55 protein-coding genes and 2 tRNA genes (2 of these 57 only partly in view) are annotated in these 55,646 nt (G+C 67.9%); 21 read left to right on the top strand and 36 right to left on the bottom strand.

The window, feature by feature from the left end; genetic code table 11:
- Positions 1 to 1,216: the 3' portion of a cation:proton antiporter gene (locus KBY66_RS06445; RefSeq protein ID WP_255088432.1), read on the top strand. The gene continues 23 nt to the left of window position 1, outside the view; 1,216 of the gene's 1,239 nt are visible here — the last part of the coding sequence; its start codon lies off the left edge, out of view; it ends in the stop codon at positions 1,214 to 1,216.
- Here KBY66_RS06445 and gltX read toward each other — a convergent pair.
- The 7 genes from gltX to KBY66_RS06410 form a co-directional block, all read right to left on the bottom strand.
- The gene (gltX, locus tag KBY66_RS06440; protein ID WP_255088431.1) at positions 1,187 to 2,626 is read right to left on the bottom strand and encodes a glutamate--tRNA ligase; all 1,440 of its coding nucleotides are present in this window, start codon (positions 2,624 to 2,626) and stop codon (positions 1,187 to 1,189) included. The genes KBY66_RS06445 and gltX overlap by 30 nt on opposite strands.
- A 38-nt stretch (positions 2,627 to 2,664) precedes the next feature.
- A tRNA-Asp gene (locus KBY66_RS06435) sits at positions 2,665 to 2,738 on the bottom strand.
- Positions 2,739 to 2,846: 108 nt separating this feature from the next.
- The gene (locus KBY66_RS06430) at positions 2,847 to 3,380 is read right to left on the bottom strand and encodes an NADPH-dependent FMN reductase (protein WP_255088430.1); all 534 of its coding nucleotides are present in this window, start codon (positions 3,378 to 3,380) and stop codon (positions 2,847 to 2,849) included.
- A gap of 37 nt (positions 3,381 to 3,417) precedes the next feature.
- Positions 3,418 to 3,606 carry a hyperconserved protein Hcp gene (locus tag KBY66_RS06425; RefSeq protein WP_006043540.1) on the bottom strand — a complete coding sequence of 63 codons (189 nt, stop codon included), beginning with the start codon at positions 3,604 to 3,606 and terminating at the stop codon, positions 3,418 to 3,420.
- Between the two features lie 37 nt (positions 3,607 to 3,643).
- Positions 3,644 to 3,716: transfer RNA gene (locus tag KBY66_RS06420), tRNA-Trp, on the bottom strand.
- Positions 3,717 to 3,782: 66 nt separating this feature from the next.
- On the bottom strand, positions 3,783 to 4,265 hold the full coding sequence (rplS, locus tag KBY66_RS06415; RefSeq protein ID WP_255088429.1) for a 50S ribosomal protein L19: 483 nt from the start codon (positions 4,263 to 4,265) through the stop codon (positions 3,783 to 3,785).
- Between the two features lie 48 nt (positions 4,266 to 4,313).
- Positions 4,314 to 4,610, bottom strand: a complete 297-nt coding sequence (locus tag KBY66_RS06410; RefSeq protein WP_255088428.1) for a peptidase — start codon at positions 4,608 to 4,610, stop codon at positions 4,314 to 4,316.
- Between the two features lie 54 nt (positions 4,611 to 4,664).
- On the opposite strand from KBY66_RS06410, the gene map reads away from it, so the two are divergent.
- The gene (gene map / locus KBY66_RS06405; RefSeq protein WP_255088427.1) at positions 4,665 to 5,540 is read left to right on the top strand and encodes a type I methionyl aminopeptidase; all 876 of its coding nucleotides are present in this window, start codon (positions 4,665 to 4,667) and stop codon (positions 5,538 to 5,540) included.
- Here map and KBY66_RS06400 read toward each other — a convergent pair.
- On the bottom strand, positions 5,537 to 6,274 hold the full coding sequence (locus KBY66_RS06400) for a short-chain dehydrogenase (RefSeq protein ID WP_255088426.1): 738 nt from the start codon (positions 6,272 to 6,274) through the stop codon (positions 5,537 to 5,539). The genes map and KBY66_RS06400 overlap by 4 nt on opposite strands.
- Positions 6,275 to 6,482: 208 nt before the next feature.
- On the opposite strand from KBY66_RS06400, the gene KBY66_RS06395 reads away from it, so the two are divergent.
- Together KBY66_RS06395 and KBY66_RS06390 are read left to right on the top strand one after the other, a co-directional pair.
- Positions 6,483 to 7,601, top strand: coding sequence for a phosphotransacetylase family protein (locus KBY66_RS06395; RefSeq protein WP_255088425.1), 1,119 nt, complete (start codon positions 6,483 to 6,485; stop codon positions 7,599 to 7,601).
- Between the two features lie 27 nt (positions 7,602 to 7,628).
- Positions 7,629 to 8,141 carry a DNA-protecting protein DprA gene (locus tag KBY66_RS06390; protein WP_255088424.1) on the top strand — a complete coding sequence of 171 codons (513 nt, stop codon included), beginning with the start codon at positions 7,629 to 7,631 and terminating at the stop codon, positions 8,139 to 8,141.
- Here KBY66_RS06390 and KBY66_RS06385 read toward each other — a convergent pair.
- On the bottom strand, positions 8,138 to 8,578 hold the full coding sequence (locus tag KBY66_RS06385) for an NfeD family protein (protein ID WP_255088423.1): 441 nt from the start codon (positions 8,576 to 8,578) through the stop codon (positions 8,138 to 8,140). The two genes, KBY66_RS06390 and KBY66_RS06385, sit on opposite strands and share 4 nt — an antisense overlap.
- An 85-nt stretch (positions 8,579 to 8,663) precedes the next feature.
- Between KBY66_RS06385 and KBY66_RS06380 the strand changes: the two genes are divergently transcribed.
- On the top strand, positions 8,664 to 9,578 hold the full coding sequence (locus KBY66_RS06380) for an SPFH domain-containing protein (protein ID WP_255088422.1): 915 nt from the start codon (positions 8,664 to 8,666) through the stop codon (positions 9,576 to 9,578).
- Between the two features lie 23 nt (positions 9,579 to 9,601).
- On the opposite strand, the gene KBY66_RS06375 is transcribed toward KBY66_RS06380, so the two are convergent.
- Positions 9,602 to 10,063: an MAPEG family protein gene (locus KBY66_RS06375; protein WP_255088421.1), complete on the bottom strand. Its 462-nt coding sequence runs from the start codon at positions 10,061 to 10,063 to the stop codon at positions 9,602 to 9,604.
- 64 nt (positions 10,064 to 10,127) lie between these two features.
- On the opposite strand from KBY66_RS06375, the gene KBY66_RS06370 reads away from it, so the two are divergent.
- The 4 genes from KBY66_RS06370 to KBY66_RS06355 are packed head-to-tail and all read left to right on the top strand — an operon-like array spanning position 10,128 to position 16,278.
- On the top strand, positions 10,128 to 10,619 hold the full coding sequence (locus KBY66_RS06370; protein WP_255088420.1) for a YajQ family cyclic di-GMP-binding protein: 492 nt from the start codon (positions 10,128 to 10,130) through the stop codon (positions 10,617 to 10,619).
- Positions 10,620 to 10,627: 8 nt separating this feature from the next.
- Positions 10,628 to 14,308 (top strand): hydantoinase B/oxoprolinase family protein, encoded by a 3,681-nt coding sequence (locus tag KBY66_RS06365; protein WP_255088419.1) that lies wholly within the window; start codon positions 10,628 to 10,630, stop codon positions 14,306 to 14,308.
- Between the two features lie 19 nt (positions 14,309 to 14,327).
- On the top strand, positions 14,328 to 16,091 hold the full coding sequence (gene ggt, locus KBY66_RS06360) for a gamma-glutamyltransferase (protein ID WP_255088418.1): 1,764 nt from the start codon (positions 14,328 to 14,330) through the stop codon (positions 16,089 to 16,091).
- 37 nt (positions 16,092 to 16,128) lie between these two features.
- Positions 16,129 to 16,278 carry a hypothetical protein gene (locus KBY66_RS06355; protein WP_255088417.1) on the top strand — a complete coding sequence of 50 codons (150 nt, stop codon included), beginning with the start codon at positions 16,129 to 16,131 and terminating at the stop codon, positions 16,276 to 16,278.
- Positions 16,279 to 16,285: 7 nt separating this feature from the next.
- Here KBY66_RS06355 and KBY66_RS06350 read toward each other — a convergent pair whose 3' ends face one another.
- Positions 16,286 to 16,798 (bottom strand): HdeD family acid-resistance protein, encoded by a 513-nt coding sequence (locus KBY66_RS06350; protein WP_255088416.1) that lies wholly within the window; start codon positions 16,796 to 16,798, stop codon positions 16,286 to 16,288.
- 163 nt (positions 16,799 to 16,961) lie between these two features.
- Between KBY66_RS06350 and KBY66_RS06345 the strand changes: the two genes are divergently transcribed.
- The 8 genes from KBY66_RS06345 (at position 16,962) to ilvD (ending at position 24,933) form a co-directional block, all read left to right on the top strand.
- Positions 16,962 to 17,459 (top strand): DUF2231 domain-containing protein, encoded by a 498-nt coding sequence (locus tag KBY66_RS06345; RefSeq protein WP_255088414.1) that lies wholly within the window; start codon positions 16,962 to 16,964, stop codon positions 17,457 to 17,459.
- Entirely contained in the window at positions 17,459 to 18,070 is a 612-nt protein-coding gene (locus tag KBY66_RS06340) for a DUF2231 domain-containing protein (protein WP_255088413.1), read from the top strand. Before KBY66_RS06345 ends, KBY66_RS06340 begins: the two co-directional genes overlap by 1 nt.
- Positions 18,067 to 18,990, top strand: a complete 924-nt coding sequence (locus KBY66_RS06335; protein ID WP_255088412.1) for a cytochrome c oxidase subunit II — start codon at positions 18,067 to 18,069, stop codon at positions 18,988 to 18,990. Before KBY66_RS06340 ends, KBY66_RS06335 begins: the two co-directional genes overlap by 4 nt.
- Before the next feature lie 7 nt (positions 18,991 to 18,997).
- Positions 18,998 to 20,686, top strand: coding sequence for a cbb3-type cytochrome c oxidase subunit I (locus tag KBY66_RS06330; RefSeq protein ID WP_255088411.1), 1,689 nt, complete (start codon positions 18,998 to 19,000; stop codon positions 20,684 to 20,686).
- A gap of 3 nt (positions 20,687 to 20,689) precedes the next feature.
- Positions 20,690 to 21,313, top strand: a complete 624-nt coding sequence (locus KBY66_RS06325) for a heme-copper oxidase subunit III (protein WP_255088410.1) — start codon at positions 20,690 to 20,692, stop codon at positions 21,311 to 21,313.
- Positions 21,310 to 22,815 (top strand): GMC oxidoreductase, encoded by a 1,506-nt coding sequence (locus tag KBY66_RS06320; RefSeq protein WP_255088409.1) that lies wholly within the window; start codon positions 21,310 to 21,312, stop codon positions 22,813 to 22,815. Before KBY66_RS06325 ends, KBY66_RS06320 begins: the two co-directional genes overlap by 4 nt.
- Before the next feature lie 50 nt (positions 22,816 to 22,865).
- On the top strand, positions 22,866 to 23,171 hold the full coding sequence (locus tag KBY66_RS06315) for a hypothetical protein (protein WP_255088408.1): 306 nt from the start codon (positions 22,866 to 22,868) through the stop codon (positions 23,169 to 23,171).
- Positions 23,172 to 23,262: 91 nt separating this feature from the next.
- The gene (gene ilvD, locus KBY66_RS06310) at positions 23,263 to 24,933 is read left to right on the top strand and encodes a dihydroxy-acid dehydratase (RefSeq protein WP_255088407.1); all 1,671 of its coding nucleotides are present in this window, start codon (positions 23,263 to 23,265) and stop codon (positions 24,931 to 24,933) included.
- Here the strand turns inward: ilvD and KBY66_RS06305 are convergent.
- From KBY66_RS06305 to glpX, 7 genes are all read right to left on the bottom strand, one after another.
- Positions 24,924 to 25,325, bottom strand: a complete 402-nt coding sequence (locus KBY66_RS06305; protein ID WP_255088406.1) for a hypothetical protein — start codon at positions 25,323 to 25,325, stop codon at positions 24,924 to 24,926. The two genes, ilvD and KBY66_RS06305, sit on opposite strands and share 10 nt — an antisense overlap.
- Complete coding sequence (locus KBY66_RS06300) at positions 25,322 to 25,885, bottom strand: CIA30 family protein (protein ID WP_255088454.1); 564 nt, start codon at positions 25,883 to 25,885, stop codon at positions 25,322 to 25,324. Before KBY66_RS06300 ends, KBY66_RS06305 begins: the two co-directional genes overlap by 4 nt.
- Before the next feature lie 14 nt (positions 25,886 to 25,899).
- Positions 25,900 to 26,631, bottom strand: a complete 732-nt coding sequence (gene pgl, locus KBY66_RS06295) for a 6-phosphogluconolactonase (RefSeq protein WP_255088405.1) — start codon at positions 26,629 to 26,631, stop codon at positions 25,900 to 25,902.
- Positions 26,628 to 28,046, bottom strand: coding sequence for an NADP-dependent phosphogluconate dehydrogenase (gene gndA, locus KBY66_RS06290; RefSeq protein WP_255088404.1), 1,419 nt, complete (start codon positions 28,044 to 28,046; stop codon positions 26,628 to 26,630). Before gndA ends, pgl begins: the two co-directional genes overlap by 4 nt.
- A 147-nt stretch (positions 28,047 to 28,193) precedes the next feature.
- A complete protein-coding gene (locus tag KBY66_RS06285; protein WP_255088403.1) occupies positions 28,194 to 29,489 on the bottom strand; it encodes a glucose-1-phosphate adenylyltransferase in 1,296 nt (431 codons plus the stop codon).
- A 123-nt stretch (positions 29,490 to 29,612) separates the two neighbouring features.
- The gene (locus KBY66_RS06280; protein WP_255088402.1) at positions 29,613 to 30,923 is read right to left on the bottom strand and encodes a glutamyl-tRNA reductase; all 1,311 of its coding nucleotides are present in this window, start codon (positions 30,921 to 30,923) and stop codon (positions 29,613 to 29,615) included.
- A 10-nt stretch (positions 30,924 to 30,933) separates the two neighbouring features.
- Positions 30,934 to 31,938, bottom strand: a complete 1,005-nt coding sequence (gene glpX / locus KBY66_RS06275) for a class II fructose-bisphosphatase (RefSeq protein WP_255088397.1) — start codon at positions 31,936 to 31,938, stop codon at positions 30,934 to 30,936.
- A gap of 185 nt (positions 31,939 to 32,123) precedes the next feature.
- Between glpX and rpe the strand changes: the two genes are divergently transcribed.
- Positions 32,124 to 32,807, top strand: coding sequence for a ribulose-phosphate 3-epimerase (gene rpe / locus KBY66_RS06270; protein ID WP_255088396.1), 684 nt, complete (start codon positions 32,124 to 32,126; stop codon positions 32,805 to 32,807).
- Between the two features lie 16 nt (positions 32,808 to 32,823).
- On the opposite strand, the gene KBY66_RS06265 is transcribed toward rpe, so the two are convergent.
- From KBY66_RS06265 to KBY66_RS06230, 8 genes are all read right to left on the bottom strand, one after another.
- Complete coding sequence (locus KBY66_RS06265; protein ID WP_255088395.1) at positions 32,824 to 34,386, bottom strand: glycosyltransferase family 39 protein; 1,563 nt, start codon at positions 34,384 to 34,386, stop codon at positions 32,824 to 32,826.
- Entirely contained in the window at positions 34,379 to 35,287 is a 909-nt protein-coding gene (gene ccsB / locus KBY66_RS06260) for a c-type cytochrome biogenesis protein CcsB (RefSeq protein WP_255120068.1), read from the bottom strand. The genes KBY66_RS06265 and ccsB overlap by 8 nt, the downstream gene beginning before the upstream one ends.
- Before the next feature lie 60 nt (positions 35,288 to 35,347).
- On the bottom strand, positions 35,348 to 36,550 hold the full coding sequence (locus KBY66_RS06255) for an LptF/LptG family permease (protein ID WP_255088393.1): 1,203 nt from the start codon (positions 36,548 to 36,550) through the stop codon (positions 35,348 to 35,350).
- Positions 36,551 to 36,564: 14 nt separating this feature from the next.
- The gene (gene lptB, locus KBY66_RS06250) at positions 36,565 to 37,293 is read right to left on the bottom strand and encodes an LPS export ABC transporter ATP-binding protein (protein WP_255088392.1); all 729 of its coding nucleotides are present in this window, start codon (positions 37,291 to 37,293) and stop codon (positions 36,565 to 36,567) included.
- Positions 37,290 to 37,706 (bottom strand): LPS-assembly protein LptD, encoded by a 417-nt coding sequence (locus tag KBY66_RS06245; protein ID WP_315855487.1) that lies wholly within the window; start codon positions 37,704 to 37,706, stop codon positions 37,290 to 37,292. Before KBY66_RS06245 ends, lptB begins: the two co-directional genes overlap by 4 nt.
- Positions 37,707 to 37,899: 193 nt before the next feature.
- Positions 37,900 to 38,328, bottom strand: coding sequence for a DUF309 domain-containing protein (locus KBY66_RS06240; protein ID WP_255120069.1), 429 nt, complete (start codon positions 38,326 to 38,328; stop codon positions 37,900 to 37,902).
- On the bottom strand, positions 38,325 to 40,133 hold the full coding sequence (gene typA / locus KBY66_RS06235; protein ID WP_255088390.1) for a translational GTPase TypA: 1,809 nt from the start codon (positions 40,131 to 40,133) through the stop codon (positions 38,325 to 38,327). The genes KBY66_RS06240 and typA overlap by 4 nt, the downstream gene beginning before the upstream one ends.
- Before the next feature lie 30 nt (positions 40,134 to 40,163).
- Entirely contained in the window at positions 40,164 to 40,904 is a 741-nt protein-coding gene (locus KBY66_RS06230) for a D-alanyl-D-alanine carboxypeptidase family protein (protein ID WP_255088389.1), read from the bottom strand.
- 130 nt (positions 40,905 to 41,034) lie between these two features.
- Here KBY66_RS06230 and chlP point away from each other — a divergent pair, with 130 nt between their 5' ends.
- Complete coding sequence (gene chlP, locus KBY66_RS06225; RefSeq protein ID WP_255088387.1) at positions 41,035 to 42,447, top strand: geranylgeranyl reductase; 1,413 nt, start codon at positions 41,035 to 41,037, stop codon at positions 42,445 to 42,447.
- A gap of 6 nt (positions 42,448 to 42,453) precedes the next feature.
- On the opposite strand, the gene glyS is transcribed toward chlP, so the two are convergent.
- Positions 42,454 to 44,619 (bottom strand): glycine--tRNA ligase subunit beta, encoded by a 2,166-nt coding sequence (gene glyS / locus KBY66_RS06220; protein WP_255088386.1) that lies wholly within the window; start codon positions 44,617 to 44,619, stop codon positions 42,454 to 42,456.
- 88 nt (positions 44,620 to 44,707) lie between these two features.
- On the opposite strand from glyS, the gene sir reads away from it, so the two are divergent.
- Positions 44,708 to 46,447: a sulfite reductase, ferredoxin dependent gene (gene sir, locus KBY66_RS06215; protein ID WP_255088384.1), complete on the top strand. Its 1,740-nt coding sequence runs from the start codon at positions 44,708 to 44,710 to the stop codon at positions 46,445 to 46,447.
- Positions 46,447 to 46,896 carry a hypothetical protein gene (locus KBY66_RS06210; RefSeq protein ID WP_255088383.1) on the top strand — a complete coding sequence of 150 codons (450 nt, stop codon included), beginning with the start codon at positions 46,447 to 46,449 and terminating at the stop codon, positions 46,894 to 46,896. The genes sir and KBY66_RS06210 overlap by 1 nt, the downstream gene beginning before the upstream one ends.
- Here KBY66_RS06210 and KBY66_RS06205 read toward each other — a convergent pair.
- The 9 genes from KBY66_RS06205 to devC all read right to left on the bottom strand — a co-directional run.
- Positions 46,860 to 47,576: a M15 family metallopeptidase gene (locus tag KBY66_RS06205; protein WP_255088382.1), complete on the bottom strand. Its 717-nt coding sequence runs from the start codon at positions 47,574 to 47,576 to the stop codon at positions 46,860 to 46,862. The genes KBY66_RS06210 and KBY66_RS06205 overlap by 37 nt on opposite strands.
- Positions 47,577 to 47,610: 34 nt before the next feature.
- Complete coding sequence (recG, locus tag KBY66_RS06200) at positions 47,611 to 50,106, bottom strand: ATP-dependent DNA helicase RecG (protein WP_399224946.1); 2,496 nt, start codon at positions 50,104 to 50,106, stop codon at positions 47,611 to 47,613.
- On the bottom strand, positions 50,064 to 51,329 hold the full coding sequence (locus KBY66_RS06195) for a hypothetical protein (protein ID WP_255088381.1): 1,266 nt from the start codon (positions 51,327 to 51,329) through the stop codon (positions 50,064 to 50,066). The genes recG and KBY66_RS06195 overlap by 43 nt, the downstream gene beginning before the upstream one ends.
- Positions 51,330 to 51,363: 34 nt before the next feature.
- The gene (gene tsf, locus KBY66_RS06190) at positions 51,364 to 52,026 is read right to left on the bottom strand and encodes a translation elongation factor Ts (RefSeq protein WP_255088380.1); all 663 of its coding nucleotides are present in this window, start codon (positions 52,024 to 52,026) and stop codon (positions 51,364 to 51,366) included.
- A gap of 74 nt (positions 52,027 to 52,100) precedes the next feature.
- Positions 52,101 to 52,823 (bottom strand): 30S ribosomal protein S2, encoded by a 723-nt coding sequence (gene rpsB / locus KBY66_RS06185; RefSeq protein ID WP_255088379.1) that lies wholly within the window; start codon positions 52,821 to 52,823, stop codon positions 52,101 to 52,103.
- Between the two features lie 143 nt (positions 52,824 to 52,966).
- Positions 52,967 to 53,899, bottom strand: a complete 933-nt coding sequence (locus tag KBY66_RS06180; RefSeq protein ID WP_255088377.1) for a glycosyltransferase family 2 protein — start codon at positions 53,897 to 53,899, stop codon at positions 52,967 to 52,969.
- Between the two features lie 11 nt (positions 53,900 to 53,910).
- A complete protein-coding gene (locus KBY66_RS06175) occupies positions 53,911 to 54,066 on the bottom strand; it encodes a hypothetical protein (RefSeq protein ID WP_120352787.1) in 156 nt (51 codons plus the stop codon).
- 55 nt (positions 54,067 to 54,121) lie between these two features.
- A complete protein-coding gene (locus KBY66_RS06170) occupies positions 54,122 to 54,811 on the bottom strand; it encodes a DevA family ABC transporter ATP-binding protein (RefSeq protein ID WP_255088451.1) in 690 nt (229 codons plus the stop codon).
- A 119-nt stretch (positions 54,812 to 54,930) separates the two neighbouring features.
- Positions 54,931 to 55,646, bottom strand: partial view of an ABC transporter permease DevC gene (devC, locus tag KBY66_RS06165; protein WP_399224949.1) — the 3' portion only. Its footprint extends 472 nt past the window's final position; the window shows 716 of its 1,188 coding nt (coding positions 473-1,188); its start codon lies off the right edge, out of view; the stop codon is at positions 54,931 to 54,933.

The following is a 55,646-nucleotide window of genomic DNA, read 5'->3' as shown; positions in this document are numbered from 1 at the left end:
GCAGCTTCTCTGGGGCATCACCGTCTTTGCCGGGGCACTGGCCCAGCTGGCGGCGGTAATCACGGGCCTGCCGTCGGTGGTGCTGCTGCTCGCCGCCGGCCTGGTGATCGGCCGCTCCGGCTTCGCCTTGGTCAATCCGCTCCAGCTGGGCAGCGGGCTCGAAACCGTCGTGGGGCTGCTGGTCAGCCTGGTGCTCTTCGATGGCGGCCTCAAGCTGAGCCTGCCCGGGGAGGTGTCGCGGCTGGCGGTGCTGCGCATCGTGGTGGTGCGCCTGGCCCTGGCCCTGCCGGCCGCCCTGGCCGCCGCCCATTGGCTGGCGGGCCTGGACTGGCCCCTGGCGGCGGTGTTCAGCGCGATTGTGCTCGGCACCGGTCCCACCGTGGTCACGCCGCTGGTGCAGCAGATGCGGCTGGCGCCCCCCCTCGGGGAGGTGCTGGAGGGGGAAGGGCTGGTGCTGGAGCCGTTCGGTGCCGTGCTCGCCCTGCTCCTGCTGGAGCTGGTGCTGGGGGGTCTGCACGGCTGGCGGGAACTGGGCCTTGATCTGGTCCTGCGCCTAGGCGGTGGGGTGCTGATCGGGGCCAGCGCGGGCTGGCTGCTCACCGAGCTGCTGCGACGCCTGCCGGTGGATCCGAGCAGCGGTCTGCGCTTGCAGCTCAGCCTCGGCATTCTCTTCCTGATGTTCACCGGCTGCGAGGTGCTGCTGCCCGAGTCGGGCCTGCCGGCGGCGGTGGCGGCCGGTTGGATGGTGGGCCGCCGCGATGCGGCCGATCCGGCCCAGCTTGATGCGCTGATCCGTCAGCTGGCCCAGTTGGCGATCAGCATTCTTTTTCCACTGCTGGCCGCCGATCTGTCCTGGGGGGACCTGAGCCCACTCGGCCTGGGCGGCGTGGCCTGCGTGCTGGTGCTGATGCTGGTGGTGCGCCCGCTGGCGATGCTGCTCGCCACCGCCGGGTTGCCGCTCAGCACCGCCCAGAAGGTGCTGCTGGCCTGGCTGGCGCCGCGGGGAATCGTGACCGCCGCGGTGGCCAGCCTGTTCGCTCTGCGGCTGGATGAGGCGGGGGTGCCGGGCGCCAGCCAGCTCCAGGGGCTGGTGTTCCTGACCATCCTGATGACGGTGGGAATCCAGGGGCTCACCGCCGCCCCCCTGGCCCGCTGGCTTGGACTGGTCAGCGGCCCGGAGGCTGACTCAGAGGCTGAGGCTGCGCTCGAGCCGTGAGCGGTCTTCGCCGCTGCCGTGCAGCAGCCGCCAGGTGGCGACCAGATCGGGCCCCTGCAGGCTGCCGAGCAGGGCGGCCCTCAGGCTTTTCATCACCACTCCTTTCTTGACCTCTGCGGCGGCGGCGCTGGCGGCCAGCAGCTCCTGGGCGGTTTCGGGGGTGAGGGGTTGCTCATGACCCGGCAACCGCTCCAGCAGGGCCGCAAGGGCGGCGCGCGCTTCTCCTTTGGCCAGCTGGGCTTCGGCGGCCCCATCGAAGCCGGGCCACCCAAAGAAGGGCCTGGCTTGCTCGATGCCGTCCTTGAGGGTCACCAGGGACGGCCCCAGCAGGGCGGCCAGGTCTTCGGTCCAGCTGGGGTTCTGTCCGGCCTTAGGCCAGCCCTCGGCCTGCCAGAGCGGCACCAGCTCCCGGCCCAGCTCGGCCGGGCTCCGCCCGTGCAGCACCTGGCTGTTGAGCCAGTTGAGCTTGTCCCAGTCGAAGCGGGCGCTGGCCCGGTTCACCCGCTCGAAATCGAACGCCGCCGCCGCTTCGGCCAGGCTGAAGCGCTCGCCCATGCCCTCGGGCGGCGACCAGCCCAGCAGGGTCATGTAGTTGACCAGGGCCTCGGCGGTGTAGCCCAGCTCGCGGAAATCGGCGACGGAGGTGACCCCATCCCGCTTGGAGAGTTTGCGGCCCTCGGAGTTGAGGATCAGGGGCGTGTGGGCGAACACCGGCACCGGCAGCCCCAGGGCGTCGTAGAGGAGGAGCTGCTTGGCGGTGTTGGCGATGTGGTCTTCGCCGCGGATCACATGGCTGATTGCCATGGCGGCATCGTCGACCACCACAACGAGGTTGTAGAGCGGGTCACCGATCGCCGGGGCCGGAGCCCGACGGGCGATCACCATGTCACCACCAAGATCAGCGCCGCTCCAGCGCATCCCTCCCCGCACCAGATCGCTCCAGCCGATCGTGGCCTCGTCGTCGATGCGGAAGCGGATCACCGCCTCGCGGCCCTCAGCCTGGAAGGCCCGCTCCTGGGCGGGGCTCAGATCACGGTGGGCGTTGTTGTGGCGCGGGGCGGCATGGGCCTCTTTCTGCTCCTGGCGCATGGCCTCGAGTTCCGCCTCGACCATGTAGCAGCGGTAGGCGTGGCCGCTGGCCAGCAACTGGGAGATGGCGGCGCGATGGGCGTCGAGCCGCTCGCTCTGGATCACCGGCTCGCCGTCCCAGCCCAGCCCGAGCCAGCTGAGCCCATCAAGGATGTTGGCGGTGAACTCCGGCTTGGAGCGCTCCCGGTCGGTGTCCTCGATGCGAAGCAGGAACGCTCCGCCGTGGTGGCGCGCGAACAACCAGTTGAACACCGCCGTGCGGGCGGTGCCGATGTGCAGGGTGCCGGTGGGGCTGGGAGCCAGGCGTACCCGCACCGTCACTGGATCGATCTCCTTGAGGGGTGGCTGAGGCAGCCAAACGGGACTGACGGGATTCGAACCCGCAACTTCCGCCGTGACAGGGCGGTGCTCTAACCGGTTGAACTACAGTCCCAGTCCGGCTTTTGACCGTCCTGTGTTGCGCAGGCAACTCTGGAAGTATCCGCGATCACGGGTCCCGCCGTCAACCAAACCCATCAACAAACCCCTTCAACCAAAGCCATTAACCGAGTGGCGGCGGCTCGAGGCGGTGCAGTTCTGCCAGCATCGCTGTGATGCTCTCGGGATTCGCCGCTTTCTGGGGGGTGCTGTGCAGCTCCCGCCCGATCACCACCGCCCCCAGATGGGAGAACTGCAGGCGCATGGCGCTGAGCAGCTTCTGGCCACCACCGCCGCTGTGGCTGGCCAGGGCCACCGGAATCCCCTGGAACAGGCTGCGGAAGTCGTCCGTGCTGGTGGAAAGCCAGGCGATGGCGTTGACCAGGGTCGGCGGGAGGCTGCCGTTGTATTCGGGTGCGCACACCCAGAGCCGTCGATGGTGGCGCAGGGCGACCGCCAGAACGCCCAGGCGTTCGCCGGCCCCGATCGATTGCTGAACCGGGGTGAACAGGGGAAGCCCCAGCTCCACCAGATCAATCAGTTCGGCATCAATCAGCTCGCTGCTGGCGGGCCCACTGGGGGCGAGGGCTTCAGTGGCCCGGGCCACCTGCCTGGCCAGCTCAAGATTCTTGCCATTGCTGGCCGCCAGGATGAGCATCGACGCGTGGCAGGTGAATCGGGAACGCTGAGAGAATTCAGGGCCGGAAGCCGGCGGGCTCGATCAGCCGCACCTGGTTGCCCCGGGCGGTGAACTCACGCCCCTGGTCGCTCTGCACCACGACGCGACCACCGGACTTGACCCGGATCACCCGGGCCCGAACCCAGCCAAGGGCGGCGGACTCGAGCACTTTGACGACATCACCGGGTTGTAGATCCAACTCCATGTCCGGAATCCAGGAAAGGGCAGGAAAGGGCATCGAGCGCGCCGTGGAGGACTTGAACCCCCGACATCAGGTTTTGGAGACCTGCGTTCTACCAACTGAACTAACGGCGCAGGAAGAAGCCCTCTCATTGGGTGCCGAGAATGGCACCGGGGATAATGAGGGAGTAAGGCCAGAATTCACCGGTCGAAGCGCTGCTTCACCCTGGTGGCCTTGCCAACGCGATCCCGTAGGTAGAAAAGTTTGGCCCTGCGCACTTTACCGCGCCGCTCCACCTGGATCGTGGCCACCTGGGGGCTGTGCAGCATGAAGACCCGCTCCACGCCGATTCCCTGGAAGATGCGGCGCACGGTGATGGTTTCGTTGAGGCCCCCGTGGCGCTTGGCGATCACCACACCCTCGTAGGGCTGAACCCGCTCCTTGTTGCCTTCGCTGATTCGCACGCCGACGCGAACGGTGTCTCCCACATAGATCTCGGGGAGCTCGGGCTTGAGCTGCTCGGCTTCGAAGGCCTTGATCAGGTCATAGGCGCAAAGCTTTTTGGCTGCGGGCTTCTCGGCCACGGCCTCAGCTACGGCGGTGCCGCCGCCTGGTGCTCCTTCGGGCCCAGCCGTTGCTTCAGGCCCAGCCGTTGGATCGGTGTCGTTGAGTTCCGCTGCCATCCCAGTTCCGAGGTTTCTGGCCAAACGACAAGTGTACCGTTTCAGCTTTCAAGCCTCAGGCCTGGGGGTTTGCCGCCTCCACTTCTGGAGCAGCATGCCGGCGCCGCTGGCCAGCATCCAGAGCAAGCCCAGGCCATTGAGGGCAACGTAGAGGGTTTCGCCGTGGTGGCCGAGCCACTCGCCCTCGTGCAACACCATCAGCAGATGGGCTTGATCCCGGCTCAAGCCCGCCCAGTCGCGCAGCAGCCGGTAGCCCATGCCGCTGATCACGGTGACCAACAGGGGCGCCAGCACCACCGGAGCCAGCAGGCCATGCCAGCGCCGCAGTTTCGCCAGGGCTTGCATGGTCGCCGTAGCAACGTTGGTAGCTTGTCAGTCTGAAGTGTTCGGCGCCCGTCGATGAATCTGTTTGCCGACCTGCTCGCCACCACCACCGCGGGCCGGAAGCCCGATCTGGCGAAAGCTGACCCTGCAAAGGCCCTGCAGACCGGTCCCCGCATCCAGAAGGGGCGCCGCGGGGTCGAGATCAAGTCGGCGCGGGAAATCGCGATCATGCGCCAGGCCAGCCGCATCGTCGCCACCGTGCTGCGGGAGATCATGGATGTGGTCGCCCCGGGCATGACCACCGCCGACCTTGATCGCCATGCCGAGCAGCGGATCCGCGCCATGGGGGCAACCCCCAGCTTCAAGGGCTACCACGGCTTTCCCGCCAGCATCTGCGCCAGCATCAACAATCAAGTGGTGCACGGCATCCCCAGCAGCAAACGGGTGATCCGCGATGGCGATCTGTTGAAGGTGGACACCGGCGCCTACTTCGAGGGCTACCACGGCGACAGCTGCGTCACCATCTGTGTGGGTGAGGCCTCCGAGCAAAGCCAGCGGCTCAGCCGCGTCGCCCAGGAATCCCTGATGAAGGGGCTGGCCAGAATCAAGGCCGGCAACACCCTTCTCGACATCGCCGGGGCCGTTCAGGACCACGTGGAAGCCCACGGCTACAGCGTGGTGGAGGACTACACCGGCCACGGCGTCGGCCGCAACCTGCATGAGGAGCCTTCGGTGTTCAATTTCCGCACCAGGGATCTGCCCAACATCACCCTGCGGGCCGGCATGACCCTGGCGGTGGAGCCGATCCTCAATGCCGGCGGCAAGGGCTGCCGCACCCTCGCCGACCGCTGGACGGTGGTGACCAGCGACGGCAGCCTCTCGGCCCAGTGGGAGCACACGATCGTGGTGACGAGTGACGGCTGCGAGATCCTCACCGACCGGGACTTCTAGGCCCGGCTCGTCAGTCGGAAATAGCCATGGCGCAGGGCCATGGCGAGCGGGGCCAGCAGGTAGGTGAGCGGGTTCGGCGTCACGATGATCAGCCCGCAATGGCGGCGCGCCTGGGCGATCACCTGGCCGGCCACGAAGTCGGCATTCATCAGGCCGTAGGGGTTGAGGCCGGAACGGAACGGTCCCAGCACCAGGCGGCGGATCCGGCAGGGGTTCTCGCCCTGGCGGTCGAGGGCCCGCAGGCTGAGAAGCTGGCCCAGCAGCCGCTTGCTGATCTCGTAGAGGGGGCTGATCGCCGGCAGGATCTCCGCTTCCGAGGTGTTGACCCAGAGCTCCCGACAGGGGGTGCCTGCGGGGCGCTCCGGCAGGGCCAGAAACAGCTCGATCAGCCGCCAGGCGCTGAGGGCGTTCACCTCCAGGCTCTGCTGCACCGCGTCGGCGCAGCGATCGCCGAAGGCGTTGATGCCGTGGTTGATCACCAGGATGTCCACCTCCGGGAGCAGGTTGGCCAGGGCCGCCTCTGCGCCGCAGCACCATGGGACGCTTCGCAGGGGGACCGTCCCCCCCGACCCATCGGCGAGGACCAGGGCCCGGGGCTGGCTGGTCAGGGCGATCAACCGAGCCCCCTGGTGGTGCAGCCGTTGCAGCAGGGCCACGCCCAGGGCGCCGCCGGCGCCGCTGACCGCCACGGTTCGATCACGGAGGGGGACCAGGGGGGGCAGCGGGCGCAGCACGGGGGACAAGTGGAGCGAACGGGGCCATTCTTGGCATGGATTCCCTTTTGCCTGGTGCCGATCGACCGGGGACAGCTTCGAGGACCTGACCGAGGACCTGCCCGTCGCCCTGGATGTTGATCCCGCCCAGTCGGCCCTGTTCGCTCCCTACTGCGGTGGCGTCAGCTTCGGCCGCCGCCTAGGCTGAACGGCCCACCAGGCATCGTCCATGAGCAGCACCCTGCTGATCGGGTCCTGCGATCCCTTCAGCGGCAAGTCAGCCCTTTCCCTCGGCCTGGCCAGGTTGCTGACGCGGCAGGGGGTGGCTGTGCGGTTCGGCAAGCCTCTCGCCACCAGCCTGCGCCAGGGTCCGAGGCGCCCTTCACAGGCCACGGATTCATTGATCGATGACGATGTGGCCTTCCTTGGCAGCATCCTGGGGCTTGCCCCCGACTGCCTGATCCCCTCCCTGGAACTGCAGGAGGCCGACGCCGCCAAAGACCGTCTGCTGGCGGGACGGCTGACACCCGGGGACGGTTTCCCGCGGCTGCAGCAGCAACTGGCGGCCTATCCCGATGGGGTCAACCTGCTCGAAGCGGCCGGCAGCCTCAATGAAGGAAGGCTGTACGGCCTCAGCCTGCCCGAGCTGGCCCGGGGCCTGGAGGCCCCGGTGGTGCTGATCCATCTCTGGGAAGATTGCCGCAGCGTCGAGCCCTTGCTGCAGGCCCATCAGCAGCTCGGCGACCAGTTGGCCGGAGTCGTGCTCAATGCGGTCAACCCCGAGGAGGTGGATGGGTTGCGGAGCGAGCTGGTGCCTGCCATCGAACGCCTTGGTCTGCCGGTGTTCGGCGTGATGCCCCGCAGCCCTCTGTTGCGCAGCGTCACCGTGGAGGAGCTGGTGGAGCGGCTCGGTGCGACGGTGCTCTGCTGCCTGGAGCGGCTTGATCTGCTGGTGGAAACCCTGTCGATCGGAGCGATGAACGTGAATTCGGCCATGGAATTCTTTCGCCGCCGCCGCAACATGGCCGTGGTGACGGGCGCCGATCGCACCGACATCCAGCTGGCGGCCCTGGAGGCCTCCACCCAGTGCCTGATCCTCACAGGGGCGGGGGATCCCCTGCCCCAACTGATCAACCGGGCCGAGGAGCTCGACGTTCCCGTGCTCAAGGTGGAGCATGACACCCTCACCACCGTGGAGGTGATCGAGCGGGCCTTCGGCCATGTGCGGCTGCATGAATCGGTGAAGGCCAGTTACGCCATCCGACTGGTGGAGGAGCACTGCCGATTCGATCGCCTGCTGGAACGCCTGCAGGTGGGGAGCGGGCTTGCCCCGCAAGGGCGCTGCTAGTTTCGAGCGGTTGGCTGCCCGACCTCGGTGACCCGGTCTCTTGATCTGCCCTCCCTCGACCGGATCGACACCCTCGCCCAGGAACTGGCCCTGCTTCAGGACACAGGCAACCGCCGCATCGCCATTCTCGGCAGCCGCCATGTGCCCATGGTGTCCATCCATCTCGTCGAACTGGTGTCCCGCTCGCTCGCCCAGGAAGGCCACAACCTGGTCACCTCGGGCTCCCAGGGGGTGAACGCGGCGGTGATCCGCGGGGTGCTCGGCATCGACCCGGCCCGGCTCACCGTGCTCTTGCCCCAGAGCCTCGAGCGCCAGCCCAGCGAATCCCGCGAGCAACTAGACAAGGTGCTGCACCTTGTCGAGAAGCCGGAACACGACGAGCTGCCCCTGCCGATGGCCAGCAGCCTCTGCAACCAGGAAATCATCGGCCGCTCCGACCAGCTGATCTGCTTCGCCTTCCACGACAGCGAAACCCTGCTCTCGAGCTGCCGCACCGCCGAGGACATGGGCAAGGTGGTGAGCCTGCTGTTCTTCGACTAGCCCTCCTGGCGGGGCAACACCTGGAGGCATGTTCCATCCCGGCCCATCACGGTCACCTGCGCTCCTGGCGCCAGGCCCTCGGTGGGCGCCAGGGTCACCGCGGCCCAGCTCTGGCCCTGCCAGCGCACCCGCCCTTCGCCGTTGGCGTCGAAGGGGCTGATCACCTCGGCCAGTTCCGCCCGGGCCGAGGGAGGGATCGTGCGGGCCTGCCGCTGCGCCGACCACTGGCGCAACCAGAGGTAGCCGCCACCCACCAGCGCCCCGAACAGCAGCAGTTGGGCCGCCGTTGGCACAAACGGAAGCAGGGTCGCGAGCAGGCCCAGCAGCAGGCCCGCCAGGCCGGCGATCAACAGCAGCCCGTCGCTGTCGGCTCCCGCCAGCACCAGAGCCATCAGCACCGCCGCCAGGGCGAGCCAGAGGATCGGAGTCACAGCCATGGGGAAGGAAAAAAGGGGGGGGGGGGAACCGGACCATGGCCGCCGCCCCCATCCTGCCTACCGTGATCGCAGTGACGGAGCCTGGATGGAAGCGCTGATCATTCCGGTGCTGGTGGTGCTCGCGGGCCTGGGCATCAGCGGCATCAAGGTCACCAGCAGCAGCCGCTCGATGCTGGTGGAGCGCCTCGGCAAGTACGACCGGGAGCTCCGGCCCGGCCTCTCCCTGGTGATTCCTGGCATGGAGCGGGTGGTGAGCCACGAATCGCTCAAGGAGCGAGTGCTCGACATCCCACCGCAGCAGTGCATCACCCGCGACAACGTCTCGATCGTGGTGGATGCGGTGGTGTACTGGCAGCTGCTCGAGCATGCCCGCGCCTACTACGGCGTCGACAACCTGCAGGCGGCGATGGTGAACCTGGTGCTCACCCAGATCCGCGCCGAGATGGGCAAGCTGGATCTCGACCAGACCTTCACCACCCGGCAGGAGGTGAACGAGACCCTGCTCAAGGAGCTCGATCAGGCCACCGACCCCTGGGGGGTGAAGGTGACCCGGGTGGAGCTGCGCGACATCCAGCCCTCCCAGGGGGTGCAGCAGGCGATGGAGCAGCAGATGACGGCCGAGCGGGAGAAGCGGGCGGCGATCCTGCGCTCCGAGGGCGAGCGGGAGGCCCAGGTGAATGCCGCCAAGGGGCGGGCTGAAGCCCTGGTGCTCGACGCCAGGGCCAAGCAGGAGGCGGTGCTGCTCGACGCCGATGCCCAGGCCAAGCAGCAGCTGCTGCTGGCCAAGGCCCGGGCCCAGGCCGCCACAGAGCTCGCCGCCGTGATCGATTCCCATCCAGCCGCCGCCGAGGGGCTGCGGCTGCTGCTGGCCAAGGACTGGATGGCGATGGGCCAGGAAATGGCCGCGGCCCGGGGGGGGACGGTGCTGATGGTGGATCCCCAGAGCCCCGCGTCCCTGCTCGCCGCCCTCAAGGGACTCCAGGAAAAGGGCGGCAGCTGAGCGTCGCTTCAAGGCGGGGTGCTTCAGCCGCCCAGCACCGCCTTGAGCCCTTCGCTGTAGAGCAGGGCTGTGCTGAGCAGGGCCCCGATCCAGCAGAGGCTGCGCAGGGGAGGCAGGTTGGCCACGTAGGCGCCGATGTAGGCCAGCCGCAGGGCCGGGTGCAGCCAGGCGGCCACCACCGCCAGCGGTGAAGCCGCCACCACGGCTGGGGCGGCCAGCAGGCAGAGCAGGCAAGCCGGGGCATGGAGCGTGAGGGCCTCGAAGCTGTTCTGGTGGGCCCAGCTGGCCCGCTTGCCCCAGGCGGGCAGCCGCTCGAACATCGCCCGGGGGGCGGCCAGATCACTCGGGGTGAAATCGGCTTTGGAGCGGCCGGCCCCCAGGGGCACCAGGCTCAGCACCACCACCGCGGCGGAGAGCACCAGCGACCAGGCGAAGGGAGCCGAGGGACTGCCCGGTGGGGAGGCGGCAGCGAGGAGGGGGAGCATGGCGGCGGTGGGAGGTCTGGCCGTCCTTTTCTAAGCTGGGTTCCCCTGACCCGCGCTTCCCGCCATGGCCGACACCTACTCCTTCGACGTGGTGTCGGATTTCGATCGGCAGGAGCTGGTGAACGCCCTGGATCAGGTGCGCCGCGAGGTGGGCCAGCGCTACGACCTCAAGGATTCCAAAACCGAAATCGACCTGGAGGAGGGCAGCCTCACGATCACCACCGCCAGCGACATGACCCTGGAGGCCGTGGCCGATGTGCTGCGCCAGAAGGCCGTCAAGCGGGAGCTCTCGCTCAAGATCTTCGATTTTCAGCCCGCCGAGCCCGTGGGGGGCAACCGGGTGCTGCAGGTGGTGAAGCTCCGCAAGGGCCTCAGCCAGGAGCTGGCCAAGAAGCTGAGCAAGAAGGTGCGGGACGAGCTCAAGAAGGTGACCGTGGCGATCCAGGGCGAGAGCCTGCGGGTCACTGGCAAGAACAAGGACGACCTGCAGCAGGCGATCCAGCTGCTGCGCGCCGAAGATCTGGAGCTGCCGCTGCAGTTCGAGAACTACCGCTGAGCCTGGTCGTGGGCGGCGGTTGGCGCTTCTGGATCGACCGGGGCGGCACCTTCACCGACCTGGTCGGCCAGGGCCCCAGCGGTGATCTGGTGGTGCGCAAGGTGCTCTCCGAGCAGCCGGGGCGTTCCGGGGATCCGGCGGTGGCCGCCATCCGCAACGTGCTGGGGCTTGGCGAGGGAGAGCCCATTCCCGACGGCGCGATCGAGGAGGTGCGGCTCGGCACCACCGTGGCCACCAATGCCCTGCTGGAGCGGCGCGGCAGCCCCACCCTGCTGCTGATCACGGCGGGATTCGCCGATGCCCTCTCGATCGGCGACCAGCACCGCCCCGATCTGTTTGCCCTGCGGATCCAGACCGTCGCCCCGCTTTACAGCCAGGTGCTGGAGGTGGGCGGCCGGCTGGCGGCCGATGGCTCCGAACTCATGCCGTTGCGGTTGGATGCCGCCCTGGAGCGGGGCCTGCATCAGGCCAAGGAGCGGGGCCTGCGCAGCTGCGCGGTGGTGCTGCTCCACGCCGCCCGCCATCCCCGCCATGAGCTGGCCCTCGGGGAATGGCTGGGCCGGTTCGGTTTCGAGCAGGTGAGCCTCTCCCACGCCCTGGCCGCCCAGCCGCGGCTGGTGCCCCGCGGCCAGACCACCGTGGTGGAGGCCTTCGTGGGGCCTCCTCTTCAGGGCTACCTGGCCCAGCTCCGCGCCGCCCTCGGCGAGGGCTGCCGGCTGCGGGTGATGCAGTCGAGCGGCGGGCTGGTCGCCCCGGAGCGGCTCCAGGCCAAGGACACGATCCTCTCCGGCCCGGCCGGCGGCATGGTGGGTGCGGTGCGGGTGGCGGCGGCAGCGGCCCTGGCAGGAGGCGGCGGGAGGCCGGCCGCGTCCGGAGCGATCGTCGGCTTCGACATGGGCGGCACCTCCACCGATGTCTTTCATTTCGATCCCGCCGGCCCCGCTGGCGGCTGGGAGCGTTGCGCTGAAACCGAGATCGCCGGGGTGAGCCTGCAGGCGCCGATGCTGCCGATCCACACCGTGGCAGCCGGTGGAGGGTCGGTGATCCATTTCGATGGCCAACGGCTGCAGGTGGGCCCCGCCTCGGCCGGGGCCGATCCCGGGCCCGCCTGCTACCGCCGTGGCGGACCACTCACCGTCACCGACGCCAACCTGCTGCTGGGCCGCCTGCAGCCGGCCTTCTTTCCCGCCCTGTTCGGTCCTGGCCGCGACCAGCCTCTTGATGCCGGGGTGGCGCGCCAGGGGTTCGAGGCGCTGGCCGCCCGGATCCAGGCCGCCACGGGCCGCCCCCAATGGGCCGAGCGCCTGGCTGAAGGAGCTCTGGCGATCGCGATCGATCGCATGGCCGCGGCGATCCGGCGCATCTCGATCCAGCGGGGCCATGACATCCGCGGCTCCACGCTGGTCTGCTTCGGCGGAGCCGGCGGCCAGCACGCCTGCGCCCTGGCGGCCCAACTGGGCATCCAGCGGGTGCTGCTCCATCCCCTCGCCGGCGTGCTCTCGGCCTACGGAATCGGCCTGGCCGACCAGTTCCTGCTTCAGGAACGGGTGGTGCGCGAACCGCTCGACGCGGACCTGCTGCCCCGGCTGGTGGCGATGGTGGCTGAGCTGACTGGTCTCGGCTCGGCTTCCGGGCCTGCACGGACGGTGCGGATCCGCGTGGAACTGCGCTTCGGTGGCAGTGAGGTGAGCCTGGCGGTGCCCCTCGCCAGCCTGGAGGCGATGGGCCAGGCCTTCGAGGCCAGCCATCAACGGCGCCATGGCTACCTTCCCGCGACCATGCCTGGCGAGCCCCTCGCGCTGGTGGTCGAGCGGCTTGTGGTTGAGCAGGTGGAGGCCAGCCCCACCCCAGCGGCCCCGAGGCCCGAGCCGTTCCCCGTGCCGGATCGCGGGGCCGGGCACCAGGCCGTCGCCGCGCGGCTGTTTCTGGGTGGCCGCTGGCAGACGGTTCCCCTGTGGGAGCGCCACCAGCTGGCTGCGGGCGACCACGTGGCGGGTCCGGCCCTGATCGTGGAGGCCACCGGCACCAATCTGCTCGGGGAAGGCTGGCAGGCTGATCTCCTGAGTGGCGGCGAACTGCTCTTCTCCCACGCCATCCCTGCGGTTTCGCCCCCGCCGGCCCGGGCGGGGGCGGAGGTTGGAGTGGATCCGGTGCTGCTTGAGCTGTTCCATCACCGCTTCGCCGCCATCGCTGAGCAGATGGGGGTGCGGCTGCAGCAGAGCGCCCGTTCGGTGAACATCCGCGAGCGGCTCGACTTCTCCTGTGCCATCTTCGATTCCGAGGGGGCCCTGGTGGCCAATGCCCCCCACATCCCGGTGCATCTGGGCTCGATGGGGGACAGCGTGGCCAGCCTGCTGGCCGCCATCCGGAAGGGGGATCGCCCGACCCTGGGCCCCGGTGATGTGGTGGTCTCGAACAACCCCTACAACGGCGGCACCCATCTCCCCGACCTCACCGCGATCACCCCGGTGTTCATCGAGGGGGAGCCCTTCTTCGTGGCCTGCCGCGGCCACCACGCCGATGTGGGTGGCGTCACGCCCGGCTCGATGCCCCCGTTCAGTCGCCAGCTCGGTGAGGAGGGTCTGCTGCTCGACAACGTTCCCCTGTTGCGCGATGGCGTCCTGCTCGAAGCCGACTGGCGCCAGCGGCTGGTGGCGGGCAGCCAGCCGGTGCGCAACCCCGACCAGTTGCTCGCCGATCTGCAGGCCCAGGTGGCCGCCAACCAACTGGGGGCTGAATTGCTGCAAGACCTGGCAGCCCGCGAGGGCGTGGCGGTGGTGCGGGCCTTCATGGGCCATGTTCAGGCCAACGGCGCCGAGGCGGTGCGGCGCGTGATCGATCGGCTCCAGGGGGGCCACTTCGCCTTGCCCCTCGATGGTGGACTGGTGATTCAGGTGTCGGTGGAGATCGACCGGCCATCGCGGCGGGCCCGGATCGACTTCAGCGGCACCTCCCCCCAGGACGCCGGCAACCGCAACGCCCCCCTGGCGATCACCAAGGCCGTGGTGCTGTACGTGTTCCGCTGCCTGGTCGGGGAGTCGATCCCTCTGAACGCCGGCTGTTTCCAGCCGCTCGATCTGGTGGTCCCGGAGGGTTGCCTGCTCCATCCGCTGCCACCGGCGGCGGTGGTGGCCGGCAATGTTGAAACCTCCCAGGCGATCGCCAACGCCCTGTTCGGTGCCCTCGGCGTGATGGCGGCAGCCCAGGGCACGATGAACAATCTCAGCTTCGGCAACGACCGCTGCCAGTACTACGAAACGATCTGCGGCGGCACCGGCGCCGGGATCCTGGCGAATGGCACGGGCTTTGCCGGTGCCGCCGCGGTGCAGAGCCACATGACCAACTCCCGGCTCACCGATCCGGAGATCCTCGAGCAGCGCTTCCCGGTGCGGCTCGAGTCCTTCACGATCCGCACCGGCAGCGGCGGGGCGGGCCACTGGCCCGGTGGCGATGGGGTGGTGCGTCGCCTCCGTTTTCTCGAGCCGATGACCGTGTCGATCCTCTCCGGCTGCCGCCAGGTGCCGCCCTTCGGCCTCGTCGGCGGTGGGTCTGGAGCGCTGGGGCGCAACCGGCTGGTTCGGAGCTCCGGAGCGGAGCAGGAACTGGCCGGCTCGGCCCAGCTGGCGGTGACGCCAGGCGATCAGCTGGTGATCGAAACTCCAGGTGGGGGAGGCTATGGACGGGCCTGAGCGCTCCCTGGGCGTTTTGATGGGGAGCCTGCTGCTGGGCCTGGTGCTGGCGCCGGCCGCCCCGGCCGATGTGCTGCAGGAACGGGGTCAGCGGTTTGCGCCGGTCTGGTCGAGCGGGGGCATGGTGGCCACCCAGGAAGCCGAGGCCTCGCGGGTGGGTCGCGACATGCTGCGGCGGGGCGGCAACGCGGTGGATGCGGCGGTGGCGGCCTCCTTTGCCCTGGCGGTGACCCTGCCCCAGGCCGGCAACCTCGGCGGCGGCGGCTTTCTGGTGCTGTGGCGAACCGATCCTGCCGGCTCACGCTCAGCGAGCCCTGCCCCGCTGCTGGAGGGGGAGCGGCAGGTGGGCCGGGGCCGGGCGGTGACGATCAATTTCCGCGAGACCGCCCCGCTGGCGGCGCGGGCCGATCTTTTCCTTGATGCCGCCGGGGCGGTGGACCGCCGCAAGGCCACCCGCGGCCTGCAGAGCACCGCGGTGCCCGGCACGGTGGCCGGCCTGGTGCTGGCCCAGCGCCGCTATGGCCGGTTGCCGCTGGCGGCGGTGGTGGCGCCCTCGATCCGGCTGGCCGAGGAGGGGGTGGAGGTGAGCCGGGAGCTGGCCGACTCGCTGGCGGCGGCGGCGCCGCTGCTCAAGGCCGACCCCACATCGGCTCGGCTGTTCTTCAAGCCTGGTGGTGTCCCTTACCGGCCGGGGGAGCGGTTGCGGCAGCCGGAGTTGGCCGCCACGCTGCGCCGGATCGGCCGGGATGGGGAAGCCGGCTTCTACGCCGGGCCCGTGGCGGCGCAGCTGGTGGCCGTGATGCGGCGCAAGGGCGGGCTGATCACTGCCACCGACCTGAACCGTTACCGGGCCCGGCCCCTGGCGCCGGTGATCGGCGACTGGCGCGGCCATGCGGTGATCGCCATGCCGCCCCCCAGTTCGGGCGGGGTCACCCTGCTCCAGCTGCTGAACGTGCTGAAGGGGTTCAACCTGGCGGCGATGGGCCTCAACAGTGCTGCCGCCATCCACGTGATGGTGGAAGCGATGAACCTGGCCTACCTGGATCGCAACACCCTGCTGGGCGATCCCCGCTTCGTGGCCATGCCCCTGGAGCGGCTGCTCAGCCAGGCGTACGCCGAGCGGCAACGCCAAAGGATCCGCCTGGACCACCACACCCCGGCGGCCACCCTGTCGCCCATGCCGCCAGGGGGTCGGGAAGGCCCCAACACCACCCACCTCTCGGTGATCGATCGGCAGGGGTCGATGGTGGCCACCACCACCACGCTCAACTTCGCCTATGGCAATGGCATCAGCGTGCCCGGCGCCGGCTTCCTGCTCAACAACGAGATGGACGACTTCACCGCCCAGCTCGGCGTGGCCAACGCCTACGGGCTGGTGCAGGGGGAGGCCAACGCGATCGCGCCCGGCAAGCAGCCGCTCTCATCGATGACCCCCACCCTGGTGCTGAGCAAAGCGGGTGGTCCCTTGCTGGCCACCGGCAGCCCCGGCGGCAGCCGCATCATCACCACGGTGCTGCAGGTGCTGCTCAACCGCCTGGAACACGGCCTCAACCTGGCCTCCGCCGTTGCCGCCAGCCGGGTGCACAGTCAGCTCTGGCCAGACCAGCTCAGCCATGAGGAGGGCCTCAGCCCCGACACCCTTCGCCTGCTGGAGGCCATGGGCCACCGATTGCAGCGGGTGGCGGCGATGGGCTCGGCCCAGTCTGTGGAGGCGCTGCCGAGCGGCGGCAGCCTGGGGGTGGCCGATCCACGCCGCAGCGAGGCCCTGGCGATCGGCGAATGAACATGCTCACGCACACTGGGCTCCCATCGACCCCTTGATGCCCGTGCCCCTCGTGCTTAACGCCCCTGAACTCCTGGGGGACCTCACCCAGCAGGAGTGGATGTGGAGCGGCGGCCTGATTGAACTGGGCCTGCTGTCGGCGGCCCTGCTCGGGGCCGTCTGGCTGGTGGCCCGGCGCAGCGGCTGAGCCCTGCTCAGGCCGCTGGTTCGGCTGGGCTGGTGAGCAGGTTGACCGCGGAGAAGGCCAGGCCCACCCCGAACAGGGTGCCGATCGCCCAGAGGCTGTCGCTGGGCCACTCGGCGATCAGCAGGCCGCCCAGGATCGCCGTGACGACGCCATCGGCGATCACCAGCCCCCGGGCCGGACCATCGCCAGCCGCGGCGCCGGCCAGCTCCATCACCCCCTCAAAGGCCAGCAGCAGCCCGACGAACAGGGTGAGGCTGACCTCACTTCCCACAGGAAACAAGAGAATCCAAAGACCGCTCACGATGTAAAGGAGACCGGAGAGGGCTCGAAAGGCTTTGGAGCGCCCATCGCCGCCGCCGATGCGCAGCAGCTGGGCCACGCCGGCGGCGATGGCCACGCCACCAAGCCCGATGGTGAGCAGGGTGGCGGAGACGAACGGCAGAACGATCGAGAGGGCGGCCGCGGCGAAGAGCAACCCAGCGGTGAGCCAACGCAGGGAGCGGGAGGGGGGAGCCGTCACAGGGAATGGGCGGATGAACCCACGCTAAGGGGCCCGCTCCACCCCGACCGCTCCGCCCTCCCTGCGGCCACCCCGCCCTGGTTGAAGCGGATTCGATGACAATGCCCCGGTCACCCCGGGGGCTCGCCCAAGCTGAATTGAAAGCATTCCATTGCGGCCGGTCATGCTCGAGCTGCTGCCCCAGCTCAACGATCGCAACCTGCCGTGGATGGACACGATCCATCCGATCGTGGTGCACTTCGTGATCGCGATGGCTCTCATCGCCTTCGTGTTTGATCTGATCGGCGTCTGGGCCCGCAAGCCGTCGCTGTTTGAAGTGAGCTTCTGGAACCTTCTGTTCGCCACGGCGGCGATCTTCATCGCGATCATCTTCGGCCAGGTGGAGGCGGGTCTGGCCAACCCCTACGGCGCCTCCCGCGACATCCTCAACCTGCACAGCACCCTGGGCTGGGCACTGGCCGGCGTGCTTTCGGTGCTCACCGGCTGGCGCTACGTGATCCGCAGCCGCAATCCGCTTCAACTGCCCCTTGCGTTCCTGGGAGCCGGGTCCCTGCTGAGCGCCCTGGTGGTGGTGCAGGTGATCCTCGGCAATCAGCTGATCTGGGTCTACGGGCTCCACACCGTCAAGGTGGTCGAGGCGATGCGGAGCGGCCTGGTGTGATGGAAGCGGCGACCGCGTCCTTGAACCTGCCCTTCCTCACCCTCGGGGCCAACGGCCTTCCCTACCGGCTGCCGATCCATCCCAACCTGGTGCACCTCAGCATCGGCCTCTTCGTGATCGCCATCGCCTTCGACATCGCAGGGGCGGTGTTTCCGCTGGAGAAGCGGCTGTTTCGCTTCCTTGCCCTGCCGGTGACCCGCTCCGGTTTCCATGACGTGGGCTGGTACAACCTGCTGGCCTGCTGCCTGATCAGCTTCTTCACGGTGGCCGCCGGCTTCGTGGAGATGCAGCTGGCCGTGCCCCTGCCGGGGATCACCAGCAGCTTCGGCCTGAGCAGCACCGCCACCATGCTCTGGCACGGCGCCGGTGGGGTGGCCCTGCTGTTCGCCATCGTGGCAATGACGCTGTGGCGGGGCTTCCAACGCTTTGCCTGGCGCCGTGAAATGGGCCGCCAGGTGCAGTGGACCTATCTGCTGGCGGGGGTGCTGCTGCTGGGCCTGATGGCCTGGCACGGCACCCTCGGGGCCCAGCTGGCCGTTGAGTTCGGCGTCCATGTCACGGCCAGCCAGTTGCTCGCGGCTGGCGACGATCTGCACGAGGCCCTGCCATGACCACCGCCCCCTCCCGCCCCGGCCTGTCCGTCCTGATCGGCCTGGCCATCTGGGGCGGGCTGCTGCTCTGGTTGAGTCTCTGGATGGGCCGTCAGGCCTACCGCTGGCTGCCGGTGCAGGCCTCCTCGGCGGCGCCCCTGGTGGATGGTCTGTTCAGCTTCGAAACGGCCGTGGCCACCTTCGTGTTTGTCGGCGTGGTCTCGGTGATGGCCTGGGTGATCCTGTTCAACCGGGCAGCCAAATACGACGTCAGCGACGCCGAACCGATCGAAGGGAACACCCGCCTGGAGGTTATCTGGACCGTGATCCCCCTGGTGCTGGTGATGGCGATCGCCGCCTACACGATTGATGTGAATCGTCAGATCGGCCTGATCGGTCCGATGGAGCATCTCCACGGCGGCGCAGGGGGCGCGGGGGCGGCGGGCTCACCCCAGGCGGAGATCGAGGTGATCGCCCGCCAGTGGTCCTGGGAGTTCCGCTACCCAGCCGACGGTGTGTCGACCACCGAACTGCACCTGCCGATGGGCCGCCGGGTCGGGCTGCAACTCCGCAGCGAAGACGTGATCCATGGCTTCTACGTGCCGGCGTTCCGGCTCAAGCAGCAGGTGATCCCCGGCCGCCTCATCCCCTTCTTCCTCACCCCCACCCGGGAAGGCCGCTACCGGCTGCGGGATTCCGAGTACAGCGGCACCTGGTTCGCCGCCAACCAGGCGGATGTGGTAGTTCAGAGCGAAGCCGACTACCAGAGCTGGCTGCGCCGCGCCGCTGCCCTGCCCCTCCAACCGGGCCTCAGTGACGCCTCCCGCGACTACGCCCTGCGCCAGAGCCGCAGCCGGACCAGCGGCTACGCCACCGTGGCACCGGCTCCGCCGCCGATGGTCAACGTGCCCGGCTCCAACACCCTCCCCCACGACGGTTGATCGCGCCATGACCATCACCCCCTTCGATCCAGGCCTGAGCGAGGTGCCCCAGCGGCAGCCGGAGGCTCCGAACGGCTGGAAGCGCTACATCAGCTTCAACACCGATGCCAAGGTGATCGGCATTCAATACATCGCCACCGCTTTGCTTTTTCTGCTGGTGGGTGGGCTGCTGGCAATGATCATGCGCGGTGAACTGATCACGCCGGCGGCCGATCTGGTGGACCGCACGGTGTACAACGGCCTCTACACCATGCATGGCACGATCATGCTGTTCCTGTTCATGTTTCCGGTGCTCAACGGGCTCAACAACCTGTTGATCCCCGTCATGATCGGTGCCCCGGACATGGCCTTCCCGCGGCTCAATGCCGCCGCCTTCTGGATGGTGCCCGTGTTCGGCGTGATCCTGATGGCCAGCTTCCTGGTGCCCGGTGGTCCGCCCGCCTCCGGCTGGTGGTCGTACCCACCGGTGAGCCTGCAGAACCCGCTGGGCCATCTGATCAACGGGGAGGCGCTCTGGATCGTGGCGGTGGCGCTCTCGGGGGTGTCCTCGATCATGGGCGCGGTGAACTTCGTGACCACGATCCTGCGGATGCGGGCGCCGGGCATGACCCTGATGCGAATGCCAATCTTCTGCTGGACGGCCCTCTCGGCCCAGACGATCCAGCTGATCGGCCTGCCGGCCCTCACCGGGGGTGCCGTGATGCTGCTGTTCGATCTGGTGGCGGGCACTTCCTTCTACCGGCCGGAGGGGGGCGGAGATCCTGTGCTCTACCAGCACTTCTTCTGGTTCTATTCCCACCCGGCGGTGTATGTGATCATCCTGCCGGTGTTCGGCGTGTTCTCCGAACTGTTTCCCGTGTATGCCCGCAAGCCCCTGTTCGGCTACAAGTTCGTGGCGGCGGCGTCGCTGGTGATCGTGGGGCTCAGCCTGGTGGTGTGGGTGCACCACATGTTCCCCAGCGGCGTGCCCCAATGGATGCGTGATCTGTTCATGGTCACCACCATGCTGATCGCCGTGCCAACCGGCATCAAGGTGTTCGCCTGGCTTGGCACCCTCTGGGGCGGCAAGCTGCGGCTCAACACGCCGATGCTGTTCGCCCTTGGCGGGCTGTTCAACTTCGTGTTCGCCGGAGTCACCGGCATCATGCTGGCCACGGTGCCGGTGGACATCCACGTGAACAACACCTATTTCGTGGTGGGCCATTTTCACTATGTGATCTATGGGGCTGCCACCATGGGGGTGTATGCAGCGATCTATCACTGGTTTCCTAAATTCACGGGGCGCATGTATTACGAAGGTCTCGGGAAGCTCCATTTCCTGCTCACTTTCATCGGCACCAACCTCAACTTCTTTCCGATGCATCCCCTCGGTCTGATGGGCATGCCCAGGCGGGTGTCGTCCTACGACCCTGAGTTCGCCTTCTGGAACGTGATCGCCAGCCTGGGCGCCTTCCTGCTGGGGGTGTCGATCATTCCCTTCCTGCTCAACCTGGTCAGTTCCCTGGTGCGCGGCGAGCGGGCGCCGGCCAATCCCTGGAATGCGATCGGCCTGGAGTGGTTGCTTCCCTCCCCACCGCCCACCGAGAATTTCGAAGCCAACGTGCCCACCGTGATCAGCGGTCCCTACGGCTACGGCACCGGCCTTCCCCTGGTGGAGCACCAGGAGGCCTACGAACGCGCCCTGCAGCAGGCCTGATCCATGACCCTCATCCCCGCCAATTTCGACCCTGGGGCCAGCCCTGCCGAGTCGGCAGGGCACACAGCGGACCACGGTGCCCACGGGAACCACACCCTCACCGGCTTCATCATTTTTCTTTGCTCCGAGAGTGTCATTTTCCTGGCGTTCTTCACCGGCTTTGCCGTGCTGAAGCTCTCCGCCCTCCAATGGCTGCCGCCGGGGGTGGAAGGGCTGGAGTGGCGCAGCCCCCTGGCCTACACGGTGGTGCTGGTGTCCAGCAGCGGCACGATCGCCCTGGCGGAATGGTTCCTGAAACGCGGCAGCCTCTGGGGCTTCCGCGCCTTCTGGCTGCTCAGCATGGCCATGGGCGCCCTGTTCCTCTACGGCCAGGCGATCGAGTGGGCCGGGCTGGAGTTCGGCTTCACCAGCGGCACCTTCGGCGGCTGTTTCTACTTGCTCACCGGGTTCCATGGCCTCCATGTGGCCACCGGCATCCTGCTGATGGGGTTGATGCTGACGCGCTCGTTCCGTTCGGGCAACTACGACGGCGGTGAGCAGGGGGTGGTGGCGGCCTCCCTGTTCTGGCACTTCGTGGATGTGATCTGGGTGCTGCTGTTCCTGCTCCTCTACGTCTGGCCGGCATGATCATCGACGACGCCCATTACGACGCGATCGTGATCGGCAGCGGTGCCGCCGGTGGCACCGTGGCATCCGCCTTGGCGGCCAAGGGGCGCACGGTGCTGATCCTGGAGCGGGGGGGCTCCCTGGCCCGGGAGGACCAGAACGTTGCCGATGTGGACCTGTTCCGCAAGGACCGTTATCACCCTGATGAGCAGTGGTTCGGCACCGACGGCGATCCGTTCAACCCCCAGGCGATCTATGCCCTTGGCGGCAACACCAAGATCTGGGGGGCTGTGCTGGAGCGGATGCGGGAGCCGGAGTTCGACGGCCTCGCCTTCCAGGGCGGCAAGGCTCCGGCCTGGGGCGTCCGCTACGCCGAGATGGCCCCCTGGTACGACCAGGCCGAAGCCCTCTACCGGGTGCACGGCCAGGCGGGCCTCGATCCCACCGAACCGGCCCGCACGGTGGCCTACCCGCACCCGCCCCGGCCGATCGAGCCCTTCCTCGAGCCGCTGCGGTCTGCGCTGCAACGCCAGGGTTGCCGCCCCTACGACCTCCCCCTGACCTGGTCCGAGGACGCGGATGATCCCACCGGCGATGCCGAGTTGTTCGGGGTTGACGCCGCCCTCCGGCACGGCGGCACCAGCCTTCGCACAGGCGCGCGCGTCACCCGCCTGCACGTCAATCCCAGCGGCACCGAGGTGCGGGGTGTCGAGGCGGAGATCTGTGGCCAGCGCTGGCTGTTTCGCGGCGACCAGGTGGTGCTCGCCGCCGGCGCCATCAACACCCCCGCCATCCTGTTGGCTTCAAGCAGCGATCCCCATCCCGAAGGGTTGGCCAACGGCTCGGGCCAGGTGGGCCGCAACCTGATGAAGTTGCAGCTCAGCGCCATCCTGCAGCGGGCCAGTGAACAGAATTCGGGCACCTACCCCCGCAGCCTCGGCATCAACGATTACTACTGGGGTGACAAGAACGTCAGCTTCCCGCTGGGTCACATCGAAAGCGGCGGGGGCGTGCTCCAGGACCCCCTGTTCGCCGAATCGCCGCCGGTGCTCTCCCTGGTCACGCGGCTCCTGCCGAATGAGGCCCTCAAGAGGCTGGCGGTGCGCTCGGTGTGCTGGTGGGCGACCAGCGCGGTGCTGCCCGACCCAGACAACCGGGTGACGTTGCGCAACAACCGCATCCGCATCCACTACCTGCCCAACAACCTCGAGGCCCACGACCGGCTAGTTTACCGCTGGCTCGACACCCTCCAGGCCGTGGAAGCCGACCCTCTGACCCGGGTGGTGAACCGCACCTGGATTCACCCCCGCGGCGAGGCCCCGATGGCGGTGATGGGTTTCGCCTGCGGCACCTGTCGGATGGGCGCCGACCCCGGCAGCACCGTGGTGGATCTGGAGGGTCGCTGTCACGGCATCGGCAACCTCACCATCGCCGATGCCAGCGTCTTCCCGAGTTGCCCTGGCCTGTCCCCCGGGCTCACCGTCATCGCCAACGCCCTGCGGCTTGCCGATCGACTGCCCTGAGCGCCCACCCCTAATCTGGTTGGCCTAGGGGGTTTGAAGAGGAGAGGCCCATGGCCGAAGCCAGAAACGACAGCCGGCAAGGGGGCAGCGGCCTGCTGGCCAGCGCGATCGGCGGAGCCCTGATCGGTGCGGCAGGCCTGGGCTGGTGGCTGCTCTCAGAGGCCGAGCGGCGGCGCCAGGCCCTGCGCCAGCACCGCAGTCTCTCTCTCTCTCGCCTTCAGGAGGGTTCCCGGGACGGTGAACTCGGCGACCATCGCCCGCTGCTGGACAGCGAGTTGCAGCACAAGGTGAAGGAGCTGAATCGTGCCATCGAGGATGTGCGCCGCCAGCTGGAGTGCCTCAGCCCCGAAGACTGAAGGCCCGCTGGAGCGGAACGGGACCAGGGGAATGGCCCGAAGCGCCCGTCGGCCGGATCGTTAGGTTGCTAAGCCTGCTCACCCGTTGACCATGCTCCGCTCCGCCGCCATCACCGCAGGCATCCAGCGCTCCCCCAACCGCGCCATGCTCCGGGCCGTCGGCTTCGGGGACGGCGACTTCGACAAGCCGATCATCGGCATCGCCAATGGCTACAGCACGATCACGCCCTGCAATCTGGGGCTGAACGCCCTCACCGAACGGGCCGTGGCGGCGGCCCACGCCGCCGGGGCCATGCCCCAGACCTTCGGCACGATCACGGTGAGCGATGGCATCTCGATGGGCACCGAGGGGATGAAGTATTCCCTGGTGAGCCGGGAGGTGATCGCCGATTCGATCGAAACCGCCTGCAACGCCCAGAGCATGGACGGCTTGCTGGCGATCGGCGGCTGCGACAAGAACATGCCCGGCGCCATGCTGGCCATGGCCCGGATGAACATCCCGGCGATCTTCGTGTATGGCGGCACGATCAAGCCAGGAAAACTCGGACCCTGCGATCTCACCGTGGTGAGCGCGTTCGAGGCGGTGGGTCAGTACTCGGGCGGCAGGATTGACGAGGCAGAGCTGCTGGCGATCGAGAAGAACGCCTGCCCCGGAGCGGGCAGCTGCGGCGGCATGTTCACGGCCAACACGATGAGCTCCGCCTTTGAGGCCATGGGCCTGAGCCTGCCCGGCAGCTCCACGATGGCGGCGGAGGATCCTGAGAAGGCCGAGAGCGCCGCCCGCTCCGCGGAGGTGCTGGTGAAGGCGATCGCGGCCGACATCCGTCCCCGCGACCTGATCACCCGCGAGGCCATCGAGAACGCGATCAGCGTGATCATGGCCGTGGGCGGCTCCACCAATTCGGTGCTGCACCTGCTGGCGATCGCCCGCACCGCCGGGGTGCCACTGGTGATCGACGATTTCGAAACCATCCGCCAGCGGGTGCCGGTGATCTGCGACCTCAAGCCCAGCGGCCGCTTCGTGACCGTGGACCTCCACAACGCTGGCGGCATCCCCCAGGTGATGAAGTTGCTGCTCGATGCCGGCCTGCTGCATGGCGAGGCCCGCACGATCGAGGGGCGCACGCTCAGGGAGGTGCTGGCGGAGGTGCCCAGCGCTCCCCCCGCCGATCAGGACGTGATCCGGCCCCTGTCCGATCCCCTCTATGCCAAGGGGCATCTGGCGATCCTCAAAGGGAACCTGGCCACCGAGGGAGCCGTCGCCAAGATCAGCGGCATCAAGATCTCCTCGCTCACCGGCCCGGCCAGGGTGTTCGAGAGTGAGGAGGAAGCCCTGACGGCGATCCTCGCTGAGCGCATCGTGGCAGGCGATGTGGTGGTGGTGCGTTACGAGGGGCCGGTGGGCGGGCCCGGCATGCGAGAGATGCTCTCCCCAACGGCGGCGATCATCGGCCAAGGGCTCGGCGATGCCGTGGCCCTGATCACCGATGGCCGCTTTTCAGGCGGCACCTACGGCATGGTGGTTGGGCACGTGGCTCCCGAGGCGGCGGTGGGCGGCACCATTGCCCTCGTTCAGGAAGGTGACAGCATCACCGTCAACGCCCACCAGCTGTTGATTCAGCTCAACGTCGAGGAGGCCGAGCTGGAACGCCGCCGCGCCGCCTGGATCGCTCCTGAGCCCCGCTACCGCACCGGTGTGCTGGGCAAGTACGCTCGGCTGGTGAGCAGCAGCAGCATCGGCGCCGTGACCGATCAGGGCTGAGCGTGGTGCTCTGGGGCCGTGCTGAGCAGGGCCCGCAGCCGCCGCGCCAGCGCCTCCAGAGGGGCCCCCGCTTCCGGTCGATCGCAGCGCATGCCGCTCTCCCCGTCCATCCAGACGGGATGCTGGCCGTGCCAGAGCATCGGCAGCTCCGGTTGCTCCGGCCAGCTCAGCATCAGATGGACATCGTCGCCGCTGCGGTAGATCTCCAGCTCAATGTCCTGCTGCGGCAACCGTTCCCCATCGGCTCGCCTCGGTTGGATCCGCAGGCAGCAGTCTTCGGGCTTACTGGGCAGGTGGATGGGGTCGGATCCCACCACGGCATGGCGGTGGGGCTGGAGGCAGAGATCGGCGGCGGCGGCAATCCGCCTGCTGAGGCCTTCCGCTGCCGTCAAGGCACCGCTCGCACCGACACCAGGGCGAACTGCAGCGGCCCGGCCCGGAAGCCGGCATTGAGCTGGCCGTCCTCGCCGAATTTGGAATGCAGCACCTGCAACCGCGTCACCCGGCAGGCATCGAAGCGCAGCGGCAGGTTGAGGGGGCGGGCCCGCACCGAGGGCCGCAACTGATCGAAGGGAATCTCCACCAGCTGCGGCGGCAGGGCAGGGGTGCTGATGGTGGTGTCGAATTCCGCAACCCAGCGCAGCCCGCCGGGAATGAGTTCGGTGAGGCCCGCCACCCCATCGGCGCAGGCCACAGCGAGCTTGTAGCGACGGCCATCGCCGCGCACCTCCAACTGCAGGCCCCGGTAGTCCCCCAGGTTCAGGGGAGGGGAGAACAGGGGGGAGCGGCAACTCACGAAGCCTCCCCCCTGCTCAACCACCTCGGCCTCCAGCACCAGCCCCTCCGGCCCGACCCTGCACACGCCACGGCTGTTGCCCCCCATGATCGTGTCGTTGAGGGCCAGCCAGCCGCTGAACCCATCTCCGCTCACGACCAGCAGGGGTGTCACCATCAGGGTCAGCGCGTTCACTCCCTCAAGCCTGCCGCAGCGGCGGCATCGGCAAGGATCAGCACCGGGGAAAGCGGCCTGACCAGGCGGGCTGGGGTTCGGCTGGCGGGTTCGTTGGGATCGAGCAGGCGCTGCAGGGCCTGACGCTTGCCCTCGCCGCTGACCAGAACAATCACGTGCCGCGCCGCGCTGAGCACGGGTGCCGTGAGGGTGACCCGCGGCAACCCCTTGCCCTCGCTCACCGTCGCGCTGCGGTCGGTGACGCCGGTGGCGGCGGTGCCCGGGAACAGCGATGCGGTGTGGCCGTCGTCCCCCAGGCCCAGCAGCACCAGATCGAGGATCGGTGGCGCACCGGGGCAAAGCCGGCTCAGCAGTTCGGCGTAGGCCGCAGCACCCTGCTCGGGGCTCTCCTGATCGGTGGGAACCGGATGGAAGCGGGCCTGGCGGCCCGGCCCCTCGGCCAAGAGCGATCGGTGCAGCATCAGGGCGTTGCTGGAGGGATCCGCGGCCGCCACCCAGCGTTCATCGCCGAGCAGCACATCGACCCGATCCCAGGGAAGGTGCATGGCTCCCAGAAGGCGGTATGTGGCCTCGGGGGTGGTGCCCCCGGCCAGGGCGATCTGGGCCCGCTCCCGCTGTGCCAGGGCCAGGTCGATCGTCACCGCGATCGTTTCGGCGGCCAGGTGAGCCAGGGCCCCGGCATCGGCAGCCCGCTCGAGCCGATAGGTGGCTGGGGGAGACCCGTTCATCCCAGCCACTCGGTGTGGAAGCTGCCCGGCTGATCCACCCGCTCGTAGGTGTGGGCGCCGAAGCAGTCCCGCATCGCCTGGAGCAGGTTCTGGGGCAGGCGGGCGCTGCGGTAGCTGTCGATGTAGTCGAGGGTGCTGCTCAGGCAAGGCACCGGGATGCCGGCCAGGGCCGCGCCGGCCACCACCTGACGCAGGCCACCCAGGCGCCGGTTCACCTGCTCGGCGAACCAGGGGTCCACCAGCAGGTTGGCCAGCTCGCCGTTGGCGCTGTAAGCGTCCTGGATGCGTTGCAGCAGCTTGGCACGGATGATGCAGCCACCCTTCCAGATCTGGGCGATCACCGGCAGTTGCAGGTCGTAGTCGTGCAGATGGGAGGCTTCCACCAACAGGGCCATGCCCTGGGCATAGCTGGCGATGCAGGCGAGGATCACCGCATCCCGCAGGGCTGGCAGTCCTTCTGCCGGATCGCCGAGTTCAACGGGATGGGAGGGCGGAGCCCCGATCACGGCCGCCGCCGCCTGCCGCTCCCCCTTCATCGAGCTCAGCACCCGGCCGTTGAGGGCGGCATAGATCGTGGGCACGGGCACGCCCATCTCCAGGGCGCTGACCACGGTCCAAAGGCCGGTGCCCTTCTGGCCGGCCACATCGAGGATCTTCTCCACCAGATCGCCGCCATCCTCGGGATCCCTGGTGCGCAGGCATACCTCGGTGATCTCCACCAGATAGGAGGACAGCTCTTCGAGCTGGTTCCAGCCGTCGAACACATCGGCCATGGCGATGCCGCCGAGGCCCGCCGATCGCTTCATCAGGTCGTAGGCCTCGACCAGGATCTGCTCGATGCCGTACTCGATGCCGTTGTGCACCGTTTTCACGAAGTGGCCGGCTCCTCCAGGGCCCATGTAGGCCACGCAGGGGCCGTCCTCCACCTGGGCCGCCATCTTGCGAACGAGGCTCTCGATCGCGTCGTAGGCCGCCCGGGTGCCGCCGGGCATCATGCTCGGCCCCTCCAGGGCCCCTTTGGCGCCTCCGGAGACGCCCATGCCGATGTAGCCGAAACTCTGGCTTTCCAGCTCCTTCACCCGCCGTTCGGTGTCGGTGTAGAGCGAGTTGCCGCCGTCGATCAGCAGGTCGCCGTCCTCGAGCAAGGGCGAAATGGCGGCGATCGTGTCGTCGATCGGCTGGCCCGCCTTGATCATCATCAGGATGCGGCGGGGGCGCTCCAGGCTGCCGACGAACTCCTCGAGGGTGTGGGCCCCCACGATGTTCAGGCCGGCGGCGCGCCCGCCCAGGAACTCTTCCGTCTTGGCGTAGGTGCGGTTGTAGACGACGCTGGAGAAACCGTTGCGTTCGGCATTGAGGACCAGGTTCTCTCCCATCACGCCCAGGCCGATCAGGCCGAAGTGCGCTTTGCTCATCAGTGGTTTGGCTGGCTTACCGTGCGCTGCCAGTGTGACCGTGACCATGGCCCAGGGATGTCGCGGGGGCGGATCTGTCAGCAACTGCTCAGAGAGCAAGTGACGAGCAGGTGACGAGATGGTGATGGTGGACGAGTTGGGTCGTCCTTAGATCACCGTGCCGTCGGCGACGGTGGCGTTCTTCTCCACCACCACGATGCCGTTGCGGATGTAGAAGCCCAGTTCGGGGCGGTCCGCCTCCTCGATGTGATCCTTGTTGACGATCGTGACGTTGCGGCCGATCCGGACGTTCTTGTCGAGGATGGCGCGCCGCACCGTGGTGCCATGGCCCACCCCGAGGGGGATGCCGCCCCGCTCGCGCAGCACCGCCCGCTCCTCGGAGGATTCGTAGTAGTCGGCTCCCATCACCAGGGTGTCCTGCAGCACCACTTCCCCTTCGATCCGGGAGCGCACGCCGAGCACGCAATGGTGAATGCTGCAGGCCTGCAGCAGGGAACCCTCGCCGATGATCGACTGGGTGACCTGGGTGTCGAGCAGCTTGCTGGGCGGCAGGTAACGCGGCCGGGTGTAGATCGGGAACTTCTCGTCGTAGAAGGAGAAGGCCGGTTTGGGCTGATCGGTGAGGGCCAGGTTGGCTTCGTAGAAGGCGCCGATCGTGCCGATGTCCTCCCAGTAGTCATCGAAGAGGAAACTCTGCAGGTTGTCGCCACGGCCCAGGGCCAGGGGGATGATCTCCTTGCCGAAGTCCGTGGCGCCGGGGTTGGCGCTCAGCAGGTCGAAGAGGGTGTGCCGGCTGAACACATAGATCCCCATCGAGGCCAGGAAGGGACGGCGGGCCGCCTCCGCTTCGGCCAGGCCGAGCTTGGCGGTGTCCACCTTCATGGCCTCCAGCGCCGGGCCTTTCGGTTTTTCGCTGAACTCCCGGATCCGTCCGTCGTTGTCGGCGCGCATCAGGCCGAAGCCTTCCGCCTGGGCCGCCTCCACCGGCAGGGCCCCGACGCTGAGGTCCGCGCCGGTTTCGATGTGGTGGCTGACGAAACGGCTGTAGTCCATCCGGTAGAGCTGGTCACCGGAGAGGATCAGGTAGTGGTCGACGTCCCATTCCTGGAACAGCCACTGGTACTTGCGCACCGCATCGGCGGTGCCTTCGAACCAGCTGGGACTCTCCGGGGTCTGCTGGGCGGCGAGCACCTCCACGAAGCCCTGGCCGAAGCCCGCCGAGAGGTTGTAGGTCTGGGTGAGGTGCCGGTTGAGCGAGGCGCTGTTGAACTGGGTCAACACGTAAATCTTGTTGATCCCGGAATTGATGCAGTTGCTGATCGGGATGTCGATCAGGCGGTACTTGCCGGCCAGCGGCACGGCTGGTTTGGCCCGCATCTTGGTGAGGGGATAGAGCCGGGTGCCCGCTCCGCCACCGAGGATGATCGCCAGAACCCGCTTCATCACTCACTCCTCACAGGGCTGTTTCCAGCACCAGAGCACCGTACCGGAGAGGCTGGCCTGCCAAGGTGGCGGCCAGCGGACCGCACGAAACTGTGGGAATCGGAATTCCCGCCGAGGGCTGGATCAGGCCTCTGGCCCGCTGCCATCCAGCTCGAACAGGTCATGGAGCACCTGCATGGCCAGGTGCCGCTGCTGCCGCGGCTGGGGAGCCCGCAAATGGGTGACGGGGCTGTGCAGCACCTTGTTGATGATCCCCTTGCTGAGCGCTTCCACCACCTTGCGCTCCCGGGCTGAGAGGTCCGGGCCCATGCGGCTGAGCGCTTTCTGCAGCTCATGCTCGCGGATCGCCTCCAGGGTCTGGCGCAGCCGGTTCAAGGTGGGCACAGCCTCCAGTCCGTCCCACCATTCCAGAAACTGGCGAGACTCCTCCTGCAGGAGGCCTTCGGCCTCGGCGGCAACCTCGCGCCGGGCCTCCTGGTTGCGGGCCACCACTTCCTGGAGGTCGTCCACGTCGAAGGCGTCAACCCCGGTGAGCGCGCTGACGCCGGAGCGGATGTTGCGGGGCACGCCGATGTCGATCAGCATCAGGGCGGAGCGGCGGTTCAGGGCTTCCAGCCGGGCCGCGTCGATGATCGGTTGCTCCGCCGCCGTGCTGGTGAAAACCAGGGAGCAGGTGCTCAGACAATGGTCGAGGTCGTCGAGCGGCCTGCACTGGACCGGAAGCTCGGGAAAATCCGCCGCCAGGGTCTCGGCGCGCTCCACGGTGCGGTTGAGCAGCACCAGGGCGCGGCACCCCTTGGCCTGGAGATGCTGGAGCAGCAGCCGCGCCATCCGCCCGGCCCCCACCACGGCCACCTGCTCCTGATCGAGCGGCACCAGCTCATCGAGGCCGCGGGCCTGGCCCACCTTCAGCTGGGCCAGCTCCACCGCCGCCGAGCTGATCGACACCGCTCCGGTGCCCAGGTTGGTTTCGGTGCGGACCCGTTTGCCGGTGCTCACCGCCTGGTTGAGCAGCCGGTTGAGGATCGGGCCGATCGAGCCGTGCTCCTGGCCCAGCCGCACCATCTTCTTCACCTGGGAGAGGATCTGGCCTTCCCCCAGCACCAGGCTGTCGAGGCCGGCGGCCACGCGCATCAGGTGCGCCACCGCCTCCTCGTGGTGGTACGTGAACAGGTGGGGGGTCAAATCCCCGAAGGCCAGGCCCGAGTGGCGGCTCAGGAAGGAGCCCACCGCCGTGATCCCCTGCTCCGGACTGCGCAGCAGGGTGTAGATCTCCAGCCGGTTGCAGGTGCTGAGGATCGAGGCCTCCAGCACCTGGGCATCGGCCCGCAAGGTCTGGAGGGATTCCTCCATGACCTGCTCCGGGATGCTGAGCCGCTCGCGCACCTCGACCGGGGCCGTGCGATGGCTGAGGCCGACGACGGCGATGTGCATGGGGAGGGACTCAGCGCAGGGCGACGCTCTGGGCGCCGTCCTTGATGTGGATCGTGTCGGTGAAGCGGGCGCTCTGGTCGAGGGAGCTGATGATCAGGCTGCTGGTGCGCGTGCAGTCGTGCTCGAACACGACGCCCTTGAACAGCAGACCGGGGGTGATGCCGCTGCCGGCGAACACCACATTCTCGCCCGAGGCGAGCTCCTCGGCTTCATACACCTTGTCGATGTCGGTGATGCCCATCGAGTGAAGTCGCTCGATGTTGCCTTCCTTGGTGTAATCGGCCCACTCTGTGGTTTGGGCAACGGCGGGGTCGTAGACGAGCTGGCCCTGGAAGTGGGCCCCCAGACAGCGCAGCGCCGCCGCTGAGATCACCCCCTCGGGGGCAGCGCCGATGCCCATCAGGCAGTGGGTGCCGGTGCCGGCGAAGCCGCAGGCGATCGCCGCCTGCACGTCACCGTCGCTGATCGGTTTGACCCGGGCGCCGGTGGCGCGGATCTCGGCGATCAGCTCCTTGTGGCGGGCCCGGTCCATCACCACGATCACCAGATCGCTGGCCGGCATGCCCAGGCAGGCGCTGAGGATGGCGATGTTCTCTGTGGCGCTCTTGCGGATGTCCACCTTGCCCTTGGCGGCCGGGGGCGCCGCCAGTTTCTTCATGTAGAAGTCGGGGGCGTTGAACAGCCCGCCCCGGTCCGAGGCGGCCAGGACCGCCATGGAACCGTCCTGGGCATTGGCGCAGAGGTTGGTGCCTTCGCAGGGGTCCACGGCGAAATCGACGCCGGGGCCGGTGCCGCTGCCCACTTCCTCGCCGATGTAGAGCATCGGCGCCTCGTCACGCTCGCCCTCGCCGATCACGATCCGGCCCTGCATGGCGATCGAGCCCATGCGGGTGCGCATCGCCTCGACGGCGGCGGCATCGGCCTCATCTTTCTTGCCAAGCCCGGTGAGATGGGCCGAGGCGATGGCGGCCTGCTCGACGACTTCGAGCAGTTCCTGAATGAGGGTGCGATCCACGGGGGTCTGGCAGGGGGAAGAGAGCGTCAACCGAAAGACCGGCAGATCAGCTGCAGCAAGGTCTTTGGGCCATGAGACGGTAGCAACTGTACCAGCGACGATCCTGGCGCTCGGCTCAAGGTGGCCGGCCGGCTCCTGTCGATTCCTACAATCACGGCGCTCCTTATGCCCCAGTGGCACCAGCCATGAGCACGAAGCCCCTGGTGATCGCCCCTTCGATCCTTTCCGCTGATTTCGCCCGCCTGGGAGAGGAGGTGAGGGCCGTCGACGAGGCCGGCGCCGACTGGATTCACGTCGATGTCATGGATGGTCGCTTCGTGCCCAACATCACGATCGGTCCGCTGATCGTGGAGGCCCTGCGCCCCGTGACCGCCAAGCCGCTCGACGTTCACCTGATGATCGTGGAGCCTGAGAACTATGTGGCGGATTTCGCCAAGGCCGGCGCCGATCACATCTATGTGCAGGTGGAAGCCTGCCCGCACCTGCACCGCAACCTCGGCCAGATCAAGGATCTGGGCAAGAAGGCCGGAGCGGTGCTCAACCCCGGCACCTCGCTCGACACCCTGGAGTACTGCCTGGAGCTCTGCGACCTGGTGCTGATCATGAGCGTGAACCCCGGCTTCGGGGGGCAGAGCTTCATCCCATCAGCCGTCGAGAAGGTGCGCCGCCTGCGCAGGATGTGCGACGAACGGGGCCTCGATCCCTGGATCGAAGTGGACGGCGGCCTCAAGGCCGGCAACGCCTGGCAGGTGATCGAGGTGGGGGCCAATGCGATCGTCTCTGGCTCCGGCGTGTTCAACCAGCCCGATTACCGCGAAGCGATCAGCGGCATTCGCCACAGCCGCCGGACCGAGACGGTGCTGGTCTGAACCGTCTGGATGTCTGTTACGGGACTTCCGCCGGCGCCGCATTTGGACCGTACCGACGGGGCCAGGGCCTGGGCAGTGGGCCAAAGCGGCTGAATTCCAGTTGAAGCGCCGGCCGGCCAGCGCGATGGATCTCAACGGTTCCCAGGGGCTCCACCTTCCCCAGCCGAGGCAGCCAGACGTCTCGCAGCAGGGGCTTGCCGGGCTCCACGATCCCGAACAGCACCCCATGGGCACCCTGGTAGCCATTGGGCGGTTGCCACCAGGCGAATCCCCGGGAATCGTTGCTGAAGGTGGTGTAGTCGGCATTCAGATGGGAACCCAGCGCCAGCGCCAGGAAGCCGGGGAGGTCGTAGCGGTTGCCGGCGATCAGGCTGGCTTCCTGCAGGGCCTTCCAGACGACGGGGTTGCGGCGCAGATCCCTGCGCAGGCTGTCGGCAGGCATCAGCTCGGTTGAGGTGTCCAGCCCCGGGGGCAACCAGGCGTCGAGCACGCCCCAGCGCACCTGCAGGGCCAGGGTGAGCAGCAGCGCTGGCAGGATCAGCGCCGTTCCCCAGGTTCCCCCCACAATCCAGCGCCGCCACCGCCGATCGTGGGGGCCGGCCAGCCAGTCGCCCGCCAGGGGCAGCAGCAGCCACCAGGCCGGCACCAACCAGCTGGAGAGCACCTGCATGCGACCAGCCAGCAGCAGGAAGACCACCAATTGCGGCACCACCAGCCAGCGCAGAAGCTGCCGGTGATCGGTGGCGCCATCGCGGCCGGACCGGGGCCATAGCGCCACCAGCAGCACCACCCCGACCGTGGGAAAGAGCAGAACCAACTGGGAGAGGAGGAACAGGGGCGGGGCTGCCAGGTCATAGCCGCCCCTTGCGCCGATCCGGCCGCCCTGGAACAGGAAGGAGGCCCAGCCGTTGTTGAGGTTCCAGAGCCAAAGCGGTGCCGACACCAGCAGCCACACCAGCAGGGCCAGGCCAGGCCAGGGGCTGCGGAAGTGACGGCGGCGTTGCTTGCTGACCAGGCACCAGGCCAGCAGGGAGACCAAGACCAGCAGGGCGTGGTACTTGCCCAGGGTGACCAGCCCCAGCAGAACACCGAGTGCGATCGCCTGCCGGGGCGAAGCGGGAACCACCCTGGGGTGCCGGGACAGCCACCAGAGCAAGGCCGCCAGGGCCAGCAACAGGGGGCTGTCCGGCAGCAGCAGCAGGCCACCGCAAAGGAACAGGACCGGAGCGACGCTGCCCAGCACGGCGCTGAGCAGGGCCGCGCGCCGGCCGAACCAACGCTCCGTTGCGCCGCTCAAGAGGGCGAGAGCCAGGGTGTAGCTCAGCAGGGAAGGCAGCCGCAGAGCCAGGATCGATCCGCCCAGCCGGGTTCCAACCCAGGCCCATAGCCCCACCGCGGCCGGATGGTCGAAGTAACTCAGGGCCAGATGGCGGCCGTAGAAGAGGTAATAGGCCTCGTCGTAGCCGGGCGGCAACACCATGGCCAGAACCAGCCGGACCACCAGCCCGCCCAGCAGAACCAGGGGCAGCAGGAGCTCTGGCCGGAGCCTTGGCCGCCAGGAAGGCGGGGCCTCAGTCACCGAGGAACCAGCCGTAGCTGTGCAGGCCGATGCCCAGCAGGTTCACGCCGATGTAGCAGACGCAGATCACCACCAGGCCGGCCACCGCCACCAGGGCCGGACGGCGTCCTTGCCAACCACGGCTCAGGCGGGTGTGCAGGTAGGCCGCATAGACGAGCCAGCAGATCAATGCCCAGGTTTCCTTCGGATCCCAGCTCCACCAGCTGCCCCAGGCTTCGTTGGCCCAGACCGCCCCGCTCACCAGCCCCACCGACAGCAGCAGGAAGCCGACGGTGATCGTGCGGTAGCTGAGGCTGTCGAGTTGCTCGTTGATGCCGATCGTGATGCTGCTGAGCTGGAGATTGCTGTCAGCGGTAACCAGCTTGGCCTGACGGAAGCCGCCACTGCCGATCGAGCTGCTGCGCAGTTCCAGGGCCTGGTCCCGTTGGGTGAACAGCACCGCCAGGGAGAGCAGGGAGCCCACCAGCAGGGCTGCATAGCTCATCATGATCACGCTGACGTGCATCACCAGCCAGCTGGAGCGCAGGGCCGGCACCAGGGGAGCGGCCTGCTGCAGACGATCCGGCAGGGCGAAACTGGCGAAGGCCAGACAGCCCAGGGCGATCGGGGTGGTGGAGGCCGGGACAAGGGGGGAAGGCCAGGACCTCTCCACCAGCAGCTGGGTGAGGCTGCAGGCCCAGGCCAGGAAGCACAGGGATTCGTAAAGGTTGCTGATCGGGAAATGACCCGATTCCCACCAACGCAGGGTCAGCTGGGCGGTGAGACTCAGGTTCGCGGCCGCCACCAGCACCCGGACGACGGTGTTGCTGCTGGCGGCGCTGACGCTCCAGAAGGCCAGGGGCAGGGCAAGCAGCAAGAAACCGAAGGCCAGGAGGCCCAGGGCGAGAACGGGATCGTTCAAGGCAGCCAGCACGGGAAAAGGGGAAGAAAAGTTAGGGCCAGTCTGCCTGGAGACCCAGCCTCAACGACTGGCCTGGCGCAGCATCAGCAGACCCGTGACCAGGCCGATCAGGACCGGCCCCCAGGCGGCAAGAAAGGGGGAGAGCGTCCCTTTCACCCCCAACGAACTGAAGATGAACGACATCAGGTAATAGGAAAAGATCAGCAGCACGCTGATGCCGAAGCCCTGGCTGCGGCTCGTGCGGGCATCCGGCCTCACCCCCAGGCTGCTGCCGATCAGGCCGAACACCAGGCAGATGGCCGGGAAGGCGAACTTCTCCTGAATCCTCACCCGCATGCGCCGGGCTTCTTTCTGGTCTCCGGCCTCCCGCAGCAGTTTCTCGGCGCTGATCGCCTCGGACACCGACATGGTGGCGGCGTCCTTGGGCAGGGCCGCCAGCTTCAGGGGGCCCTGATCGAGCGGGTAGAGGTAACGGCTGAAGCGGGCGGAGGTGGTGGTGGCGTCTGTCTTGTCGATCAACACCACCTTGCCGTCCCGGAACTCCCACATCCCCTCGGCTGGGCTCCAGATCGCCCGATCGGCACTGAGGATCTGGGTCTTGTTGTCACGGGTGAAGTCCAGCACCGTGACCTCGCGCATTTCCCCGTCCTTGAACTGACCGGCGTAGAAGAGCTGGGACAGGTAGTTTTCGCTCCCGGAGTCCGCCTTCGCGTTGGGACGGCGGCTGAAGCGGGAATAGATGATGTTCTTTCCATTTTCGGAGGTAATGGCCTTGCCAAGGGCCTGGTTGAGGCTGTCGTTGGCCTGCAGGTTGGCCCTCGGCACGATCAGGTCGTTGAACAGGAAGGTGACCAGGCTGATCAGCACCGCCACCAGCAGGGCTGGCAAGACCATCCGCCAGGTGCTCACCCCCAGGCTGCGCAGGGCGGTCAGTTCGCTGTTGCTCGACAGGCTGCTGTAGGCCAGCAGGGTGGCCATCAAGGTGGCCATCGGAAAGGAGAGCACCAGGAATCCCGGCAGGCGCAGGCCCAGCACCTGCAGAGCGGCGCCGAGCGGTAGCCCCGATTCCGTCACCCGCCGCACCAGCTCGAACACCACCCCCACCGAAAGCGAGACGGCGGTGAAGGCAGCGATGCCGAACAGCAGGGGGGGCACCAGCTCGCCGATCAACCAGCGATCGATCAGGGGGACCTGATGAAGGCCCCGCAGCTTCAGCGGCAACCGCTGCCAGGTCTGGCTGGGTCGGCCCAGGGATCGGTTCATTTCTTGGGCGTGGCTCATAACTGAAACGCTTCCCCCAGGTAGTGACGCCGGACCAGCGGATCCTCCGCCACCACCTTCGAGCGGCCGGAGGCCAGGATGCTTCCTTCGGTGAGGATGTACGCCCTGTCGGTGATGGCAAGGGTTTCGCGCACGTTGTGATCGGTGATCAGCAGGCCCATTGCGCGCTCCTTGAGGGTGCCGATCAAGCCCTGCAGGTCGGCCACCGCCAAGGGGTCCACCCCGGCAAAGGGTTCATCCAGCAGGAGGTAGCGCGGCCCCTCAGGGCCGACCGCCAGGGCCCGGGCCACTTCACAGCGCCGCCGTTCACCCCCTGAGAGCTGAAACCCCAGGCGGTGCTGGAAGCGGCTGAGGTGAAACTCCTCGATCAACTGCTCAAGACGATGGCGCCGCAGCCCCACTGGAGTGCCACTTTCCTGAAGGGCAAGCTGCAGGTTCTGGCGGACCGTGAGCTGACGGAACACACTGGGTTCCTGGGGCAGGTAGCCGATGCCAAGCCGGGCCCGTTGGGGCATGGCCAATCGCTCCACCTTCCTGCCATCAAGCAGCACGCGGCCCCGGTCTGGCTTCAGCCTTCCGGTGACCAGGTTGAAGGTGGTGGTCTTCCCGGCACCGTTAGGCCCCAGCAACCCCACCACTTCGCCGGGATGGAGCTCCAGGCTGACCCCCTTGACCAGTGGGCGGCCACCCAGGCTGAGGGTCACCTCCTCAAGGTTGAGGCTCATTGGGGCTTCGCGGCTGCTGGGGTGACCGGGGACTCCTGAAGACGCAGTTGGCTGAAGACCTGCTGGCCGCTGGCAGGCTCAGCCAGGACGCGCTCGCTGTCCACCAGGTACACGACCCGCTCGGCCCGCAGCAGGTTGCCGCCTTCCTGGACCACATCCACCTCGCCGGTGAGCACGATGCGTCCCTCCTTGGTGAAATACTGCGCCTGGCGCGAGGTGGCCACCAGGCGCCGATCGGGATACAGGATGCGGACGTTGCCGATGGCCGTGATGATCCCGGTGGCGTTGTCGGCCTTCTGGCTGTCGGACTCGATGGTGACCAGCCCGGTGGGGCCTGGGGCTGGGGTAGCCGCTGGCTCCAGCCCCGGTGTGGCCGTCGGGCCTTCGGCCCGGGCCGCCAGGACGGGGAGCATCGAAACGATCAGGAGAAGGGCGAACGGCCAATGACGCTTCAGGGCTGGGTCGCTCCTTAGGGGGTCGCGCATCAATCGGGCACGGTGATCTGGAAGGCGGGCAGGTGATCGGGAAGGCGTGGCGTGAACTGTCCTGGCCAACTCATCCTTGAACGGGAAATCTACCGAGTGGCCTCATGCGCAATCCAGGGGCTCAGCGGACCAACGACAGAGCCGGCAGGGGCAGCCCACTGGGGTCTCCGTTCTGCTGCAGGCAGCGCAGACGGGCGTTGACCTGGGCGCGCAGGGGGCCGAGATCCAGGCCCAGGGTGCTGTCTGGAAACGGGGCCAGCCGTCCCAGCCCTTCGCCCAGCAGCACCGTGGCTCCATGGGCGTTGCCGCGCTCCAGATGGAGATGGGCCACGGCGATCTGGAGCAGGGCCTGGAGCACCACCCGATCGGGGCCGAGGTTTTCCTGCCAGAGCTCCTCGAAGCCGTCGTGGCAGGGATACCAGGCGGCGGCGTTGAAGAGGGCAACGGCGGCGATGAAGCGGGGATCGAGGGCCAGATCGACACGTAGATCGACAGCCGGAAGGGGTGGCGAAGGCTCCCCCGAGACGGCGTCCAGCCCTCGCCCCGTCATCGCTTGGCGGGCTTCTTCATCGCCAGCTTGCGCAGGCGGATCGACTCAGGGGTGACCTCCAGCATCTCGTCGGGACCGATGTACTCCAGGGCACGCTCCAGGGTCATCTGGATCGGGGATTGGAGCGTGTCGAGCACCTCTGCACCGGCCGAGCGGATGTTGGTGACCTGCTTGGCCTTGCAGACGTTCAGTTCCAGATCGGGGGGACGGTTGTGTTCGCCGACGATCATCCCCTTGTAGACCTTTGTGCCGGGGGTGATGAAGAACTGACCGCGGTCTTCAGCGCCTTTCAGGGCATAGAAGGTGGCGGTTCCTTCCTCGAAGGAGATCAGCACGCCGTTGCGCCGGGCTTCGAAATCCCCTTGCATCGGGCGGTACTCGAAGAAGGAGTGGCTCATGATCCCTTCTCCACGGGTGGCCCGCACGAATTCACCGCGGAAGCCGATCAGGCCCCGGGCCGGCACCACGAACTCCAGCTGGGTGCGGCCATCGCTGCCGGTTTCCATGTTCTGCATCTCGCCCTTGCGCATGCCGAGCTTTTCGATGCAGTTGCCAACGGCTTCTTCCGGCACGTCCATCACCAGGGTCTCGACCGGTTCGCAGGGGGTCCCGTCGATGGTGCGGAAGATCACCTGGGGCTGGGTGACCTGAAACTCGTAGCCCTCCCGCCGCATCGTTTCGATCAGGATTCCGAGGTGGAGTTCGCCGCGGCCGCTGACGGCGAAGCGATCGGGGGAATCGGTGTCTTCGACCCGCAGGGCCACATTGGTGAGCAGCTCTTTCTGGAGCCGGTCGCGCAACTGGCGGCTGGTCACGAATTTGCCTTCCTTGCCGGCGAATGGCGAATCGTTGATGACGAACGTCATCTGCAGGGTTGGCTCGTCAACCCGGATCAGCGGCAGGGCCTCGGGATGCTCCGGACAGGCGATCGTTTCACCGATGTTGACCTCGTCGAAACCGGCTACGGCCACCAGATCCCCGGCGTGGGCTTCAGCGATCTCCACCCGGGAGAGGCCCTCAAAGCCCAACAACTTGCTGATCCGGCTGCGCTTGATGCTGCCGTCGTCGCGGATCAGGGCGGCGGTCTGGCCGGCCTTGATGGTGCCGTTGTGGACACGACCGATCACGATCCGGCCCAGAAAATCGGAATAGTCGAGGGTGGTGACCTGGAGCTGCAGGGGCTTGTCCACATCGCCGACCGGAGGCGGCACATGGCGCAGGATCGCGTCGAACAGCGGCTTCATGGTGTCGCTGTCGGTGGCCATGTCCGGCTTGGCGAAACCTCCCATGCCGCTGCCGAACAGGTAGGGGAAATCACACTGGTCATCGTCGGCGCCGAGCTCCAGGAAGAGATCGAGCACCTTGTCGACGGCCTGCTCGGGGTCCACCCGGGCCCGGTCGATCTTGTTGATGAACACGATCGGCCGCAGACCCTGCTCCAGGGCCTTGCGGAGCACGAAGCGGGTCTGGGGCATCGGCCCCTCGTTGGCATCCACGATCAACAGGGCACCGTCGACCATGCCCAGCACTCGCTCCACTTCTCCACCGAAATCGGAGTGGCCCGGGGTGTCGACGATGTTGATTCGTGTGCCCGCGTAGGTGACGGCGGTGTTCTTGGAGAGAATTGTGATGCCCCGCTCCCGCTCCAGGTCGTTGGAGTCCATCACACAGGTGGGAACGGCCTCTCCATCACGGAAAATGCCCGACTGCTGCAAAAGGGCATCCACCAAGGTGGTCTTGCCGTGATCAACGTGGGCGATGATCGCGATGTTCCGTATCGGGGCGCGCTGGGATGGGGCGCTCATGCAGCGGCAGAATCAATCGATCACCTTATCTCAGCCCCCTCTCCGGGCCGTTTCGAACAGCTCGAGGGCCTCGGCTGATCCTTCGAAGCGCCAATGCCAGGGTTCGTAGCTGACCCCCTGGCGGTTGCCCTTCGGAAACGAAAGCCTGAAGTGGTGGCGGTTGGCATTGCGCTCCAGCCAGGTGAACGCGGGGGTGTCCTCGAAGGCTTGCTTCAGGTTCGTGCCGGGGCGGCTGCCGTCGCCGAGGTCGAGGGCCAATCCCGTGCTGTGCTCCGAAAAGCCAGGCGGGGCGCTCACCTTGGCCCGCTCGGCGGCGCTCTGGTTGCGCTCCGACTTGACATCGAAGAAGAGCTGCTTCTGCAGGGCGACGCTGCGGAAGCCGCTGAGGAAGCGCAGATCCACCCCGGCGGCCGCGGCCTCCCGCTGCATGGCCAGCAGCGGTTCGGCTGCATCCCTGTGAACCTGCAGGCCAGGGGCCACCGTGACCAGCTTGTCCGCATGCAGTTCCGGGTAGGGGAAGTGACCCAGCAGGCGGCCATCGGCGCCGCGCCGGGCGGCAAGGCCGGCGATGGGGTCGGGGCTCAGCAGATCTCTGACCCGGGGGAAAGCCAGGGTCAGGGCCGCCGCCAAGGCTGTCAGGGCGAGGGCGCCAAGGAGGATGCCGCGAAGCGGACGGCCTGGAGCCACGGGGAGGCGAGCCGTGCGGCGGGCCACCGGAATGTCGTTGGGGATGTCCTTCGGAGACACCCTGGAGCGCGAACGGGGCGTCACTCCTGGGGGCAAGCACCCTCGCAACAAGCTTCAAGACAATCGTAGGGGTGCGTTCCGCCGGGATCAACGCGGAGCCGATGAGCAGTGTTAGCTTCGCGCTCAAGAACGTTCCAGCGGAGCAGGTTTCAAGATGTTGCGAGTCGCAGTGGTGGGTGGCGGCCCGAGCGGATCCTGTGCTGCAGAAGTGCTGGCCAAGGCAGGGATTCAGACCTGGCTGTTCGAGCGAAAGCTCGATAACGCCAAGCCCTGCGGCGGGGCCATCCCACTCTGCATGGTCGATGAGTTCGACCTGCCCGCATCGATCATCGACCGGAAAGTTCGCAACATGAAGATGATTTCCCCTTCCAACCGGGAAGTGGACATTCATCTCGGGGACGAAAATGAGTACATTGGCATGTGCCGTCGTGAGGTGATGGATGGCTTCCTGCGCGACCGGGCAGCCGGCCTGGGCGCTCAACTGATCAACGGCCTGGTGCAGAGCATCGACACGGGGGTCAAGCGGCAGGGGCCCTACACCTTGCAATACGCCGACTACTCCGCCGGCGGTCCCACCGGTGAGATCCGTACCCTGGAGGTGGATCTGATCGTGGGCGCCGATGGCGCCAACAGCCGGGTGGCCAAGGCCATGGATGCCGGTGATTACAACGTGGCGATCGCCTTTCAGGAGCGCATCAGGCTGCCCAAGGAAGAGATGAGCTACTACGAGGATCTCGCCGAGATGTATGTGGGCACCGATGTGTCCCCCGATTTTTACGGCTGGGTGTTCCCCAAGTACGACCATGTGGCGGTGGGGACCGGCACGATGCAGCAGAACCAGAGCCTGATCAAAAGCCTTCAGAAGGGTATCCGGAGCCGGGCCAGTGCCCGGTTGCTCGATGGTGAAGTGATCAAGGTGGAGGCCCATCCGATTCCTGAGCATCCCCGCCCTCGCCGGGTGGTGGGCCGGATGGCCCTGGTGGGAGATGCGGCCGGCTATGTCACCAAGAGCTCTGGAGAAGGCATCTATTTCGCGGCCAAGAGTGGGCGGATGTGTGCCGAACAGATCGTGGCGGCCAGTGATGGAGGGCGCACCATCCCAACCGAGAAAGATCTCAAGGTGTACATCAAGAAGTGGGATCGCAAGTATGGCGCCACCTACAAGGTGCTGGAGATTCTTCAGAACATCTTCTATCGCAACGATGCTGCCCGCGAGGCCTTCGTTGAGATGTGCGATGACAAGGATGTGCAGCGCCTCACCTTTGACAGCTACCTGTACAAAAGGGTGGTGATGATGAATCCCTGGCAGCAGATCAAGCTCACCCTGCTCACGTTCGCTTCGATCTTGCGCGGCCAAGCCCTGGCCCCCCAGAGTTATCAACCGGTCGCCAGTGCCGTGCGCAGCCCCGAGGAGATGGAGGCCCGTCGGCTGGCCAGGCTCCATCCCACCGTGGCGGAACCAGTGGTCAGCGCTGATTCGGAACCTGCGGCTGAATCCAAGCCGGCAGCAGCTTCCGTGGCCTTGGATGGCGGGGCCAGGCAGCCTGCCCTGGCCAGCAAATCCTGAGGTCGCTCAGCCTTCCAGTCGGCTGAAATCTGCCAGCACCAACGACTGGTTGCGCAGCACCCCCAACAGGTTCAGGCGGTTTGTGCGGATGGCTGGATCCTCGGCCATCACCAGCACACTGCTGGCGCCGTCGAAGAAGGCCGCCAGGGCTGCGGCCCCACCGGCCAGGCTGGCGGCCAGGTCGCGGTAGCGGCCGGGTTCGCTGCTCGCGGCGATCGGCTCGAGGGCAGCGAGCACGGCGAGCATGCCGTGCTCGCTGCTGGAGCTGAACAGAGCCGGCTCCACCACCCCCATGGGCCCCAGGACGGTTCTGGCCAGGCTTCCCTTCTCGGCCAGCCGGGCGGCCCGCTGCACCACCGCCTGCAGTGGCGCCAGGGCGCCACGGGTCCGCAGGTCGGCGAGCAGCTCCACCCTGCTGCGGGCATCGGCCAGATCGGCCAGCAAGCGTTGCGCTGCCATGGTGCTCCCGGCCACTGCCTGGACCAGGTCGGTGTCGAAGCCCTGCTCCTCCAACAGGCTGACCAGGCGAAGCCGCAGAACGTCGGTCAGCTCCGTGGCCAGGGCCCGCGGTTCGATGGGGAGATTGGGGAGCTGCTGCTCCCAGTGGTCGGCAGCCTGCTCCAGCACGGTGGTGAGCTTGAGGGACCAGCCTCGCTCCAGGAGGATCTGAACCAGGCCATTGCCGGCCCGTCGCAGGGCGTAGGGGTCGGAGGAGCCACTGGGTCGCTCCCCCTTGCCATAGATGCTCAGCAGCAACTCCAGCCGCTCGGCCAGGGCCACGACGGCGCCGGCCTCGGAGCTTGGCAGGGCATCGCCTGCTCCCCGCGGCAGGTAGTGCTCCAACACGGCCAGGGCCACGGGCCGGCCCTCCCCCTCCGCCAGGGCGTACTTGGCGCCCATCACCCCCTGCAGTTCGGGGAACTCGCCCACCATCTGGCTGACCAGATCGTTCTTGCAGAGATGGGCGGCCCGCAGGGCCGCCGTTGCCGTGGTTTCGGGCAAGGGCAGGTGGCTCAGGAGCAGGCCGGTGAGCCACTCCAGCCGATCGGTCCGGTCCCGCAGGCTGCCCAGCCCTTCGGCGAAGGTGATGCTTCCAAGCTGTCGCCGCCGCTGCTGGCTGGGGGTGGCCCGATCCGCCGCCAGGAAGAACTCCGCATCGGCGAGCCGGGCCCTGAGCACCCGTTCATTCCCCCGGCGGACCGTGTCGATCGCTTCGGGCCGTCCGTTGCCGATGCAAAGGAACAGGGGCAGCATCGTGGTCGCCGCCCCGAGCGCCAGGGGATCGGCGGTGGCCTCGGCCCGCAGCAGGGGAACGTAGCGCTGATGGGTCCGCATCACCGTGCTGAGCACTTCCGGCGGCAAGGCCAGAAAGCGCTCCTCCACCCGCCCCTGGATCAGGGAGGGCGCCTCCACCAGGTCGACCAGTTCCTCAAAGAGCTCGGCGGGCAGCTCGGGCCGGGCCCCCGCTGCCGTGGCGGCCCGCTCGACCTGCTCCCGGATCCAGCCGGCGCGCTCCTGGCGCTCCGCCCAAACCCCCGCCCCCTTGAGGCTCTCGGCGTAGGCCGCCGCCGTCCGGATCGACACGGCGGTGGTGTCCAGCCGGTGGCCGCGGCTGAGCCGGCCGCTGCGCAGCGGCGGGTCGCATCCGGGCAGCTCAACCGGGATGACCCGGTCATCAAGCAGGGCCACCAGCCAGCGCACCGGCCGGCTGAAGCGCTGCTCCCCCTCCCCCCAGCGCATGAAGCGCCTGCCCTGCAGGGCGTTCAGCCAGCCGGGGATCTCGGCGGCCAGAACCGCGGCGGTGGGCAGTCCTGCCTGGCGGGTCCTGGCGAAGACGAACGGACCCTTCGCGGTCTGGCGGATCTCCAGCGCGCTGGCTTCGACGCCGCAGCGTCGGGCGAAGCCGAGGGCGGACGGGGTGGGGGTGTCACCCGCGAAGGCCTGGCCTGCCGGGGGGCCCTTGCGATCCTCTTGCAGGTCGTCCTGCCGCTGGGCCAACGCTTCGACCGTGACCGCCAGCCGCCGTGGTGTGCCGAAGCCGTGCACCTGCCCATGGTGGAGCCGCTGGGCGCTGAGCGAGCCACGCACCGCCTTCTCCAGCTGGGGCAGGGCCAGACGCACAAACTCTGCCGGCAGTTCCTCGGTGCCAATCTCCAGCAGGAATGTGGCCACGGTCGCCTCTGAGCAGGCTCCGACTGTATTGAATGCCTGTGGAGCGCACCCTGCTTCGCTACCTTCGGACGATGCTGGCGCCGCCTTTGTGATTCCGTCCCCGCCGCCTCCGAGCAAGTTCGAGCAACTCAAGGCGCGGAGCGACCACCTCAAGGAGCCGCTGGCCACGGAACTCGAGAACGACAAGCCCTTCTTCACCGATGGCGCTGTCCAGATCCTCAAGTTCCACGGCAGCTACCAGCAGGACAACCGCGATCACCGCCAGAAGGGCCACGAGAAGGATTGGCAAATGATGCTGCGTCTGCGCAGCCCCGCTGGCCTGATCCCGGTCCCCCTCTACCTGGCCATGGATGATCTGGCCGACCGGCTTGGCAACGGCACCCTGCGGGTCACGACCCGCCAGGCCTTCCAGATGCACGGCATCGCCAAGGCCGATCTCAGGGAGGTGATCGGCACGATCGTGCGCGCCATGGGCTCCACCCTGGCCGCCTGCGGAGACATCAACCGCAACGTGATGGCTCCGGCGGCGCCCTTCGAGAAGGGGGGTTACCCGGCGGCCCGCCGTCTGGCCGACCAGATCGCCGACCTGCTGGCTCCCCAGGCGGGTGAAGGGTCCTATCTCGACTTGTGGGTCGATGGCGACCACAGCTACCGGTTCCGTCCGGCGCCTGCGGTGAAGCAGGCCCGGTCGCGGCAGCAGCAGGGGGCGCTGTTCAGCGGCGATGCCACCGAGCCCCTCTATGGCGGCACCTATCTGCCGCGCAAGTTCAAGGTGGCGGTCACCGTGCCCGGCGACAATTCGGTCGACCTGCTCACCCAGGACATCGGCCTGGTGGTCTTCACCGATCCCGGCGGCCGGCTGCGGGGCTGCAATGTCTACGTGGGGGGCGGCATGGGCCGCACCCACAACAAGGAGGACACCTTCGCCCGCACGGCCGATCCGCTCGGCTTCGTGGCCGCCGAGCACATCCTCGATCTGGTGCAGGCGATCGCGGCCCTGCAGCGCGACCACGGCGATCGGGAGCTGCGGCGCCACGCCCGCATGAAGTACCTGATCCACGCCCGGGGGATCGCCTGGTTCAAGGCGGAACTGGCCCGTTACTTCCCCCAACCGATCAAGCCGCTGCAGTCGGAGCCGAAGACGGTCCTCAGCGACTATCTCGGCTGGCACCGCCAGAGCAGCGGCCTCTGGTTCGTTGGGCTTCCCTTGCTCTGCGGGCGGCTGGAGGGGGCCGTGAAGCAGGGGCTGCGGCGGTTGGTCGAGACCTACCAGCTCGATGTGCGCCTCACCCCCAACCAGGACCTGCTGCTCTGCAACATCGGCACCAGCCAGCGCACGACCCTGCGCCACGCCCTGGGGGCCCTGGGCTTCGATGCTCCCGAGGCCCCCGCTCTGCTGGCCCGCCACGCCCTGGCCTGCCCAGCCCTGCCCACCTGCGGCCTGGCGATCACCGAAGCGGAGCGCATCCTGCCGGCCGTGCTCGATCGCCTCGATGGCCTGCTTCGGCGTTTGGAGATCGACCAGGCGGTGCTCGTGCGCATGACCGGCTGCCCCAATGGCTGTGCCCGGCCCTACATGGCCGAGATCGGCCTGGTGGGCAGCGGGGTGGATCAGTATCAGCTCTGGTTGGGGGGAACCCCCAACCTCACCCGTCTGGCCACTCCCTACCTGGAGCGCATGCCCCTGGACGCCTTGGAGGACACGCTGGAGCCCCTTCTTCAGGGCTGGAAGTCGGCGGGCAAGGGCGGCAGCAGGCCCCCCAGCTTCGGGGACTTCGTCGCTCAGCTGGGCCCCGAGGCCGTGCAAGCCCTGCTGCCGGTCACCTGATGGTGAGGCTCCCTTCGCCCTGGCAAAACTCCTTCCGCAAGGCTCTTGTGCTGGCACTGATCGCCCTTGCCGTTGTCTGGATGGGCGCCCTCCTGCCAGGCGATCGCCTGATCGGTGGGGCGGCCCTGGTGCCGACTGCTGTGGCCCAGGGGCGTCCCGTGCCGCCGCCGCCGGCGGCTCCCGTCCAGATCTACCGCCCCGATCTGGCCACCTGCCAACCGCAGAATCTTGTGGTGGCTCAACGCCGCCACCTGGAGCAGTTCGCCACCCAGCCCCCGGAGGTTCTGGCCCGGCTGCGGCAACTCCAACTGGAACTGGGCGAGGCCACCCTCAGGAGCTGCGCGGCCCAGAACCTGATCAGCCGCGAGGAGGCAGAGCGGATCTGGCGAGACCTTCAGACGATGCCCCTGCCTCAGGCGCCGTCGGCTGGAGCCAGCCAACGGCCGTAGAACGCCCTGGCCAGCCCGGATCGCCAGGCCCAGAGCTGGTCGCCGTGGCTGAAGTGCCACCACTCGTTGGGGTGCTGGCAGAAGCCTGCCGCTTCCATGGCCGTGAGCAGGATCCGCCGGCGGCGGTGCCAGGTGGCGGCGGCGCTGGCGGCCTCCAGGGCAGCGCTGGCATAATGATCCGGTTCGGAAACCGGATCGATCGCGTCGATCTCCCCGCCCATCGCCAAGGCGGCGCCGCTGGCGTCCGCCAGGCTGAGATCCACTGCCGCGCCAGTGCTGTGGGGCGGCGGCATGGACGGATCCAGGCTGGGTGGTGCCCAAAACCGCTCCACCTCCCGCTGGATGGCGTCCCGCTGCGCACTGGCAGCCATGGCGCCCACCCCCCGGGCGGCGCATTCGCTGGCGAGGGCGTGATCCACCATGAAGGCCTGCACGGCCACTGGCCGCCAGCCATCGAAGATCGCCAGCCGCCAGGTCGGCTCGAGCCTTTGCAGTTCGGCCTGGGCGATCAGCAAGCGCTCCACCACGCCCTTGCGCAGCCGGAAGGGGGAACCACCGGCGCCATAGGGCGCTCCGAGTTCCGCATAGGGGTGGGGTAAGAGGCGATGCAGCGCCGGCGGCAGCTCGATCAGCGCTTCGCCGTTGTCGTCGATCGGGATCGCGTTCCAGGGTCGGGGCACGGAAGGAGGGGACGGGCCGGCTGGGCGGCGGGGTTCAATTCAAACGGGCCGCATCGCTCTGGCGCTGTTCGCTGAGGGCCTGCTCCAGGCCCGGGTGCCGCTGCAGGTCGGGATCGACCGCCAGGATCGCCGCCGCCTCCCTGCGGGCCAGCTCCAGCACCTCACCGTCGTCGGTGAGGCTGGCCAGGGCCAGATCCGGCAGGCCCGACTGGCGCGTGCCCAGCACCTGCCCCGGACCCCGAAGCCGCAGATCCATCTCGGCGATCTCGAAGCCATCCGATGAACGCACCAGCAGCTCCAGCCGTTGCCGGGCCTGGGGATTGCGGCTGTCGTTGATCAGCAGACAGTGGGAGGCCGCGACGCCGCGACCCACCCGGCCACGCAGCTGGTGCAGCTGGGCCAGGCCGAACCGATCGGCGTGCTCGATCACCATCACGCTGGCTTCGGGAACATCCACCCCCACTTCCACCACCGTGGTGGACACCAGCACATCGGTGTGGCCTGCTGCAAAGGCGGTGATCGCGGCCTGCTTCTGAGAGCTGTCCAGTCGGCCATGCAGCAACCCCACCCGCAGATCGGCGAACACCTCAGCGCTGAGCTGGGCATGCACCTCCACCGCCGAGCGAAGATCCAGCGTCTCCGACTCCTCCACCAGGGGCAGCACCACGTAGGCCCTCTGGCCGAGGGCCACCTGCTGGCGGATCAGGCCATAGGCCTCCTGGCGCTGACTGCCCCGCAGCAGCTGGGTGAGGATCGGGGTGCGGCCGGGGGGCAGTTCGTCGATCTGGCTCACCTCCAGATCGCCGTGCACCGAGAGGGCGAGGGTCCGCGGTATCGGGGTGGCGGTCATGGTCAGCAGGTGCGGTTGCAGCCCCTTGCCCAGCAGGCGGTTGCGCTGCCGCACCCCGAAGCGGTGCTGTTCATCCACCACCACCAGCCCGAGTCGGGCGAACTGCACGGGGTCTTCGAGCAGGGCATGGGTCCCCACCAGCAGCTGCGACTGGCCGTTGGCCAGGTCCTGCAGGAGTTCCAGGCGGCGGGGGCGGGGGGTGGAGCCGGTCAGCAGGTCGGCGCGGACGTGCAGCTGCGGCAGCCATTCGCCCAGCTTGCGGGCGTGCTGCTGGGCCAGCACTTCGGTGGGAGCCATCAAGGCCCCCTGGCAACCGGCCTCGATCGCCGTGAGCAGGGCGGCGATCGCTACCACGGTTTTGCCGCTGCCCACATCGCCCTGCATCAGTCGACCCATCGGCCGCTCCCGGGCCAGGTCGGCGTGGATCTCGGCCAGCACCCGCCGTTGGGCGGCCGTGAGCGAAAAGGGCAGCAGCTCCAGGAAGGCGGCCACCAGAGAGGCCTGCCCGGTCGGCAGCACCAGGGGCGGCGAGGGACGGCTGAGCAGGTGCCGCCGCCGCTGCAGCAGGCTCAGCTGCAGCAGCAGGAACTCGTCGAACACCAGCCGGTGCCGGCTGGCCCGGAGCTGCTCCTGATCGGCCGGAGCATGGATTCCCCGCAGGGCCGTCGCCCGATCAACCAGGTTCAACCGCTGCCGCAGGGGGGCCGGCAGGGGATCGCCCCAGCCCCCGGCGGCGGGCAGCACGGCCTGGACCACCTGGCGCAGCCGCTCGGCGGTGAGGCCTTCGGTGAGCCCGTAGACCGGCAGCAGGCGGCCGATCTGCTCGGATCGCACCGGCGCGTTCGGACCCTCGAGCACCTCGATCAGGGGGTCCTGCAGGCTGGGTCCGTAGGGGGTCTGGCGGACCAGGCCGCTGGCGGCCAGGGTGCAACCGATCGGGTACTGCCGTTCCTGGGCCCGCAACCAACCCGGCGCACTGAAGCGTTTGCCGTTGAAGAATTTGCTCAGCCGCAACCGACCGGTGATGTCCTGCACCTGCAACTCCAGGATCGAGAGGTTGGGGTTGCGGGGGCTGGTGAAGGCGTGGCTGCGCCGCACCGTGGCCACGACCGTGGCGGTGTCGCCCGGGACCAGGGCGTGGATCCGCACCAGGTGGGCGTAGTCGAGATAGTCGCGGGGGTAATGGCGCAGCAGATCCCGGGCCAGCAGCAGCCCCAGGGCAGCCAGCCGGCTGGCCGTCTTCGGGCCGATGCCAGGCACCTCGGCCAGGGGGGTGTCAGGCCCGATCGGGGTCGTCCCCCTGGGCGTGGCCAGGCGGCCGCCGGGAGGGAGCTCTGCCAGGCGCAGGCGCGGCGGGGCGAAGGGGGCGGTGGGCTCAAGCTTGCGGCGCAGCCCATGCAGGTGCTCCCGGCAACGGCGCACCAGATTCTGGCGACGGGCCAGGCTCAGTTCGCCGTAGCGACCGAACTCCTCAGCCAGGGCCATCAGCCCGGCCGTCGGTTCACGGCAACTGCGCCCCAGAAAGGAGCTGAACCGCTCGCGCCTGCCTTCCAGGTCCGGGAAGCCGCGGTCGGCCTCCAGTTGCAGCGCCCTCTGAAGGGTGGCGATCCAGTCGGCTCCAGCCTGGTCGGAGCGGCTCAGGGGGGAGCCGGCAGGTTGGTTTGGCTGTCCTGCAACCACTGCTGTTCCGCTTCGAGGGCCTGGGCTCGCCGTTGCCAGTGGCGGTACTGCCGGGCCATTTTGCGCACATCCTGCCGCCTGCTCTCCAGCCGCCGCCGGCAGGTGCGCAGGCGGGCTTGATCGAACTCCAGATCACTGCTGCGCAGCAGCAACCCGACCGCCTCGAGTTGGCCGGCCATTCCATCGGGAGTGAAAGGCAGGGACAGGCGCAACAGGTTGGCAGGGGCCGGCATCGCCTCGATCTCACCGTCCAGGACGGCATCCAGCAGGTTGATCGGCAGCAGGCTGCGGGTCAGACCAAGCCGCAGCAAGTCGAGATTGATGGCATGGGACAGGTTGCGGAGTCGGCGCTGCAGGGCCCGATCCAGAAGCTCCCACCACCGCAATAGCGCGATCGGTTGCTGGGGCAACAGGAAAGGAGCGTCCCCGTCCTCAGGGTTGCCTGGACGCTCCTCCTCTTCAGGGTCGGCCTTGGCGGCGTCGCGGCCGAACTGGGCACTGGCCATGGCGAAGAGTTGCTGCAGGCCACCGCTGGAGCGGAGCGCGTCGAAGCGGTCTGAGCCCAGGGTATCGGCGTCAGCGGGGTTCTCGTCTTCCTCTATAGCGTCCACATCCGCGTCCTCGTCAACGTCGGCTTCGCTGGCAAAGGCTTGGCTCTCCTGGTCTGGTTCGTCGTCTGCTTTGACGCTCGCTTCAGCGGTGACGGAGCCACTCAGGGTGCCCAGGCCCACCAGCCCAGGCAGGCCTGAGGCAAACAGGTCAGCGGAGAGGGGCAGATCGAGGCCGAGCCGCACCGAACCTGGTGGGAGGGGGCCATCGCTGGCCGGATCGTTGGACCCATCCTCTTCGCTGGAGTCGGCCAGGGCGGCCATCAACCGCTGATGCTCCCGCCGGTGCAGGCGCTTCTGCTCCGAGCGGACCTGCCGGCCCAGCACGACCAACTGCTCCAGGGTGAGCAGGCCGCCACAGCGCTGCACCAACTCCCGGAGCCGCCGCTGCAGTTCCTGACGGGGACCCTCCGCCAGGGCGCCGTAGCGCTCCGGCACCAGTTGGGTGGCCACATGAAAGGCGGCCTGGTGAACCGCCATCGGCAACCCTTCGCGCAGCACCTGGAGATAGAGCGCGAACTCCCGATAGAGGACGGCGTTGCTCTCCTCAAGGCGCAGCCGCAGCCGTTCCAGTTGCCCGTGGGCCTCGCTCAGTGCCGTGGCTCTGGAGTCCAAGGCCCTGGGGATGGAGAAGGGGTGTGGGCGTCGATCAAGGGGCCTGGATGCCCATTGAGGCCACTTCGGCGGCGAAATCGGTGTGTTCGACTTCGATGCCTTCACCAAGGGTGTAGCGGGTGTAGCGCCGCACCTGGATGTTCTCGCCGATCTTGCCGGCCACCTGCTTGACCAGCTCGGCCACGGTGATCGAACTGTCCTTGATGAACGGCTGCTCGAGCAGCGCCAGCTCCTTGAGGCGCTTGCCGATGCGCCCCTCCACGATCTTCTCCTTCATCTTGTCGGGTTTGCCGGCCAGGTCATCGCGGCCCATTTCGATGGCCTTTTCCCGCTCTACGACCTCCTCGGGAATCTGATCGGTGCTCACATACTCCACGTTGGGGCAGGCGGCGATCTGCATCGCCACGTTGCGCAGGAGCTCCTGGAACAGGTCGCCGCGGGCGACGAAATCGGTTTCGCAGTTCAACTCCAGCAGCACACCCACCCGGGCGCCCGTATGGATGTAGCTGCCGATCGATCCTTCCGCCGCCGTGCGTCCAGCCTTCTTCTCGGCGGTGGCGATGCCCTTCTGGCGCAACCACTCCGCCGCCTTGGTCATGTCGCCATCGGATTCCGACAGCGCCTTCTTGCAGTTCATCATTCCGGCGCCGGTTTTCTCGCGCAGTTCCTTGACGAGGGTTGCTGAAATCGCAGCCATGGGGAGAAGGGATGGGGAGTGAACGATGGTGGGGGGAAAAGAGATGGGGCTGGCCCCATGGCCAGCCCGGAAGCTCAGGACTCGTCGTCGTCGCCGGCGGACCGCTGATCCTGGCCGCCTTGGCGCCCCTCATTGATCGCGTCGGCCAGACGCCCCAGCACCAGCTGGACGGAGCGCACGGCGTCGTCGTTGCAGGGGATCGGCACGTCGGTGAGATCGGGATCGCAGTTGGTGTCCAGCATCGACACCAGGGGGATGTCGAGTTTGCGGCACTCGAGCACGGCGTTGGTTTCCCGCCGCTGGTCGACCAGCACCACCACATCGGGCAGGCGGCGCATGTTCTTCAACCCGCCCAGATACTTCTGCAGACGATCGAGTTCGCGGCGCAGCACGGCGGCCTCCTTCTTGGGCCGCATCGCAATCGCTCCAGAGGACTCCATCCGCTCGAGATCCTTGAGCCGGTCGATGCGGGCGCGCATCGTGCTCCAGTTGGTGAGCATGCCGCCCAGCCAGCGCTGGTTCACGTAGGAGGCGCCGCAGCGGGTCGCCTCGATGGCGATCACTTCGGAGGCCTGCTTCTTGGTGCCGACGAACAGGAAGCGCTTGCCGGAACGGGCCGCACTGCGGGTCCACTTGTAAGCGTTGTTCATGCAGATTGCGGTCTGCACGAGATCGATGATGTGAACACCGTTGCGCGCGCAATAGATGTAGCGCGACATCTTGGGGTTCCAGCGGCGGGTTTGGTGCCCGAAGTGGGCACCCGCCTCCATCATTTCGGAGAGGGTAACGACAGCCATGGTTGAGAGGGGTTTCGGGTTCGCCTCCACCTGCCAGGGATCAGGGCGGAGTGGCACCAAAGGGAGCCACCGGATTCGCCTGAGCACCCGAAACGGACAGGTGTGCGGTGTTGTGGGGACCTCTCAAGTTACCAAAGCGCCTGCTAGGCCAATCCCTCCGCCCTCGCCTCCCGGTACAGGGCACGCACCCCGATCCTGTTGAGCGGCAGCCGGAGCAGTTCCATGGCCAGGGCGGGATGGCCGCGGCGCAGCAGCCAGGCCAACAGGGGCCTCAGGCTGCGCTCATTGATCAGGCCCCCGAGGGTGAGGAACTCCCAGAGCAGGCGGTGCAGCCAGGTGAATTGAATGATGAAGCGCACCCGCCGGGTCGGGTGCTTGCGGTAGAACACCAACCCCATGCGGGCCCGCTCCTGCTCGATCCGCACCAGGTCGGGAACCTGCTCCAGGCTGAGGGCAGGATGCCAGTGGTAGCCAGGGGCCTCCGGGCAGCGCACCAGCTCCACCCCCAGGCGGCGCAGGCGCTCGCCCAGTTCCAGGTCTTCCCAGCCGTAAAGGCGGAAGCCTGTGTCGAACAGGCCGGCGCGCTCCAGCAGGGCACGATCGATCGCCACATTGCCGGTGGCGAAGTAGGCCCAGGAATGGTCGCTGAGCTTGTGGGGCTCGCTGGTGGGATCGGCGAAATTACTGGTGTTGATCACCGCGCCGTAGGTGAAGCAGAGCCTGTTGCCCCGCTCGCGCCAGTGGCGCTCCAGGGCCCGGGCATGGGCGCTCAGGAAGCCGCTGGTCACCACCAGATCGCTGTCGATGAAGACGATCACGTCACCGCGGGCCTGGTCGACGCCCCGATTGCGGCCGGCCGCCGGTCCGCCATGGTCCTGCTCGATCAGGCGTACATGGGGAAAGCGGGCGGCGTCCGCCCGCAGCCACTCGGCCGTGCCATCGGTGGAGCCGTCATCCACCACCACCACCTCATAGGCGTCGATCGGAGCAGCCAGCTGTTGCTGCTCCAGGGCCCTCAGGCACTTCTCGAGGATGGGCCGGCGATTATAGGTGGGGATGACGACGCTGGGGAACATGCGCCTGGTGATCAGTCGGCCGCGCCACCGTTGTTGGCCGTGCCGGTCACGCCATTGCCAGCCCCTTCACCGCGGCCGTCGTTGCGGAGCTTGCGCTTCTTGAACTTCCGGGCGTAGGAGCGATTGCGCTCCTGCTTTTCTTTCTTGAGGTTCCTGCGTTTCGACATGGAGGAGCGCTGACCTTGGGCAGAAGGAAGATCCTACTCCTGGCATCTCCTCCCCTCAGGAGGTGGCGAGCAAAGGGGGGGCGACGCGAAGGCGGCCATCCTCCATCTCCACCAGCCGGTCGGCCACGTCCAGGATGCGGGGATCGTGGGTGACCATCAGCACGGCGCAGCTCTGCTCGCGGGCCAGCCGCTTGAGCAGGTCCACCACCTCGCGGCCACTGCGGCTGTCGAGGGCGGCGGTGGGTTCATCGGCGAGCAGCAGCTTCGGGTGGGCGGCCAGGGCGCGGGCGATCGCCACCCGCTGCTTCTGGCCACCGGAGAGATCGTGGGGCAGTTTTCCCAGGTGGTCGCCCAGGCCGACCGCCCGCAGCCACTCGCGGGCCTGGTCCCGCCGCGCCCGGTAGCTCAGGCCGGGCAGCAGATCCGAGCCCATCTGCACGTTTTGCTCGGCCGTCAGGCAGCGCAACAGGTTATGGCCCTGGAAGATCATGCCGATGTGGCGCCGTAGCTGCTGGCGCCGCCGCCGGCTGGAGCCCTCCAGCGCTTTCCCCATCACCGTGACCCGCCCCTGCTGAACCTGGCGCAGTCCGCCCACCAGGGTGAGCAGGGTGGTCTTGCCGCAGCCGGACGGCCCAGTCAGCAACACCACCTCGCCGGGGTGGATGCGCAGGTCGACCCTTTGCAGAACCTGGCGGCGCATCTCCCCCTCGCCGTACCAATGGCAGAGCTCCTGAAGGTCCACCATCGGCGCGACGGCACCTGGCGGGGAGCTGGCCCCGTTGCCGTTGCCGTCTCCCTGCTCAGTTCCGTTGCCGTTGGAGGGGAGGGCAGCCATGGGTGTGGAAGGGATGGGGCGGCGAGCGGTCAGAAAATCTCGGCTGGATCGGCATCGGCCAGGCGCCGCATCGCCATCGCGGCCGAACCCATGCACATCACCAGGATCATGCTGAACACCACCAGGGCCCGGGTGCTGTTCATCTCCACCGGCAGCTTGGTGGCCGAGCGCACCAGGGCATACAGACCCTGGCCCACCCCATAGGCGGGCAGGTACCCCAGCATGGCCAGCAGCAGACCTTCCCGGCCCACCACCCCCAGCAAGGCGGTGAGCGGGTAGCCCATCGCCATCAAGGTGGCGTACTCCGGCAGGTGATCACTCACGTCGGAGTAGAGAATCTGGTACACAATCACGCAGCCCACCACAAAACCCATGCCGGCCCCCAGGGTGAAGATGAAGCCGATGGCTGTGCTGCTGCGCCAGTAGTCCTTCTCGGATTCCTCGAATTCCTTCTTGGTGAACACGGTCACGTCCTTCGGCAGCTGGTTGCGCAGGCGCTGCTGCACCACGGCCGGATCGGCGCCGGGGCTGAGCCGGATCAGCCCCAGCTCGATGCTGCCCGCCGGGGTGTCAGGCAGCAGGCGCAGGAAGGTTTCGCGGCTGGTGATCAGGTTGCCGTCGGCACCGAAGGAGGGGCCGAGGCCCACGAGCCCGGCCACCCGCACCCGCTTGCCGCCCACCTCGCTCTCCACTGTGCGGCCCTCACGGAACCACGTGGCCACCGGGCCGAACTCGTCGCGGGAAA

It is taken from the genome of Synechococcus sp. Tobar12-5m-g, from assembly GCF_024345415.1.
Taxonomy (GTDB): domain Bacteria; phylum Cyanobacteriota; class Cyanobacteriia; order PCC-6307; family Cyanobiaceae; genus Regnicoccus.
This window is presented reverse-complemented; position numbering and strand designations above follow the sequence as displayed.

Excerpts from the sequence above, each read along its gene's own strand:
- KBY66_RS06430 (WP_255088430.1), bottom strand. The coding sequence starts at position 3,380 with ATGCTCATCCTGGCGGCCAGCAATGGCAAGAATCTTGAGCTGGCCAGG.
- KBY66_RS06425 (WP_006043540.1), bottom strand. The coding sequence starts at position 3,606 with ATGGAGTTGGATCTACAACCCGGTGATGTCGTCAAAGTGCTCGAGTCC.
- rplS (WP_255088429.1), bottom strand. The coding sequence starts at position 4,265 with ATGGCAGCGGAACTCAACGACACCGATCCAACGGCTGGGCCTGAAGCA.
- KBY66_RS06410 (WP_255088428.1), bottom strand. The coding sequence starts at position 4,610 with ATGCAAGCCCTGGCGAAACTGCGGCGCTGGCATGGCCTGCTGGCTCCG.
- map (WP_255088427.1), top strand. The coding sequence starts at position 4,665 with ATGAATCTGTTTGCCGACCTGCTCGCCACCACCACCGCGGGCCGGAAG.
- KBY66_RS06395 (WP_255088425.1), top strand. The coding sequence starts at position 6,483 with ATGAGCAGCACCCTGCTGATCGGGTCCTGCGATCCCTTCAGCGGCAAG.
- KBY66_RS06385 (WP_255088423.1), bottom strand. The coding sequence starts at position 8,578 with ATGGCTGTGACTCCGATCCTCTGGCTCGCCCTGGCGGCGGTGCTGATG.
- KBY66_RS06380 (WP_255088422.1), top strand. The coding sequence starts at position 8,664 with ATGGAAGCGCTGATCATTCCGGTGCTGGTGGTGCTCGCGGGCCTGGGC.
- KBY66_RS06375 (WP_255088421.1), bottom strand. The coding sequence starts at position 10,063 with ATGCTCCCCCTCCTCGCTGCCGCCTCCCCACCGGGCAGTCCCTCGGCT.
- KBY66_RS06370 (WP_255088420.1), top strand. The coding sequence starts at position 10,128 with ATGGCCGACACCTACTCCTTCGACGTGGTGTCGGATTTCGATCGGCAG.
- ggt (WP_255088418.1), top strand. The coding sequence starts at position 14,328 with ATGGGGAGCCTGCTGCTGGGCCTGGTGCTGGCGCCGGCCGCCCCGGCC.
- KBY66_RS06355 (WP_255088417.1), top strand. The coding sequence starts at position 16,129 with ATGCCCGTGCCCCTCGTGCTTAACGCCCCTGAACTCCTGGGGGACCTC.
- KBY66_RS06345 (WP_255088414.1), top strand. The coding sequence starts at position 16,962 with ATGCTCGAGCTGCTGCCCCAGCTCAACGATCGCAACCTGCCGTGGATG.
- KBY66_RS06340 (WP_255088413.1), top strand. The coding sequence starts at position 17,459 with ATGGAAGCGGCGACCGCGTCCTTGAACCTGCCCTTCCTCACCCTCGGG.
- KBY66_RS06335 (WP_255088412.1), top strand. The coding sequence starts at position 18,067 with ATGACCACCGCCCCCTCCCGCCCCGGCCTGTCCGTCCTGATCGGCCTG.
- KBY66_RS06330 (WP_255088411.1), top strand. The coding sequence starts at position 18,998 with ATGACCATCACCCCCTTCGATCCAGGCCTGAGCGAGGTGCCCCAGCGG.
- KBY66_RS06325 (WP_255088410.1), top strand. The coding sequence starts at position 20,690 with ATGACCCTCATCCCCGCCAATTTCGACCCTGGGGCCAGCCCTGCCGAG.
- KBY66_RS06320 (WP_255088409.1), top strand. The coding sequence starts at position 21,310 with ATGATCATCGACGACGCCCATTACGACGCGATCGTGATCGGCAGCGGT.
- KBY66_RS06315 (WP_255088408.1), top strand. The coding sequence starts at position 22,866 with ATGGCCGAAGCCAGAAACGACAGCCGGCAAGGGGGCAGCGGCCTGCTG.
- ilvD (WP_255088407.1), top strand. The coding sequence starts at position 23,263 with ATGCTCCGCTCCGCCGCCATCACCGCAGGCATCCAGCGCTCCCCCAAC.
- KBY66_RS06300 (WP_255088454.1), bottom strand. The coding sequence starts at position 25,885 with ATGGTGACACCCCTGCTGGTCGTGAGCGGAGATGGGTTCAGCGGCTGG.
- pgl (WP_255088405.1), bottom strand. The coding sequence starts at position 26,631 with ATGAACGGGTCTCCCCCAGCCACCTATCGGCTCGAGCGGGCTGCCGAT.
- gndA (WP_255088404.1), bottom strand. The coding sequence starts at position 28,046 with ATGAGCAAAGCGCACTTCGGCCTGATCGGCCTGGGCGTGATGGGAGAG.
- KBY66_RS06285 (WP_255088403.1), bottom strand. The coding sequence starts at position 29,489 with ATGAAGCGGGTTCTGGCGATCATCCTCGGTGGCGGAGCGGGCACCCGG.
- KBY66_RS06280 (WP_255088402.1), bottom strand. The coding sequence starts at position 30,923 with ATGCACATCGCCGTCGTCGGCCTCAGCCATCGCACGGCCCCGGTCGAG.
- rpe (WP_255088396.1), top strand. The coding sequence starts at position 32,124 with ATGAGCACGAAGCCCCTGGTGATCGCCCCTTCGATCCTTTCCGCTGAT.
- KBY66_RS06255 (WP_255088393.1), bottom strand. The coding sequence starts at position 36,550 with ATGAACCGATCCCTGGGCCGACCCAGCCAGACCTGGCAGCGGTTGCCG.
- lptB (WP_255088392.1), bottom strand. The coding sequence starts at position 37,293 with ATGAGCCTCAACCTTGAGGAGGTGACCCTCAGCCTGGGTGGCCGCCCA.
- KBY66_RS06245 (WP_315855487.1), bottom strand. The coding sequence starts at position 37,706 with ATGCTCCCCGTCCTGGCGGCCCGGGCCGAAGGCCCGACGGCCACACCG.
- KBY66_RS06240 (WP_255120069.1), bottom strand. The coding sequence starts at position 38,328 with ATGACGGGGCGAGGGCTGGACGCCGTCTCGGGGGAGCCTTCGCCACCC.
- typA (WP_255088390.1), bottom strand. The coding sequence starts at position 40,133 with ATGAGCGCCCCATCCCAGCGCGCCCCGATACGGAACATCGCGATCATC.
- chlP (WP_255088387.1), top strand. The coding sequence starts at position 41,035 with ATGTTGCGAGTCGCAGTGGTGGGTGGCGGCCCGAGCGGATCCTGTGCT.
- KBY66_RS06210 (WP_255088383.1), top strand. The coding sequence starts at position 46,447 with ATGGTGAGGCTCCCTTCGCCCTGGCAAAACTCCTTCCGCAAGGCTCTT.
- tsf (WP_255088380.1), bottom strand. The coding sequence starts at position 52,026 with ATGGCTGCGATTTCAGCAACCCTCGTCAAGGAACTGCGCGAGAAAACC.
- rpsB (WP_255088379.1), bottom strand. The coding sequence starts at position 52,823 with ATGGCTGTCGTTACCCTCTCCGAAATGATGGAGGCGGGTGCCCACTTC.
- KBY66_RS06180 (WP_255088377.1), bottom strand. The coding sequence starts at position 53,899 with ATGTTCCCCAGCGTCGTCATCCCCACCTATAATCGCCGGCCCATCCTC.
- KBY66_RS06175 (WP_120352787.1), bottom strand. The coding sequence starts at position 54,066 with ATGTCGAAACGCAGGAACCTCAAGAAAGAAAAGCAGGAGCGCAATCGC.
- KBY66_RS06170 (WP_255088451.1), bottom strand. The coding sequence starts at position 54,811 with ATGGTGGACCTTCAGGAGCTCTGCCATTGGTACGGCGAGGGGGAGATG.